The organism is Gottfriedia sp. NPDC058432 (genome assembly GCF_042721555.1).
Classification (GTDB): Bacteria; Bacillota; Bacilli; order Bacillales; family Bacillaceae_G; genus Gottfriedia.
In genome coordinates, this window is the sequence record NZ_JBHXLC010000005.1 from 115,343 (window position 1) to 173,013 (window position 57,671).

General features: G+C 33.5%; 52 protein-coding genes, 1 riboswitch and 2 other annotated features (2 of these 55 running past the window's edge). Of the genes, 9 read left to right on the forward strand and 43 right to left on the reverse strand.

Annotated features, from left to right (window positions below; translation table 11 throughout):
• The 6 genes from ACFWM3_RS07455 to ACFWM3_RS07480 all read right to left on the reverse strand — a co-directional run.
• Positions 1–888, reverse strand: partial view of a glycosyltransferase gene (locus ACFWM3_RS07455; RefSeq protein WP_056468104.1) — the start only. Its footprint begins 1,365 nt before the window's first position; 888 of the gene's 2,253 nt are visible here — the first part of the coding sequence; its start codon is at positions 886–888; its stop codon lies beyond the left edge, outside the window.
• 7 nt (positions 889–895) lie between these two features.
• Positions 896–1,234, reverse strand: coding sequence for a hypothetical protein (locus tag ACFWM3_RS07460; protein WP_056468102.1), 339 nt, complete (start codon positions 1,232–1,234; stop codon positions 896–898).
• Between the two features lie 161 nt (positions 1,235–1,395).
• On the reverse strand, positions 1,396–2,316 hold the full coding sequence (locus tag ACFWM3_RS07465) for a DMT family transporter (RefSeq protein WP_056468099.1): 921 nt from the start codon (positions 2,314–2,316) through the stop codon (positions 1,396–1,398).
• Positions 2,317–2,545: 229 nt separating this feature from the next.
• Positions 2,546–4,024, reverse strand: coding sequence for a protein adenylyltransferase SelO (locus ACFWM3_RS07470; protein WP_390310964.1), 1,479 nt, complete (start codon positions 4,022–4,024; stop codon positions 2,546–2,548).
• Between the two features lie 180 nt (positions 4,025–4,204).
• The gene (locus tag ACFWM3_RS07475) at positions 4,205–5,320 is read right to left on the reverse strand and encodes an RNA-guided endonuclease InsQ/TnpB family protein (RefSeq protein ID WP_390310965.1); all 1,116 of its coding nucleotides are present in this window, start codon (positions 5,318–5,320) and stop codon (positions 4,205–4,207) included.
• A 428-nt stretch (positions 5,321–5,748) separates the two neighbouring features.
• Complete coding sequence (locus tag ACFWM3_RS07480; protein WP_390310909.1) at positions 5,749–8,280, reverse strand: vitamin B12-dependent ribonucleotide reductase; 2,532 nt, start codon at positions 8,278–8,280, stop codon at positions 5,749–5,751.
• 364 nt (positions 8,281–8,644) lie between these two features.
• Here ACFWM3_RS07480 and ACFWM3_RS07485 point away from each other — a divergent pair, with 364 nt between their 5' ends.
• Entirely contained in the window at positions 8,645–9,139 is a 495-nt protein-coding gene (locus ACFWM3_RS07485) for an acyl-CoA thioesterase (RefSeq protein ID WP_390310910.1), read from the forward strand.
• 841 nt (positions 9,140–9,980) lie between these two features.
• Here ACFWM3_RS07485 and ACFWM3_RS07490 read toward each other — a convergent pair.
• Both ACFWM3_RS07490 and ACFWM3_RS07495 read right to left on the reverse strand, forming a co-directional pair.
• Positions 9,981–10,637 (reverse strand): NAD(P)H-binding protein, encoded by a 657-nt coding sequence (locus tag ACFWM3_RS07490; RefSeq protein ID WP_390310911.1) that lies wholly within the window; start codon positions 10,635–10,637, stop codon positions 9,981–9,983.
• 53 nt (positions 10,638–10,690) lie between these two features.
• A complete protein-coding gene (locus ACFWM3_RS07495; protein ID WP_390310912.1) occupies positions 10,691–11,257 on the reverse strand; it encodes a TetR/AcrR family transcriptional regulator in 567 nt (188 codons plus the stop codon).
• A gap of 178 nt (positions 11,258–11,435) precedes the next feature.
• On the opposite strand from ACFWM3_RS07495, the gene ACFWM3_RS07500 reads away from it, so the two are divergent.
• Positions 11,436–12,263: an oxidoreductase gene (locus ACFWM3_RS07500; RefSeq protein WP_390310913.1), complete on the forward strand. Its 828-nt coding sequence runs from the start codon at positions 11,436–11,438 to the stop codon at positions 12,261–12,263.
• A gap of 706 nt (positions 12,264–12,969) precedes the next feature.
• Here ACFWM3_RS07500 and ACFWM3_RS07505 read toward each other — a convergent pair.
• The 8 genes from ACFWM3_RS07505 to ACFWM3_RS07540 all read right to left on the reverse strand — a co-directional run bounded on the left by ACFWM3_RS07505 (position 12,970) and on the right by ACFWM3_RS07540 (position 19,424).
• Entirely contained in the window at positions 12,970–13,113 is a 144-nt protein-coding gene (locus ACFWM3_RS07505; RefSeq protein ID WP_390310914.1) for a hypothetical protein, read from the reverse strand.
• A 291-nt stretch (positions 13,114–13,404) separates the two neighbouring features.
• Entirely contained in the window at positions 13,405–13,929 is a 525-nt protein-coding gene (locus tag ACFWM3_RS07510; protein WP_390310915.1) for an LURP-one-related family protein, read from the reverse strand.
• 309 nt (positions 13,930–14,238) lie between these two features.
• On the reverse strand, positions 14,239–14,613 hold the full coding sequence (locus tag ACFWM3_RS07515; protein WP_390310916.1) for a hypothetical protein: 375 nt from the start codon (positions 14,611–14,613) through the stop codon (positions 14,239–14,241).
• A 139-nt stretch (positions 14,614–14,752) separates the two neighbouring features.
• Entirely contained in the window at positions 14,753–15,460 is a 708-nt protein-coding gene (locus ACFWM3_RS07520; RefSeq protein ID WP_390310917.1) for a M48 family metallopeptidase, read from the reverse strand.
• A gap of 134 nt (positions 15,461–15,594) precedes the next feature.
• Positions 15,595–16,407 (reverse strand): DUF5995 family protein, encoded by an 813-nt coding sequence (locus tag ACFWM3_RS07525; RefSeq protein ID WP_390310918.1) that lies wholly within the window; start codon positions 16,405–16,407, stop codon positions 15,595–15,597.
• 207 nt (positions 16,408–16,614) lie between these two features.
• Entirely contained in the window at positions 16,615–16,944 is a 330-nt protein-coding gene (locus ACFWM3_RS07530; RefSeq protein WP_390310919.1) for a hypothetical protein, read from the reverse strand.
• 243 nt (positions 16,945–17,187) lie between these two features.
• Positions 17,188–18,915: an AAA family ATPase gene (locus ACFWM3_RS07535; protein ID WP_390310920.1), complete on the reverse strand. Its 1,728-nt coding sequence runs from the start codon at positions 18,913–18,915 to the stop codon at positions 17,188–17,190.
• 212 nt (positions 18,916–19,127) lie between these two features.
• Positions 19,128–19,424, reverse strand: coding sequence for a hypothetical protein (locus ACFWM3_RS07540; protein ID WP_056468064.1), 297 nt, complete (start codon positions 19,422–19,424; stop codon positions 19,128–19,130).
• Between the two features lie 368 nt (positions 19,425–19,792).
• Here ACFWM3_RS07540 and ACFWM3_RS07545 point away from each other — a divergent pair, with 368 nt between their 5' ends.
• The gene (locus ACFWM3_RS07545; RefSeq protein ID WP_390310921.1) at positions 19,793–20,524 is read left to right on the forward strand and encodes a hypothetical protein; all 732 of its coding nucleotides are present in this window, start codon (positions 19,793–19,795) and stop codon (positions 20,522–20,524) included.
• Positions 20,525–20,647: 123 nt separating this feature from the next.
• On the opposite strand, the gene ACFWM3_RS07550 is transcribed toward ACFWM3_RS07545, so the two are convergent.
• From ACFWM3_RS07550 to rpiA, 4 genes are all read right to left on the reverse strand, one after another.
• Positions 20,648–21,319: a GNAT family N-acetyltransferase gene (locus ACFWM3_RS07550; protein ID WP_390310922.1), complete on the reverse strand. Its 672-nt coding sequence runs from the start codon at positions 21,317–21,319 to the stop codon at positions 20,648–20,650.
• Positions 21,320–21,334: 15 nt separating this feature from the next.
• Positions 21,335–22,006, reverse strand: a complete 672-nt coding sequence (locus tag ACFWM3_RS07555; RefSeq protein ID WP_056468055.1) for a GNAT family N-acetyltransferase — start codon at positions 22,004–22,006, stop codon at positions 21,335–21,337.
• Between the two features lie 34 nt (positions 22,007–22,040).
• Entirely contained in the window at positions 22,041–22,895 is an 855-nt protein-coding gene (locus ACFWM3_RS07560; RefSeq protein WP_390310923.1) for a carbon-nitrogen hydrolase family protein, read from the reverse strand.
• Positions 22,896–23,007: 112 nt separating this feature from the next.
• Positions 23,008–23,676 (reverse strand): ribose-5-phosphate isomerase RpiA, encoded by a 669-nt coding sequence (gene rpiA, locus ACFWM3_RS07565; RefSeq protein ID WP_390310924.1) that lies wholly within the window; start codon positions 23,674–23,676, stop codon positions 23,008–23,010.
• A gap of 171 nt (positions 23,677–23,847) precedes the next feature.
• Here rpiA and ACFWM3_RS07570 point away from each other — a divergent pair, with 171 nt between their 5' ends.
• The gene (locus ACFWM3_RS07570; RefSeq protein WP_056468048.1) at positions 23,848–24,045 is read left to right on the forward strand and encodes a hypothetical protein; all 198 of its coding nucleotides are present in this window, start codon (positions 23,848–23,850) and stop codon (positions 24,043–24,045) included.
• Positions 24,046–24,143: 98 nt separating this feature from the next.
• Here ACFWM3_RS07570 and ACFWM3_RS07575 read toward each other — a convergent pair whose 3' ends face one another.
• The 16 genes from ACFWM3_RS07575 to ACFWM3_RS07650 all read right to left on the reverse strand — a co-directional run bounded on the left by ACFWM3_RS07575 (position 24,144) and on the right by ACFWM3_RS07650 (position 45,638).
• Positions 24,144–25,493: an FAD-binding oxidoreductase gene (locus tag ACFWM3_RS07575; protein ID WP_390310925.1), complete on the reverse strand. Its 1,350-nt coding sequence runs from the start codon at positions 25,491–25,493 to the stop codon at positions 24,144–24,146.
• Between the two features lie 98 nt (positions 25,494–25,591).
• Positions 25,592–26,923 carry a cytochrome P450 gene (locus tag ACFWM3_RS07580; RefSeq protein ID WP_390310926.1) on the reverse strand — a complete coding sequence of 444 codons (1,332 nt, stop codon included), beginning with the start codon at positions 26,921–26,923 and terminating at the stop codon, positions 25,592–25,594.
• Positions 26,924–27,232: 309 nt separating this feature from the next.
• A complete protein-coding gene (locus tag ACFWM3_RS07585; RefSeq protein WP_390310927.1) occupies positions 27,233–29,020 on the reverse strand; it encodes a response regulator in 1,788 nt (595 codons plus the stop codon).
• Between the two features lie 96 nt (positions 29,021–29,116).
• Entirely contained in the window at positions 29,117–29,695 is a 579-nt protein-coding gene (locus tag ACFWM3_RS07590) for a sensor domain-containing protein (RefSeq protein WP_390310928.1), read from the reverse strand.
• A 197-nt stretch (positions 29,696–29,892) separates the two neighbouring features.
• Positions 29,893–31,239, reverse strand: a complete 1,347-nt coding sequence (locus ACFWM3_RS07595) for an erythromycin esterase family protein (protein ID WP_390310929.1) — start codon at positions 31,237–31,239, stop codon at positions 29,893–29,895.
• Between the two features lie 338 nt (positions 31,240–31,577).
• Positions 31,578–32,561: an aspartate--ammonia ligase gene (gene asnA / locus ACFWM3_RS07600; protein WP_056468033.1), complete on the reverse strand. Its 984-nt coding sequence runs from the start codon at positions 32,559–32,561 to the stop codon at positions 31,578–31,580.
• Between the two features lie 69 nt (positions 32,562–32,630).
• Positions 32,631–32,891: a binding site (T-box leader), on the reverse strand.
• Positions 32,892–33,163: 272 nt separating this feature from the next.
• Positions 33,164–33,424: a hypothetical protein gene (locus ACFWM3_RS07605; RefSeq protein WP_056468030.1), complete on the reverse strand. Its 261-nt coding sequence runs from the start codon at positions 33,422–33,424 to the stop codon at positions 33,164–33,166.
• A gap of 570 nt (positions 33,425–33,994) precedes the next feature.
• The gene (locus ACFWM3_RS07610; RefSeq protein WP_056468026.1) at positions 33,995–35,167 is read right to left on the reverse strand and encodes a sugar ABC transporter permease; all 1,173 of its coding nucleotides are present in this window, start codon (positions 35,165–35,167) and stop codon (positions 33,995–33,997) included.
• A gap of 15 nt (positions 35,168–35,182) precedes the next feature.
• Positions 35,183–36,697: an ATP-binding cassette domain-containing protein gene (locus tag ACFWM3_RS07615; RefSeq protein ID WP_390310930.1), complete on the reverse strand. Its 1,515-nt coding sequence runs from the start codon at positions 36,695–36,697 to the stop codon at positions 35,183–35,185.
• 111 nt (positions 36,698–36,808) lie between these two features.
• Positions 36,809–37,957 (reverse strand): sugar ABC transporter substrate-binding protein, encoded by a 1,149-nt coding sequence (locus ACFWM3_RS07620; protein ID WP_286131601.1) that lies wholly within the window; start codon positions 37,955–37,957, stop codon positions 36,809–36,811.
• Positions 37,958–38,320: 363 nt separating this feature from the next.
• On the reverse strand, positions 38,321–39,862 hold the full coding sequence (locus tag ACFWM3_RS07625) for a response regulator (protein ID WP_390310931.1): 1,542 nt from the start codon (positions 39,860–39,862) through the stop codon (positions 38,321–38,323).
• A gap of 17 nt (positions 39,863–39,879) precedes the next feature.
• Entirely contained in the window at positions 39,880–41,301 is a 1,422-nt protein-coding gene (locus ACFWM3_RS07630; RefSeq protein WP_390310932.1) for a sensor histidine kinase, read from the reverse strand.
• The gene (locus tag ACFWM3_RS07635) at positions 41,291–42,283 is read right to left on the reverse strand and encodes a sugar-binding protein (protein ID WP_056468015.1); all 993 of its coding nucleotides are present in this window, start codon (positions 42,281–42,283) and stop codon (positions 41,291–41,293) included. The genes ACFWM3_RS07630 and ACFWM3_RS07635 overlap by 11 nt, the downstream gene beginning before the upstream one ends.
• 243 nt (positions 42,284–42,526) lie before the next feature.
• A complete protein-coding gene (locus ACFWM3_RS07640) occupies positions 42,527–42,655 on the reverse strand; it encodes a hypothetical protein (RefSeq protein WP_390310933.1) in 129 nt (42 codons plus the stop codon).
• Between the two features lie 878 nt (positions 42,656–43,533).
• A complete protein-coding gene (locus tag ACFWM3_RS07645; RefSeq protein ID WP_390310966.1) occupies positions 43,534–44,028 on the reverse strand; it encodes an ABC transporter permease in 495 nt (164 codons plus the stop codon).
• 257 nt (positions 44,029–44,285) lie between these two features.
• Positions 44,286–45,638: an amino acid permease gene (locus ACFWM3_RS07650; protein ID WP_390310934.1), complete on the reverse strand. Its 1,353-nt coding sequence runs from the start codon at positions 45,636–45,638 to the stop codon at positions 44,286–44,288.
• A gap of 60 nt (positions 45,639–45,698) precedes the next feature.
• Positions 45,699–45,933 (reverse strand) — a binding site (T-box leader).
• A 365-nt stretch (positions 45,934–46,298) separates the two neighbouring features.
• On the opposite strand from ACFWM3_RS07650, the gene ACFWM3_RS07655 reads away from it, so the two are divergent.
• From ACFWM3_RS07655 to ACFWM3_RS07665, 3 genes are all read left to right on the forward strand, one after another.
• Positions 46,299–46,805 (forward strand): hypothetical protein, encoded by a 507-nt coding sequence (locus ACFWM3_RS07655; RefSeq protein WP_390310935.1) that lies wholly within the window; start codon positions 46,299–46,301, stop codon positions 46,803–46,805.
• An 861-nt stretch (positions 46,806–47,666) separates the two neighbouring features.
• Complete coding sequence (locus ACFWM3_RS07660) at positions 47,667–48,179, forward strand: hypothetical protein (protein ID WP_156339627.1); 513 nt, start codon at positions 47,667–47,669, stop codon at positions 48,177–48,179.
• A gap of 54 nt (positions 48,180–48,233) precedes the next feature.
• Positions 48,234–48,524 carry a hypothetical protein gene (locus ACFWM3_RS07665; protein ID WP_390310936.1) on the forward strand — a complete coding sequence of 97 codons (291 nt, stop codon included), beginning with the start codon at positions 48,234–48,236 and terminating at the stop codon, positions 48,522–48,524.
• Positions 48,525–48,959: 435 nt separating this feature from the next.
• Here ACFWM3_RS07665 and ACFWM3_RS07670 read toward each other — a convergent pair whose 3' ends face one another.
• Both ACFWM3_RS07670 and ACFWM3_RS07675 read right to left on the reverse strand, forming a co-directional pair.
• The gene (locus tag ACFWM3_RS07670; RefSeq protein WP_390310937.1) at positions 48,960–50,129 is read right to left on the reverse strand and encodes an MFS transporter; all 1,170 of its coding nucleotides are present in this window, start codon (positions 50,127–50,129) and stop codon (positions 48,960–48,962) included.
• Between the two features lie 91 nt (positions 50,130–50,220).
• A riboswitch (purine riboswitch) is annotated at positions 50,221–50,321 on the reverse strand.
• A gap of 387 nt (positions 50,322–50,708) precedes the next feature.
• Positions 50,709–51,047 (reverse strand): hypothetical protein, encoded by a 339-nt coding sequence (locus ACFWM3_RS07675; RefSeq protein ID WP_390310938.1) that lies wholly within the window; start codon positions 51,045–51,047, stop codon positions 50,709–50,711.
• A 386-nt stretch (positions 51,048–51,433) separates the two neighbouring features.
• Here ACFWM3_RS07675 and ACFWM3_RS07680 point away from each other — a divergent pair, with 386 nt between their 5' ends.
• A complete protein-coding gene (locus tag ACFWM3_RS07680) occupies positions 51,434–51,676 on the forward strand; it encodes a hypothetical protein (RefSeq protein ID WP_056467996.1) in 243 nt (80 codons plus the stop codon).
• A gap of 163 nt (positions 51,677–51,839) precedes the next feature.
• On the opposite strand, the gene pstA is transcribed toward ACFWM3_RS07680, so the two are convergent.
• The 3 genes from pstA to ACFWM3_RS07695 all read right to left on the reverse strand — a co-directional run bounded on the left by pstA (position 51,840) and on the right by ACFWM3_RS07695 (position 54,583).
• On the reverse strand, positions 51,840–52,727 hold the full coding sequence (pstA, locus tag ACFWM3_RS07685; RefSeq protein WP_056467992.1) for a phosphate ABC transporter permease PstA: 888 nt from the start codon (positions 52,725–52,727) through the stop codon (positions 51,840–51,842).
• On the reverse strand, positions 52,724–53,620 hold the full coding sequence (pstC, locus tag ACFWM3_RS07690) for a phosphate ABC transporter permease subunit PstC (RefSeq protein ID WP_056467989.1): 897 nt from the start codon (positions 53,618–53,620) through the stop codon (positions 52,724–52,726). The genes pstA and pstC overlap by 4 nt, the downstream gene beginning before the upstream one ends.
• A 69-nt stretch (positions 53,621–53,689) precedes the next feature.
• On the reverse strand, positions 53,690–54,583 hold the full coding sequence (locus ACFWM3_RS07695; protein WP_390310939.1) for a phosphate ABC transporter substrate-binding protein PstS family protein: 894 nt from the start codon (positions 54,581–54,583) through the stop codon (positions 53,690–53,692).
• Between the two features lie 266 nt (positions 54,584–54,849).
• Between ACFWM3_RS07695 and ACFWM3_RS07700 the strand changes: the two genes are divergently transcribed.
• Entirely contained in the window at positions 54,850–55,002 is a 153-nt protein-coding gene (locus tag ACFWM3_RS07700) for a hypothetical protein (protein ID WP_390310940.1), read from the forward strand.
• Positions 55,003–55,057: 55 nt separating this feature from the next.
• Here ACFWM3_RS07700 and ACFWM3_RS07705 read toward each other — a convergent pair whose 3' ends face one another.
• Both ACFWM3_RS07705 and ACFWM3_RS07710 read right to left on the reverse strand, forming a co-directional pair.
• The gene (locus tag ACFWM3_RS07705; protein WP_390310941.1) at positions 55,058–55,951 is read right to left on the reverse strand and encodes a phosphate ABC transporter substrate-binding protein PstS family protein; all 894 of its coding nucleotides are present in this window, start codon (positions 55,949–55,951) and stop codon (positions 55,058–55,060) included.
• Positions 55,952–56,148: 197 nt separating this feature from the next.
• Positions 56,149–57,671, reverse strand: partial view of a glycosyl hydrolase family 28-related protein gene (locus tag ACFWM3_RS07710; RefSeq protein ID WP_390310942.1) — the 3' portion only. It continues 934 nt past the right edge of the window; 1,523 of the gene's 2,457 nt are visible here — the last part of the coding sequence; the start codon falls outside the window, past its right edge; it ends in the stop codon at positions 56,149–56,151.

The window sequence follows — 57,671 nt, forward strand, 5'->3', positions numbered from 1 at the left end:
TTGTTGGATTGTTGGACTATTCGTTTCTCCTAGTAAAACATCAAGATTTTTCATTACTTCCAAACGTTCTTTTACATTAAACTCAAATGAGTTTTTACGTCTAGAAACTGAGTTATCTCTTAAAACACGATAATAAATTGCCTGATCTTCTAATGGGACAATCTTTAGATGAAAATGATGCAAAGCAAATAATTTAGTAAAAAACACTACATCTTCTCCACTTTTTAAACCGAGTTCGTAGCGTTGCGTTTTTACTTTCTTTGTTGGTATTAATTTACAAGCATTCATTGTTAAAACACTATTTAAATCAGTATAAGTATAAATTTTAGTATCTAACGCTTTTTTTATTTGAGAGTTAACAGGGTTATTAGGATTACTATTACCTTCTAGATCTACGTCCACAACTTGTGAAATGACAACAGATTCTTCATCAGCATGATTGAATAGTTTTTCAAGAAAGTTCGGTGAAATGTAATCATCGTCGTCCAAGAATGTAATGTATTTTTTTGACGCTTGTTGAATTCCCATATTCCTTGCAGATGAAACACTAGCTTCTTCTGAATGAAGAATGTTAAAGTGATTTATATTATGTTCCTTAATGAAATTCATTAATATCTCTTCGGTATGATCTTTTTCTCCATTGATTATAAAGAACACTTCAAAATATTTTGGTGATAAAGTTTGATTTTTTAATGATTCAATACATTTTCTTATCACTTTTTCACCTTTATATGTCGGGACGATTACGCTAATACCGTTTATTAATTTTTTAAAATGATATTTTGAAAATATTAAGTCTTCCGGGATTTCTTTATTCATTCGTTGGTAAATTTCGATCTTAATTTTTTCAATTTCTTCTAACCTTTGCTGAATTTCAAATTTGTTCAAAACTTACTCACCAACCTCTTATCTTTCTAAAAAGCCATCTTTTAGCTTTCCAATAAAACTGAATTAATCTGCCAAGCTTTGAGTGCATTACTTTTCGATAGCGTTCTTCCATTATTTGAATTTCATTCTCTAGCTTTTCAATATACTTTATATTTTTATATTGCAGCTCTAACGCTGTTTCTTCATTAATTAATACGGTTAAGAACTGTTCATAAAACTGAGACTCTATCTCCAAATTATTTAAATTAGATTTAAGCTTGTTTAATTTTGTAAACCAACTAGGTATTTCTAGTTCATTCTCAATTGTTTCTGCATTTAATGATTGAGTTCTTGGATCGATTGGCATCTTGATGAGTCCTTCCTAATAGCTTGAATACTTTATAATATGCCCTAAATTTGTAGTTTTTTTTCATGAAAAAATGAATTAGAAATCATTTCTTAAAATAAAAAAAGACAATCACCTTATCGGTAAATTGTCTTAAGATTCATGGTTATACTATTTTGAATTTAGATTTGGAATTGATTATCCCTTTTAAATTTGCGGGATACATCTTCATATACTCCTGAACCAAACATCACACCTATTAAAATTAAAATAAAACCGACTACTTGAGTTAAAACAATTTTTTCACCTAAAAATAATACCGCACCAATAAGTGAAAAGAATGGATTTAAATTTAAAAATATAGCCGCCTCTGTTGTGCCAACCTTACCAAGAGCAAAATTATATAGCATATGCCCCATAGCTGTTGCAACAACTGCTGATGCAAAAAATACCGCCCAAATTCCTACTGAATGATGCACCATACTAGCCAATCCACCCGGCTCAAGTATTTGGCTAATTCCAAATAATATAATCGAACCCATCACTAGCATATATCCAGTCATTAACCGTGGATCTAAAGTCTTTGAAACTTTTTTAATTAAAACAAAGCTAGATGCTTGAGCTAAGATTGCTAAAAACACATAAAAATCTCCATGCGAAACGCCATGAAAACCTCCTCCGCTCTGGAAGACAATAAAAGCAACACCTGCAAAACCAAATAAAACGCCTAAAATTCTAACAAAGTTCATAGTACTACCTAAAAAGAAAACCGACAATAAGGCTGTTAAAAGCGGCCCCATTCCTAGAATTAGACCTCCGTTTGATGCTGAAGTTTGGGAAAGACCAATTGATAAAAAATAATGATGTGCAACTACATTCAATAGCATCGCAAAAAATACATACCCAAACTCTTTTTTAGTAAGTAAACGAACTTTTTTTATTAAAAATAAAATAATAAAAACACTTACTCCAGCAGTGAAAACACGAATAGCTGTCATCGTAACTGGCATAAAGTTCTCTACGAGAACTTTTGTTGCAATTACATTAAATCCCCATACCACCATAATACAAAATAAAATGATATAAATTTGTTGCTTCTTCAACTTCCCCACTTCTTTCTACTGGCCTAAATATAAAAAGAGGGAAATTTCCCCTCTTATATTATCATTCAGAAAACTTTTAATTTACTTTTTCTAATATAGTAAATTTTCGACTTTTATTCAAAGTGTATGCTCAGATTCACTAAAAATATGTTCCTTGTTTTTACTAAAAAAATAAAATACTACCTATAGATAAAGGTAGTATTTGTACTATAAAAATATATGAATAGAATCAAGTACCACAATAAGTCTGATAAGGACGATCTGGGTCAGGAGGTAGTGTACAATAATTTATCTGTTCCTTCGATTCAATAAAAGGATTAGAAAGTGCTTTAAGCAATTTCTCCATCACGCTATAATCTCCGTTCTCTACCGCTTTTTCTAATGCTTCTTCTACGCGATGATTTCTTGGGATTACGGTCGGATTATTGTCTCGCATCAATTGAAGAGATGCTTCATTTGTTTCTGATTGTCTACTTAATCTCTCCTGCCACTGTTTCTCCCACTGTTTAAATTCAGATGATGTAAACAAAGGCATTTCATCTTGAATACCATATGATAATGCTCTGAACGTATTCGTATAGTCGGCTTTATACTTTTCCATTATTTCAAGTAACTCATCAATTAATGACTTATCCTGCTCTTCTTCATTAAATATTCCTAACTTTTTCCTCATTCCTGCAATCCAATTATCTACATAAAGAATAGGGTATTCTGAAATTGCATTCTGTGCTATTTCTAAAGCTTTTTCCTGATCATCATGCAATAAAGGTAATAATGTTTCAGCAAATCGCGCAAGATTCCATCCAGCCATTTTTGGTTGATTTCCATATGCATAACGACCGCGAAGATCAATTGAGCTAAAAACTGTACCTGGGTCGTATGTATCCATAAATGCACATGGACCATAGTCAATTGTCTCACCACTAATTGTCATATTGTCAGTGTTCATTACACCATGTATAAAACCAACAAGTTGCCATTTGATAATTAAGGAAGCTTGACGTTTAATGACTCCTTGAAGAAGTGAAAGATATCGGTTTGGATCATTTTGATCAATTTCTGGATAATGCCTTTGGATTGTATAGTCAGCAAGTTCTTGAAGTTCATTCACACTACCCCATCTTGAAACATACTGAAACGTACCAACACGAATATGACTAGCAGCAATTCGGGTCATAACTGCCCCAGGTAATCGAGTTTCACGCTGGATTTGTTCACCTGTCGTTACTACGGCTAGACTTCGTGTAGTTGGTATCCTAAGCGCATGCATCGCCTCACTAATAATGTATTCCCGAAGCATCGGGCCAAGTGCTGCACGACCATCTCCACCTCGTGAATAAGGTGTTCTACCTGAACCTTTAAGTTGTACATCAAATCGTTCGTTTTTTGGAGTGATCTGTTCACCGAGTAATAAAGCTCTTCCATCCCCTAGCATATTGAAGTGTGCAAACTGATGCCCTGCATATGCTTGTGCAAGTGGCAATCCACCTTCTGGCACTTGATTTCCGGCAAAAACATTTACACTTTCTTCGCTTTGAAGTGATTGAACATCTAGACCAAGTGATAATGCTACCGGTTTATTTAGAACAACCAATTTCGGTGAACTTACCGGATTTAAATCCTGAGTAGCAAAAAAGAATTCCGGTAATTTTGAATAACTATTATCAAAATTCCATCCTGCATCACTTTTTACATTTCCCTGAGTCATCTTATCCGTTGCCATGAACTTATAAAAACCAATAAAAATCTATTAATTTTATAGATCTTGTTTATTTCCCTATTCTACGTGTCCGATTTTGCCAATTAGGCTACTTTCGTTTGATATAACACTCCAAGGGCGTAAATTCGGATACAACGAATCCTACATATCAGTAGTGACGGATAGGTGTCAGATTACTAATTTATATCGTGACAAGTTGATCGCAGCGTTTAAATCTCGATCTAATTCATGACCGTATTCACATTTAAATAATCGGTCTGCTAGTTTTAAATCAATTTTTTTATGTCCACAACTTGAACACGTTTTAGAAGATGGGAACCATTTATCAGCTTCAACAAATTCAATTCCATATTTTTCACATTTATATCGAATTTGGCGTTTGAATTTAAATAAACACTGCTTTGCAATTGATTTTGAAAGATGCCTATTCTTCATCATCCCTTTAATATTTAGAATTTCCATTACGATGCGATAAGGCTTGGTTTTCACGATCTCGCACGTGGATTGATGAAGATGATTTAGTCTGATATTTGTCAACCTTCTATGGAGGTGTTGTATCTTCTTTTCAATTTTTATAATGTTGCTTGTTATGACGAAACGGTTTCCCTCCTTATTCATTTCATATTTATGAGAAACTTGACGTTGCAACCTACGTAGACGTTTCTCCGTCCTTCTCACAGTGCTTGTTTTGTTAATATTTTTCTTCTTAATGCCATCTGAACAAACGGCTAACTCTTTAATTCCTACATCAATTCCAAGTGAAACATTCGTCAGTTCAACAATTGGTTTTGATTCTTCAATGCCTACAGAAAGATACCAGTATTTTCCGTCATGACTAATTCTAGGATTATAGTATTTTTCAACTGGTATACATTCAGAAACGACAACCCAACCGACTTTCTCAATCAAAACTTTATTCCCATCTACTTTCAACTTCACATTGTCGTTATAAAAAGATGGTTTTGAGTTTTTTCTACTTTTGAATCGTGGTTGATCAGTTAACCCTTTAAAGAATTTTTTATACGCTTCACAAAGATCTTTTATCGCTTGTTTTGTAATATTATTCGATACTTCATACAACCAAGAAAATTCATCAGTTTGTTTTAATACAGTTAATACCTTTCTCAATCGGCCATCAGAAATAAATGCCCCACCTGCTTTATAATTTTCTTCTTGCTTAGACAGCGCCCAATTATATGCCCAGCGTGCTGTACCAACTGATTTCCATAATTGTATTTTTTGTTCTTTAGTTGGCCTTAATCTGATTCTCTTCGCAAGAATCATTGTTTTGTTCCGATTTTTAATAGTTTGTTTAGTTCCACCAATTGAATCAAATTTCAAATTACTCACCTCATGTAAATTTAAACACAATAGGTGAATTTCAATTAGAACGAATTGTGACATTTTTATAGATTTTAACAAATTAAAATTAGCTGTTGAATACCTCCTATTTATCGTTACATTCAGTGGATGATTATCCAATTAAATATCCTAACGATGATTTCTTTAAAAAAGACTCGAATTAGCAATTTCGAGTTACTGCTATTAGATGCCCAATAAACTTTAGGCTCTGTCTTATTTTCTATTATTTCCTCTTATTCTTCAAGAATATGGTCTATTTTGGAATAAGACTTAACTTTTTCAAAATTCTTTAGACATAAAAAATACCTCTTTAGATCATCACATCTAAAGAGGTATTTCTTCACTTTCTTTTAAATTCCACACTTCAACTGAACTTGGCAATTATCACATGTATTACAACCACCATGTTCAACTACAGTACCAGCTAAGCAGATTGGACAAGTGTCGCCGTTTTCTACACCTACGTTACCTGTTTTAACTTGAGCAGTTTCATCAGTATTGTTATTCGTTGCATCTTTTATACTTTCAACTTTTTCTAGTTCTACATTTGTTAAATCATTTTCTTCATTTGTTAGCGATAGTACTTGGGCATCACGTGAACCGTCTACATATACAGTCCCGCCTTTTGCTCCACCTTTGTGTAATCTTTCATACACTTTTGCTACTTGTTCAACAGAATAACCTTTAGGAGCATTAACTGTTTTACTTATTGAAGAATCAATCCATCTTTGGATAATACATTGAACATCAGCATGCGCTTCTGGAGAAAGGTCCATTGTTCCAACAAATTGTTCTGGAAGATGTTCAATCATCTCATAAACGTTTTCTTCATTTACTTCATATCCGTTAGCTTCTAACCATTCTAGTGCGATATCAGCTACAACTGGAATAAATTTACCTAAGCGTCCTGAACGGAAGTATACGAAGTTGAAATAAGGCTCAAGTCCAGTGCTAACATTCATCATCGTTCCAGTACTTCCTGTAGGAGCAATTGTTAGTAAGTGCGAATTACGTATCCCACTTTCTAAAACAGCTTCACGAATTTCTTCAGGCATTTTTTTCATATAGCCTGAGTTAATAAAACGTTCGCGTCCATCTTCAAAAGTCGATAAGAACGGGAATTCTCCCTTTTCTTCCGCTAAATCAATTGAAGTTTTATAAGCAGTAGTTGCAATCACTTCAAAAATTTCATCAACTAATTTGTTGCCGGCTTCTGATCCATAAACTAGACCACAACGGATTAGTAAATCATGTAATCCCATTACACCTAATCCAATACGGCGTTCACCTTTTGCTTGCTTTGTATTCTCTTCTAGGAAATATGGCGTAGCATCGATTACGTTATCTTGCATTCTCGTTCCGATTTGAACAGTTTGCTTTAACTTTTCCCAGTTAACTTTGCCATTTTCCGTCATTTCGGCTAAGTTAACAGCAGCTAAGTTACAAACAGAGAATGGAGCAAGTGGTTGCTCTCCACAAGGGTTTGTTGCAACTACTTTCTGACCATACGATACAGCGTTCGTCATTTTATTTGCATTATCTAAGAAGAAGATGCCTGGCTCAGCAGAATAAGTTGCACACACATTGATTAAATCCCAAAGTTCTTTTGCTTTTATAGTGTGGTACGTTCGTACACCATATCCACGGGCAGCCCATTCACGTACATCTCCACATTCCTGCCATTCTTGATCATAAATTAAACGCATTTCATCATCATAGTTTTCTAAATCTGGGAATTGAAGCTTGTATTCTCCATCATTTTCAACTGCTTCCATAAAATCATCCGTTAAACAAACAGATATATTTGCACCAGTTAAAAACTCAGGGTTGTGAACTGAATACTTACCACCATCATTAAGCAGTTCTTTTGCCTGTTCTATTTCAGGTGTATTTAATTTTCCTTCAATTGTTGCAATATGAATTAATGCTTCATAAGCTGCTTTTTCAGTTGCACTAATTGGCTCGAACTTTAATTTACGCTCTACTTCTTCACGAATTAATTTCGATTTTGTAGTTTGCGCAATATAGCGTAAAACCTTTGGATTTTGGTTCTTTGATACGATAAACTCTACAATATCAGGATGGTTGACGTTCATCATAATCATTTGCGCACCACGTCTTGAACCACCTTGAATAACTAAATTAGTTAATTCAGATAAATCATGTAACCAAGAAACTGATCCACTTGAGCGTCCATTCACACTATATACAATTGCATCGCGAGGACGTAAAGTTGATCCATTTGTTCCAACGCCACCACCACGTGACATAATTTCCATTACCTTCTTACGGTGCTCACCAATCCCATCACGAGAATCGTGAATATGAGGCATTACATAACAGTTAAAGAATGTTGTTGAAGCGCCTGTACCGGCACCAGCCAAAACACGTCCCGCTGGTACAAAAGTTTTGTTAGCTAAAATTTCATAAAACATATCTTTTACTTCGGAGAATTTTTCTGGAGTTTCTGCAGATGCAAGCCCACGTGCCACACGGTCTGCAATTTGTTCGTAGAAGATTTCAAGTGGTTTGTCTACTTTATTAAATGCAACTGTAATGATTGCTCCGTCTTCAAACTGAGAATCTAATTGAACAGTTACTTCTTCCTGACTATTGTCAATAGCAATTACTTCACCATAACCACGACGAGGAAACTTTGGATCATCCTTATATGTTAGTACAACTAGGTCACCTACACCTAATGTAACAAGCTTAATATCTTTAAATGCGTATCGATCTAACATAACCGTTCTAGATACACCTTTAAAAGTTGTTTTATGCATTTTTGGATCAATAGGTGTAATCATTGGAAAATGCATTATGTCTTGATTTAATTTCTGTATATTCGCAGGTAATTCAGCATCAATTATTGTATTTATCATCACCTGTTCCTCCTCGCAAAAGATTATATCGATTTTACCTTATATCGATATATAGGTGTTTTCTTTCTTTTTAACACCCATATGTAGTATTTATCCCGTCTCAACAAGATATAAATATACCGAGTTAAGAAGTAAAAGTCAATGTAAACGACTGAAATAAACTTATTTAAATTTGCTCTATTTCCTACAAATTTCATTGACAAATAAAAATTTTACTACCTGATGTTTAAAAATAACTACAAGAATTGCTTACTCATAAATAACCTTCAATAGAAAGATTGTTCATATATTTTTTTAAATAAGCATGCTAATTTCTCTATTAAATAGTGTACAATTTATAGATATTAAAGAATGGAGAAAACACATGGTAACTTGTAATGAAACGAGAGTCATTAGAACAAATTTAGTTCTTCCCAATGATGTAAATAGTCATAACACTTTGTTTGGTGGAAAATTAATGAATGACTTAGATATAATCGGAAGTATATCAGCAATGAAATTCTGCCGATCTTCAATTGTAACTGCTTCAACTGATTCAGTGGACTTTCTTCACCCGATCACGATGAAAGATTCGGTCGCATTCGAAAGTTATGTAACTTGGACTGGTACCTCATCGTTTGAAGTATTCGTTAAAGTAATTGCAGAAAACTTAAAAACGGGTGAGGAGAAAATCGCAGCAACCGCCTTTTTAACTTTTGTTGCCTTAGATCAAGATGGAAATTTAGTTAAAGTTCCACAAATTGTTCCCGAAACTGAGGAAGAAAAATTCTTATATCAAGGCGGAGAAGAACGCGCAAAAATCCGTAAAAATAGAAGACTTAAAAGTAAGGAATTAGCAGACTTTTTTTATAAAAAATAGAAATAGGCTCTGTTAAAGTAATTGTTGGTTTTTAAACAAAAGAGAATAAGACCACAAAATGTGGTCTTATTGCTGTTGAAAAAAGTATTTGTCCATTAAATTGTTAGATTGATCATTGATTTTTCATAGAAATTCATTTGATGTTTGTATTTCAATATTGACTCAATATATTTCTTTTCCTACTCATTAAAGCAATGTTTTAGTTGAATATAGTTTACAAAGAAATGATAGGTACCAAAATAAAAAATACTCCTAAAAAGACGATCAATCCTTTTGCAATGTACCATGGCAATAATAAAAAGAGTTCGACTGAAAAGTATATACTCCCTCTGATTTTTGCTTTCTCATGACGTTCTTTTGTATGGAAGTATGCAATCACTATTATTCCTATTCCAATTACTTGTACAACCTAAGCACCTGATGAAAAATAACTATCCAATTTGATTCTCCCTTATCAAACCATTTTAACTATCCATTCTTCTATTTTAGTTGTGACTTCATCTTTATCCTTTGAGATAAGTTCTACTAATGGATTTTCCCAGTCCAAATTTTGAATTATGTATAATTCTAAAATCCAGAATATAAATTATGTCCTCCATACTATCCTAAATCCAATATAAGATTCTTACTACTGTTTTCGAGTTGTAATAAATCCTCGTTTAAATCCCACCAGTTTTCATCATTTTCATCCTTCAATTCTTACGGTTTTAATTCCTTAAATGTGTTGTAGCATACTTGTCATCCAGATTGAATTCGAAGGGGTTGTAATTTTTTCATTAAATCCTCCTAAGCACGATCTAGTACAACTAAAGCATTGCGTTAATTGAATATGAAATAATATTTACTCATAAATAGCTTCTGCACATTGCCAGATTTTTTTGCCATTTAGCGTAAAGATGCCATTTTCTTTTGTTTTAGCAGAATTTATCATGGCTTGTGCCAATATATCAGTCGCCAGAGGTTTTAGAGAGCGGAAAATTCCTATTTTATTAAAAAACTGTATGGCTTTGAAACTTACAACTTCCATTGTTCTATCGGTATTTTTTCGTATTAATAAAGGTGGATTAAAAATTGTCAACTTGGGAAATCCTAAAGATTTTATAGCATTTTCTAGCTGCCCCTTCATCTTTGTATAAAAGAAGGGAGAATTTGGAGACGAATAACCGGAAGATACCAATACATAATTATTCACATTGTTTTCTCTAGCAAATTTAGCAAACTGGAATTGATACTCGTAATCAACTTTCCATTGAGCTTCTTTACTTCCCGCCACTTTAAGGGTAGTACCCAAACACGAAAATAAAACATCGCCTTTCACTAAATATTTCCAAAGATCTGGCTTATCAAAGTCAATAACATTAACCTTTAATTTTTTATGTTGGATATTTAGATCACGCCTCACAAAAATATCTACCTGTTGAAAAGTATCGTCTTGTAACAATAAATTCAGTAAGTCCTTACCCGTAGCCCCGGTTGCTCCTAATAATAATGCGTGCATGTTCTTCCCCTCACATATTCTTTATAGTCTCTAAAATTCTTTCCATAAATTAATTAACTCTTTAAATGCGGATTGTTTAATGTAATATCAGAATAAATTTTAGCTAATTGTTCAGGTGTTTCTTTTGTACCACTATCAATCCACTTTTCAAGCATGTGCCAAATTCCAGCTGAATGGAATTCAGTATAATACGTTAAAAAGGTATCGTCGAAATTGTTCATTAAATCAGCTTTGAACTTTACAAAAACGGTAGGTGCATAATCCTGCAATTGGTTCAGCAAAATAATAAAAAGGTCATTTTTATGAATAAGTTTCAGAAAGTGAACGTGTTCATACCAAAATTTAAAATATTGATAGGACATTGAATATGGTGTTAGCGATTCTAAAGCTTCAAATTCTTTATCAGCCTCTTGCATTAGCTCTCCGATGTATTCATATAGTACTTCCTCTTTAGAAAGGAAGTTACGATAAAATGTTTTTCGTACTAAACCTGCTGCATCCGTAATTTCCTTAATTGATATCTTCTGATAAGGCTTTTCTTCCATTATTTTCAACAGTGATTGAATGATCATTTGTCTCGAACGAATCGAAATCGGATTATTACTTTTTTCATTATTCATTGCGGTTAACTCCTTTTTAAACAAATGTCCCTAATTCTCAAATCTGTATCACTTACGCTCAACATATTGACTTCAGTTTCTATTTATCATTATAATTCAGTTGAACAAGTGACACAAGTGTGTATCTAGACACGATTGGTACATTTTATATAGGAATAATTATTGAAGGAGTGAGAAAATGAGTGAGAAAAAAAGAGGCGTTGTTCTGATTACGGGAGCTTCTGCGGGGATGGGTAAAGCCACAGCAGAACTTCTACTAGAAAAGGGATATATAGTTTATGGAGCCGCAAGACGTATAGAGAAGATGAAAGACCTTGAATTAAAAGGTGCTAAGATTTTAGCGATGGATGTAACAGATGAACATTCTATGGTAAATGGTGTGAACAGAATTATTCAAGAACAAGGGAGAATCGATGTATTGTTTAATAATGCAGGATATGGCTCTTATGGTGCGGTAGAAGATGTGCCATTAGAAGAAGCAAGAAGACAATTTGAAGTGAACCTTTTTGGTCTTAGTCGCTTAACTCAATTAGTCTTACCACACATGAGAAATCAAAAATCGGGAAAAATTATCAATAATTCCTCTATGGGTGGAAAAGTGTATACACCATTAGGTGCATGGTATCATGCGACAAAGCATGCACTTGAAGGATATTCTGATTGCCTCCGATTTGAAGTTGCTCAATTTAATATTGATGTAATTGTTATTGAGCCAGGATCAATTGAGAGTGAATGGAACGATATTACATTAAATAACGTTCAAAAAACATCCGGAAATACAGCATACGCGAATATAAGTAAAGCTTTCGTAGATATGTCAAAAACTGCACCTAAATCGACTTCTCCAAAAGTCATCGCAGAAATCGTCTTAAAAGCGATTGAATCTAAGAAACCAAGAACTCGTTATGTAGCTGGTCAGTTTGCAAAACCTTTGATGTTGTTGAGAAAATTAGTATCTGATCGAATGTTCGACCAAATTCTTTATAAAATGTTTAAGATTAAGTAATCTAAAGCAGAGTCTTCTAACAATCCCTATTTTTAGGGATTGTTTTTGTTTATTCTTATGAATGTCTTTTCATTTCATATTCAACTAAACTGCTATTTTGTTGAATATGAAAATCAACAATATACTTTAACAGAGTCAACAAAAAAGAATAAATTTATCAACTTCTGAAATTACAACTCAGGTCTTTGAAGACAAACTCGGTTATATACGAGGTTTTAGACAATTAAAGAGCAAATAAATCTAAAATTTTCACCACTTTGTAACATTTTTCACAAACTATATTTAAAAATAATGATATTATCAAATAGAAAAGAATTTGATTTCTTTTCCCCTTTTTTAACTTTTAAAAATTTTTAAGCCCTTTAAAAAATCTTTAAAATCTATCATATTCCTTTCCTTTAGCCCTATTGACTTGACACTCTCAAATAGGGCTCTTTTTTATTAGTTTTATTAATAAAAATTTACTGATATTTGGACTAGAAAAAGACTGTCTAAATTCAATCTTTAAGAAACTCTTATTCAACTAGAGCATGCGTAAGTTGAATAAGGATTACGAAAAGTTGACACTAAGTTGTCTTAGACTCTTTTTTAGAATCTAATATTTTGATAACAATATAGCTAATTATGACTGAGGATAGGATGAAATATAAATGGATTACATATCTAAGTGCATAAGCAGATAATAAAACTGTAACAATTGGAGATATTAAAATACCTCCCCATTTATTTTTAGTAAAAAATAAATAGCAATTACGAAAAAAACTGCGGCTATTACTGGGATTAAAACAATCCATTCCTGACCTTCACCAATAATCATGTATCTATCCTTTAAGTAAGCGAATTTTTCCATTTTCAACCCCCTACTTAAAGTACTTAATTGAAACTCCCTAATATATAAAATGGGATTAAATACCAATAAATTCGATTTTTATATTAAATTACCTCCATTTTTTCTTTAAAATAATTGAACAATTTATTTCTCTCTAATCCAACTAAACTGCCATTTACTTAAATAAAAAAAGCCACATATTAGCAGCTCTTGATCTTCAACTATTGCAATGCGTTAGTTGAATAAGAAGTAACACTAATATAGTGATATTGCAAACTCGTTTAGAAAATAGTCTTTTGTATCTGAATATTATTAGTCTCCAATATAAAAAATACATTGAAACAGACAAATGAAAAATTCTGGGTCTTGGATAGGGCAGTCTTCTTCAATTTCTAAATATGTCTTGAACCATTCAGTAGTTTTCATTTTCCATCTTGCCACTTCTTTACCTTGATAATAGAACCTTACCCAATCCATTACTTCTTTTTTCATAGTAAACTCATTTGCTTGACTTGTAATAAGGAATTCAGGTGCTATTTTTAGCCAAGTTTTATATGTTATTTGGAATATCTCGTTAGTTTTAAAGTTGAAAACTTGATAATATGGATGTCCACTCCACTTAGTTGTCTTTTTGCACTGATAAACAAGTTCTCCATCATTTGAGTAAACGTCAACTTGAGTGAACCAATCAATACTCCACCAATAATTTATTATTCTTACTAAGAGATTTTTATAAGTTCTTTTGAATTTAAATCTCACATTCCCCTGTTCATCAATCACATTAATTAATTTACCTGAATCCTTAATTTTCGGGGGAGAGTAGGTATATTTCTGCATATTAACTCCTATCGATTATTCATAATCAAAATTATCATTTCATAATACAGTTATACAAAAAATAGGATTCAAGAAAGTTTGTTTATTTTCTCAAATTCATGAAAAAATTAAGATTAATAAACCCATAGAAATCCCTAAAATTTGATTTAATTATCCACCCTTAAATTTTTCCATATTTAACCATTTTTAGGTTTAGTATTTTAAAGTCCTATAGTACTAATCTGCCATTTTGTTGAATAAAAAAAATCGACTAAACAGCCGATCTTGTTGTTCAACTAATGCATGCTTTAGTTCAATAAGACTAAAAGTTTACAAAGTAAAATGCTCTTTAAATATCAATTTAAATCTTGGCTTAAAATCAATTTCTATTGTTTGCTGAGAATCTTCATTAATAACTGTTAAAAGTACACTTGAAAAATCTCTTTTATCTGCTGTAATCTCAAATTTCTCAACTCGCTTTAATTCCAAAAGCGATAACAATCTATCGGAATTTGGCTGAGTTACTTGTATTTTCACATCACCATATGATGGAGAAACTGTAACAACAAAGTTTTCTTCCTCATTCGAAAATTGATATGTTGCTTGATTATAATAAAATGGCAAATCTTTTGTATTGGAATCGAATAGTTTAGGTTCACACTCAAACAGCGAAAGAAAATCGTTTTCTTCAGGGAAATCTCTCACTAATAATCATCACCTTTCAATATTCTATTTTAACATTTCTTATGCAACTAAACTGCCATATAGTTGAACAAGAATCATTATTTTTAACAGAGCAAAAAAATAAAAATGGGACGACAAATTTCGTTCCCATTTTAGTTTGTTAAACAGTCATTTTCCAACTAGATAACGCTAACCAATTTTCTCTTTCCTTATATTCTGGAATTATTTTACCTACAAGTCGCCAAAAGGACCTGTCGTGATTCATATGAACCATATGGCACATTTCATGAACAACTACATAGTCAATCACCTTTTGAGGTGCCATTGCTAATTTCCAATTAAATGTTAGTTGCCTTTTTGAATCACAAGTTCCCCAGTTTGTTTTACTATCAGTAATACGAATAGACGACGGCTTTACTTTAAAATTGCTTTGATACTTCTGAATACTTTTTTCAACTATTGCTTTAATTTGTTGATAATAAAATCTTTTAAGTGCCTGTTTTATTCGTTCATCCTCTAGTTGTTTTACAATAATATTTAGCCTATTTCCTTCAAAAACTACCTGATCTTGTTGAATACTTTCATCGTGTGAAATTTGGATAGGATATGAATTCCCTAAATAAAGAAATGTCTCACCAAATTCATAAGTCCGTTCTTTTGGACCACGAAGTCGTTCCTTCATTTCATTTGATTTTTGAAGAATCAACTCCCAGTTAGCCTCTAAAACTTCAATGACACTTTTATCAGATGCATCTTTAGGAGCCTGAACCTCAACATTTCCATAAGCATCTATATAAATACCGATCGATTTTCGCTTTTTATACTTTATATTAAAATTGATTGTTTCGTTTAAATATGTATGTATCATTTTTTATCACCTATATTATAATTAACCTTTTGATTACTTTTCTTAATTTCTAATCCTGAAACTTAGTTACATTATATAATATACTATAAAAGAAGCTTAATTTTTTCAAAGTAAGCTTCTTACTCAAGTTCACCCTACATTTGAATACCACCAATTTCCGATTCAAACCGATTATGATTTAAAAGATCTAAGTTTCGATCAATATTTTTGGATTCACGAAAACGAATTACCCATAAACCAGCCTTCAGCATCCAACTACTTGGGCGTGCAACCATGTTTCCAATCGATGCAACCTCATTATCATGCACTTTAATTAGCCCTTCCCACTCAGCTTCATTAGCTGCAGCAAGCTTTTTCGCAAAATCCCAGGCATAATTTCGTGACTTTTCTAGGCTAAAGTTTATTATTGCCTTTGAAGCTTTTGGGTCAACATGATCTAAAAATCCAATCCACGGCGAAATTCGATCCATGTCATCCCTTACCTCGTCCACTAGTGACGCCAAAATACTATTTATTATCATAAAGTCATTGTAAAGAGATAAAATATCAGAGCCTTGACATACCTTTGCAGCAGCTACTCCTAGATCCAAATTAATATGAGCATTAATGCCAAGCAATAAATGCTGTAACAAAATAGATTGACGTTTTTCAGCGTGACGAAACGCAAATTGCCAACTGAGACTTAAAGGTTCCCCATTTAAATAATTTTTAAGTGCTTTTAAATAGAAGTTTGCAAAATTCACATCCAGACTTTCCATTCTTGCTCCGTCTTCGAACTGATTAGTTAAAATTCCATCTTTCACTTTAATCGTTACCAATCGATATAAAGAAGCAAAATAACCTAGTTTATTTTTTGTTTTATTACTCATTGAAATAATCTCATCTAATTGTTCAATTACATCATCGATTGTACTTGCGTTTCCTATTTTCTTTGAAAGACTATTCATTACTCACTCTCCTAAATTGTGTGACAAGTATGTCGTATTAGATTTGTTAATCAATATGCTATTAGTGTTGAAAAGATACTTTTAATAGTAGGGCTATCTTTTGATATTCAGTGTGTCTTTTGAGAATTCCTTCGTTATTGCGAACAGTTCATGAACTTCGCTTAAATAACAAAAAAAGAGCGACTCATTATGAGTTGCTCTTTTTATTTATTTTTGACCAATATTTTGTAACCAAATATCGATTGCTTTTATAGAGTAATATGTTTTCCCCTCAATTTTAATAATAGGCATTGGATTTTTGCTATTTTTATATTGATTTAGTAATGATGTTAGTTCACTTTCCGTGAGACCTAAATACATTTGTAAATCTAATTCATTTATTAATTGCGTATTACGCGTTAAATCTTGATTATTCATTTCAATTTGTTGATTTCTTGTAATACTATCCAATGAATTAGAGATTAATCTTGTACTTATTAAAAAACAAATACTAAAAAAAATAATAGAAATAACTAATAAATTGTTCTTGTATTTCAAAAACATTCTCCTTAATTAAGAATTCACCTTTCTTCATTTAAATTCACTCCTTGCTATGTATTTGACTTTTATTATATTTCAGTTTCTCTATTAATTGGTTTCAATAAAGTGAAGGAAAGATGAAATTAAATCATTATTCTAAATTTGTTCACAATTTCTGATGACTACAATTGAAAAAAATCCACAAGGCAATTACCTTGTGGATTCTCTTTATATTTAATCAATGAAGTACTAATGTTTCGGCTAATTCTGATCGCTGTCAGGTAATTTATCAAAATCCTTAAGCAATCCTTGAATATTTTTCTCATAAACAGAACCAATTTTAACAATAGGTGGTTCAGGACGCGTACGTGCATAAATGCTTTCGTAAAGATCTTCTATTTCTTCGCCTGTTAAGTCGCCTCTTTTTAGTAGCTCTTGTGCGATTGAGTGTACGAAATCGGCGTGTTCAGTAACAAGTTTTTTTACTTGGTTCATTTGGTCTTTTAGAAGAAGGTTAATTTTTGGTCGTAGTGCTCTAAGGCCTTCTGCTTGAGAGCCTAATGCATTCCAGCTGAATAGCTCGTCGCCCATTCCAACTAAACCTAAATATGCACCACCAAGTAGGGTCGCTTGTTGTAAATCAGATGTGACACCGTTTAATTTCTTGTGGAGAAACTCTTCTTCTACTGCTCTTGCTGCCAAACAAACTTGGATTGCTGCAAGTATTTCGCTATCGCTTCGATTATATCTTTCTGTTGTTGGCTTAGTCGCAGCCAGACCAAGTGCGTCACCTCTACGAATAATCGTTACCTTCCATACTCGATCATGTGGCTTTAACAAATATTGAGCTACGGCGTGACCTGCTTCATGATACGCTACATTTCTCTTCTCATCTTCACTCATCGATCTAAGTGGCTGCTTAAGTCCCCACTCATACGTTTCCATTGCATCTCGGAAGTCAGTGTAATTTGCAAGCTCAGCACCTCGTTGATGAGCAATTACGACAGATTCATTCACTATATGTTTAATTTGTGCAGGACTATATCCAATCGTATCAAGAGCAGCTCGCTCTGGTGTTAAAGTTGAATCGATTTTCACCTTTTTTAGATAATATTGGAAAACGTCAATACGTCCATCATAATCAGGAGAATCTACCCAAAGTTTTCGGTCAAAACGCCCTGGTCGTAGTAATGCTTGATCAAGTACATCAGGTAAATTTGTAGCTGCAATCGTTAGAACTGGGGGACGCTCTGCTTTCTTTTTACGTAAGCCGAGTGATCGAAGAAATTTTGCTATTTTAGAACTATCAATGTTTGGAGGATCCATTTGTAGTAATAGCTCATTCAATAATCCAGAACCCATTCCCATACCGAACAATCCACCACCACCGGCTCCCCCCCCTTGACGAGACATACCAATTGCGTCGACTTCATCGATAAAAATGATACACGCTCCGTAAATATTAGCTAACTTTCTAGCCTTTTTGTAAATTCCCATTACTTTCAAATTCCCTACACCAAAGAACATGTTTTGAAAACTTGGAGCCGAGGCATAAGCAAATGGTACTTGGGCTTCATTCGCAATAACTTGTGCAAGATAAGACTTCCCTGTACCTGGAGGACCGCAAAGCAGCAATCCACGAATTGCCTCTCCTCCCATCTCTTTAAACGTTTTAACACCTTTTAATAGTGTTACGATTCGTTTTGCATTTTCAACAATCTCAGGGTTCCCACGATAATCATCCCACGTCGACCCTGTCTCACCTGGTAAGATCCAATAGGTACGACCTCTGGCTAGAAACCAGAAAATTGCTACAAACTGGATGATCGCCATGAAAATCATAACAGCGAACTGAAATAAAAGACTAACAATCGATATTGCTACACTCCAGTATGTTGGCCCTCCTTTAACAAGCACAACACCAATAAAAACAATTACAGCTAACCAAATTAATACTCTTCGCCATTTAACCCATTGATATTTTGTCATAAACATTCTTCCTTCTAGGGAATTTTTTGAATATTCTATGAAAAAATCAGCCCATTGGTGCCTAGAAATATATGTATGCAAAAACTAAATAAATTTGTTCATATAAATAAAATAAAAACGCCTCTTTGACATTAGCTTTTTAGTGCGTATACAAAGTACTTCAAACTTGATTTCAAACTAAAAAGCCCTCCTTGTAAGAGAGCTTTCAATAATTATTGAAATTTACTAAAAATGTCTTTCAAATACTTAATAACGATTGCGATTCCAGCAATGAAATAAAATGTTATTAAAATCCATCCAGTAGGATCGAGTCCAAACATTGTTATTAAAAACTTCAGTGGAAAAATGAAGTATAGAATATCCTTTAAATATCCTAGTATAAAAGATGTATCGAATGAACCTTTCCAGAATGAACGTATAAATGCTATTACAAAATCAAGAAGCATTAATCCAGTAACTGCCCAAATAGTATATAGCATCCAATCCGCAAGTCCGAAGCCTAAATCCATAGTTATCACCACCTTACATCATACTATTCAAAGTAAATAGGCTGGTGATATTAATTCACTTAATTTTCAGATAATATTTTTTATAGCTTTTAAAGACCATTGTTCTGTTCTTTATCCTTGTGTTTATCATATTAATTTAATAAGAGATTAATTGCTAAAATGAGTCTTTAGTTCCCACTTCATATTTACTAAAAATACTCTTTTACTAAAATTTATTATATGGAAAAGACAGACCATTACACTCTTCAAATTTCTTAAGCAATCGTTGTTTTCAGCTACACAATAGCCCAACTAAACATACCCAAGTTCCCCCATCTGTACTTGAACATAAAATATTAGTAAAAAAATATAGAAGGGGAGAAATAGTAGTGGGATTATTTATCAATAAGAATGAACACCCTGATGTCTTTAAAAATAGTGAAACAATACAAACACCGAATCAAGGACTTGTTCGTCATAATTACTTAGCTGAACTAATGGAAGAACAACAAAAAAATAACATGAGCTTAGAAAAATCACTCTCTGAATTAAAGCCACGATATGAGCAATTAGAAGAATTGCAAACAAATCAGTGGAATCATGTTAAAAATCAAATAAGTAGTCTCATAGGGAGTAACCGTGAGCGTGAACAATTTGAAAGAATCATGATTCAGCGGTTAAATACATCAGACGCAAATGAAAGTCTGGAAAAACAAACGTTGATTACTCAAATGATTAGTTTAAATGAAGCTTATACAGAATTAGCAAAGCGATTGGAAAAAAGTGAAACTGATAATCAAGCTCTCTCATTACAACTTGATAAGCTAATTGAAAAACAAAATGAAGTAGCTCATGGATTATTACAGCAAGAGGAATTTCAGCATGGGGTTTTAGATCGCCTTGATACTCAAGAAGCAATGATGGATAGAATCTCTCATCAACTCAACAACTTACGCTCGATTATTTTTGAACGAGCAAGCTATATCACGACAAAACTTGAAGACAGCTATAAACTAACAACTGACTATATTTATAAAATTATAAATGGATCCGATAAGCCAAAATCCTATACTACTTCAGTGAGCAATAAAAAAGAGGAAAAACAAAAACAAGCAGACTAAAAATATGGTAATTCTCAAATAAAGGATTGTTCGAAAACACTTTTAGTTTCATTAGATCGAATTTTAAAAAAGCTTCTCGAAGTCTATAATTAGACTTTATCGAAAAGCTTTTTTTATGTTCACTTAAAAGTAGACTAATGCGACTTTTTCTTTCTCTTCTAAGTTTTCAATCATTGAATACCAAGACTCTGGCTTATTTGGTAATACTGTATAATAACGCTTTAGGAACTTTACGATTAAGTCCGATTGAAGTTCATTAATCTCCCCATCCATAGGAAGGAAACAAAGATCTAGACCTGTTACCGCTTCACCGTCATTGTTCCATGATGGGTGAATATATTCAAAATCTAGACGCTTATAACCAAGGTGAGCTAAAACTTCTCGACGAACATATGGATTCATTGGTTTAACGCCGCCAAACTCATGGTGTTCTACTCGATATGGATCGTAAATTTCAGCAAACATACCTGATAATTTTTTATTATTTTCAGTTGCTAATGTCTGTAAATCTTCTAATCTATTTTGTGCCAAATAAGGACCGATTCCTAAACCAGCTTGGCCTATTATTGTAAAGTCAGTCATAGCAACATTAAAATCATCATAATAGCGATATTCTGTAGCACCTACTACTCTTTCTTCATGGACAGCAACAAAAACACGAATTCCTGGATCCTCCAAAGGCTCTTTCCAAAGATCGAATTCTAATACTTCTTCTGGGGGAAATACATCTTGCATTAATTGATGCATTTGTTTAAATAATGGGTCATTGATATTTGTAATTCTTTTATATTCCATTTTCTTTCTCTCCCTTTAATTAGAATGTTTAAATGGATTTTTCCATTCCATTAGAGTCCCATAATTACATGATTCTTCGTCCTCTAAATAATTAGCTACTACCTTAACCGGGGTACGACCACATCGCAGTAAAAAACTAATAACTGGATCCTTTAGCTCCCCTTTTATTACAGCGTCTAAGTATTGTTCGGGTGACAAGTTATTCGCCTCTTTATGAAATCCTGGCATTCTGCCTCCTCCGAGCAATCTTTCCAAACCAAGATGTACAACAACATCATACATCGAAAACATTAGCCATTTACCTAAACCTAATTTTCGATAGGATGGTCTGACGCCGATATCAACGACATAAAGTGTATTACCGTTTGGGTTGTGGTTACGAATATAACCATGATCAGTAACCTCTTCCCACGAATGGTCAGGATGGCTAGGATCGAAATGAACAAGTAGACCTGTCATCGAACCCGCCATTTGACCATTTACTTCCATACATAAGGCTCCCTCTGGAAAAAGTGTTACATGGTTTTTAAGTTGCTCCTCATTCCACCATAGTTCCGATGGGAATGGTGGAGGAAAGCTTTCTTGTTGAATACGGATTAAATCAGTAAAGTCATTCTCATTATAATGACGGATTACCACTGGGACTGGTTTGTCCTGGTCGAAAACAAAAAATTCCTTTCGATACATGTGCTAAACCTCTCTTTTCTATTAAAGAATAAGTTTACCAATCTGGATAAAGATCTGTACGTCTATCACGCCATGTTGTAACGGATCCTTTTTCCCTAACTTTGTATAATAAATCTAAATTAAGATCGGCTGTAACAATCATATCTTGATTCATTTCACCTTCTACCATAATTCCTTTTGGAGGAAATGGGATGTCGTTTGGAGTGATTACAACTGCTTGACCGAAATTTGCACGCATAAAATCAACAGTTGGAAGTGAACCAATCGTACCTGTATTTACAACATATACTTGATTTTCAATTGCTCTTGCATGACATGTATAACGAACTCGGTGGAACCCATGGCGATCGTCTGTGCATGATGGACAGAAAATGACATCTGCTCCTTTTGCTTTAGCCATTCGAACGATTTCTGGGAATTCAATGTCATAGCAGGTCAACATCGCAATTGTTCCTTTATCGGTCTCAAAAACCTCTAGACCGTCACCTGCACTCATATTCCACTCATTTACCTCTGTTGGTGTAATATGTAGCTTTGCCTGCTCACCAATTCGGCCATCTGGATAGAACAAATGTGCAACATTATATAGTCGATCGCCTTTTTTTATAACATGCGTTCCTCCAATAATGTGCATATTGTATTGTTTTGCCAACTTTAAAAATAAAGAACGATATTGCTCAGTAAAGTTAGGTAAATCTTGAATCGTTAATGCCTCACCTTTTTCATTTCCAATTGACATAAGTTGGGTTGTAAAAAATTCCGGAAAAATGATAAATTCCGCTTCAAATTCCTCTGCTGTCTTAATATAATGCTCGACTTGATTTTCAAACTCTTCAAAGGAGTTTATTGTGTGAAGATGATATTGAACGGCTGAAACTCTTAATTGCATATAATCCCCCTCTTCCCATTAACTCTTTATCTCTTACTATTATTATTGAATAGATAGAAGGAACGGGCAAGTATGTACTCTTCATTACATCTATAAAATAACTTATTTATCACTATTTACTTAATATTTCTACACTTCCATCTTTATGTAAGGTGATAACGAGATCAGTCATTCCAACAAATAATCCGTTTTCTACCACTCCTGGAATTAAATTGAGCTCTCTTTCTACTATTTGAGTTTGAATATGATTAGGTAAGCTGCAGTCAAAAATATAGTTTCCGTTATCAGTAATAAACGGAGTCGCTCCATTTAAACGAAGTTCTGGACTTAAACCGATTGCTTTAATATGTTTCATCGTCATTTCCATGCCAAATGGAATAACTTCTACTGGAAGTCGGAATTTACCTAATCTCTCTACCATCTTAGTTGGATCTGCTACTACTATAAATGTTTTAGCTGCTTTCGCAATGATTTTCTCTCTTAACAGTGCGCCTCCCCCACCTTTAATTAGTTCAAAGTTTGAATTAATTTCATCGGCACCATCAATTGCAAGATCAATCTGGTCAATTTCACTAAAGTTTACTAATTGAATACCAGCCTCTTTAGCAAGCTTTTCAGTTTGAATGGAAGTCGGAATACCCTTTATCTGCAGTCCTTCCTTAACTAATTGCCCAAGCTTTTTTATCGTATAAAAAACTGTAGATCCCGTGCCTAAACCAACGACCATACCATCTTTTACAAATTCTGCTGCCTTTTCTCCTACTATTTGCTTATCATTCATTTTTACACCTTCTATTTTGTTATTCTATTTCTTAATTAGTATAAGTAATAATTCCAAATTTCATTTTTCGATAGGATGTTCAATTTAATAGTACTGTATAAAAATATTTTGAATAAAGAATTTTAATGAAGAAAAACTAAATGAAAAAATACTAGGTAAGGTGAAGACTATATGGATGTCCCTAATTTTATTCTTAAGTTTTGCATCATTTTAATGATTTTACCTGTTACGATCGTGTGTTGTTATTTTGGTTACTTAGATAAAAACTACCAAATTGTTATTTTCGGTTTTGCACTGCTATTATTTTCAATAATTGGTAATTACTTTATCTTTATAAAGGGCACTAAAAATAGTAATTCGGAGCAATAAGGAACCGATTTCTAGTAACTTCTAACTTATGAGAAAAACCGACCTATTTGGAAATTCAATCGATCGGTTTTTCACTAAATTTTTATGAATTTTTCACATTAAAACCAACTAATAAAAGGTGGAATGCTTTGCGGAAATTTAAATAGATTGAATGGATCATATTCTCGTTTCACAATTCTAAGGCGATTTAAATTACCACCATAATATGCTGTTGGCCAATTTCTAATAAACCGATCAGGCCAATTTACGTAATCACCAGTAGTATATCTTGATAAGGCATTCCTTAACTCTTCGACCCATTGATTGTTTTCTCGTTCTTCTTCAGGTGTGCTCCAATTAGCAAGATATTCTTGAGCGATAATGGCATCCCTGTAATAGTAGGCTGTTTCATTTGGCCTAATTCGCTTTACTGCGCCTCCAAGAGATTGGTGCCATATGCTAGAATTTCCATTTGGTGTATTTTCTAAAAAACTTTTCATAATCAAGATTGCTCTCTTTGGAAAAGTTTGATTTAGAAAAGATCCTGACCTCTTTTTATAAGCTGGTACATTACCACTTGGATCATCAAAGAAATGCACAGCTTCTATATAAGGTACTTCCTTTACCATTACGTCTATAGGTGAGCCAGTTTCTGTTAGTGGCCGAAGCAGTTCATTCAATTTTGTTGCCGGGCCTACAAATTCCCCTTGAGCAATAATTTGATTTACTTCCCTAGATTTAAATTCAATTTCTGAAGTTAGCTTGTTATCCGTGTTAATTGCCCAATTTTGCCAGGCATCAAAAGCGGCTTCAAAGTCTTCCCACTCCCATATAATCGAGAAAATTGAAACAGTTGAAATTGGGTGCACTTTAAATTTAAGCGACGTGACAATACCAAAATTCCCGCCTCCCCCTCCACAGCAAGCCCAAAAAAGATCACTATTCTTGTTCTTATTTGCTTTAATGAGTTTAGCTTTCTCATGTCCATTCGATACAACGATTTCTACTTCAAGTAGATTATCACATGTAAGACCATAAAAGCGCGAAAGCATCCCGATACCACCGCCAAGTGTAAGTCCTACAAGACCAACACTACTTTCAGTGCCTGCTGGGATTGTCGTACCATTTTCCCATAGTATATTATATACCTTCCCTAAATCAGCCCCGGATTGTATTTTTGCGGTCATGCTTTTGCAATCTACACTAACCGTATTCATTTCACTAACATCGATCACAAGACCACCATCTACAAGTGAAAAATTTTCATAGTTATGCCTGCCACTTCTTACTCTAAATGGCATATTATTTTCTTTCACCCAGTTCAAAGCATTTAATACATCTCGTTTCTTTTGACAAAATACAATGATTTTAGGGAATTTTGGATTGTTTAAAGTATTGTTTGTTCTAGCCTGTTCATAATCTGGATTATCTGGGGTAACAATCCTTCCAGTAAGTTTTGTCTTTTCCAAAAAATATACCCCCTTTCAACATACTGTAAAGAGAATGCTATATTCTATGAAAAAGCTCCTGGAAAAGACACTTGTCTAAATGTATTCACTATATCCGCTCATTTTCTCTTTTTTACAATCATACGCAATCCATCTTTCGGCCGAAGTGTAATCAGTGGTTCTGTCTCCACTTTATGATGATCATGGGCTAGTTCAATCCTATAATGCTGAACGATTGTTGCTAATACTAAAGTAGCTTCCATAATTGCGAAATGATTTCCAATACAAACACGAGGCCCACCGCCAAAAGGAAAATACGCATATTCAGGTACACCTTCTACCTTTCCATTCTTAAACCGCTCTGGAAGAAACTCTTCTGCATGTGAGAAATACTTTTCAGAATGCTGCATGATATAAGAACTCATCATGACTGTCTCACCTTTTTGAATTCTATAATCTCCAATGCTGACATCTTCTATTGCTTTTCTACTAATAAGCCATGCAGGAGGATATAGCCGGATACTTTCCCAAATGATTTGCTGAGTATAAATTAAATCTTTCATAGAATGATAGTCTGCTCGTCTTTTGCCAAGAACACGATCTACTTCTTCATATAATAATTTAGCTTTGCCAGGATGCTGAGATAAAAGATATAAGCACCATGATAATGCATTTGCTGTCGTTTCATGACCTGCAAGGAAAATCGTCATTGCTTCATCCCTTAATTGTTGATTCGTCATGCCTTCATTAGACTCTTCATCCCTTGCTTGCATTAGTAGTCCTAGTAAATCATCCTTTGTTTCTATGCTATTTCTTTTTTCAATAATTTCATATAACACCTTATCGATTGCCTTAATAGCCTCCGATAAAGATTTATTTTTTGGCGTATTCAGTTTAAGCGGAGCTTTTAAAACTGATCGAATTCTCTTAGTTGCAATATCCATAATAATGTCAAAGTGTTTCCCAACACGATCATGTCCTTGATTCAGATCCATACTAAACATAGTTTTAGCAATAATAGCTAATGTAAGCTCCATCATATCTCTACTAATGAGACGCTCTTCATCATCCTTCCAAGAACTAATAAACTCTTCTGTGAGCAACGTCATATCCCCTGCATAGGATTGTATATGTTGCTTCGTAAACGATGGCTGAATTAAACGCCGCTGCCTCATATGTACTTCATCTTCACTCGTTAATAATCCCTCACCAAGCAAGGTTTTCATCTCTTGAAATGGCTTTGATTTATGGAAAGAATGCTGCTTAGTTACTAATACCTCTTTTATTAAATCGGGCTCTAATAGCAGGTTTATTTTACGATGGGCAAATCGAAATGACACAATTGAATCATGACTTCTATAAAGTTCGGTTAAAAAAAATATTGGATCCTTCCGAAACTCATTCAAATGCCCTAAAGGTGAATACGAAGCCAGTCCTTTTACTTCAAGCATAAAATTCACTCCATTTCAGGAAATTTTAATCATAGGATACTCTTATTATATTAGGATGTGGAGGAAGCTAATGCTTTTTATATTTTGATATACTTGTACTTAAATTTAGCAGACTAGTATTTTAGGATTTTTTTAGAACTAAAAAAAAGACTGCCTAATTTAGACAATCTTTCAGTTATTATACGTTAAGATGAAAAAATTGGTACAAACCTTGAAAGGATTGAATCCTGTATTATCCAGGACTCAATCCTCTTAATTTTGTCTTAAGTCGTCTTCCGCTTAGCTCTAAAGAAACAACAAACATTTTTCTCATTCAATAATTCCGATTTCTTGAGCCATCTGGACAGCTTCTTCCTTGTTACGCACCCCTAACTTTGTATAAGCCGTGGAAGCATAGTTTCTGACCGTTCCATTCGATAAATATAACCTTGATGCGATTGTATTGTATCGTAGTCCCTTTGCTACTAGCTGCAATATTTCTACCTCTCTAGCTGTTAGCTCATAAGCAGTTGCTTTTGATTGTGGTGTCTCATTTTGCGCATCAAACTTCTCAAATATTTTGTGAGACATTCCCTGATCTATCAGGGTCCCACCTCTATGAATAAGTCGGATCGCATTAGCTAGCTCCAACGTTTCCATAGATTTAAGTAAAAAACCATTCGCACCGTTACGAAGGGTGTCCAACGCCTGTTCTGTATCCTGAAACGTTGTAAAAATTAATACGCGGATATGTGGCCATTGTTGCTTAATCTTTTTGGTTGCTTCAACTCCATCCATGTGCTGCATATCTAAATCCATTAGAACAATGTCGGGTTGAAAGCGCCCGCATAAGTTGATGGCTTGCTCGCCATCTTCAGCCAAACCGACTACATTTAAATCTTCATATCTTTCGAGAAGCGTCCTCAAACTTTCCCGAACAAACGGTTGATCGTCGACAATTAACAAACGAATCAATCCATCATTTATTTCAGTTTGTCGCGGTATAGTACATGTAACAAGCATTCCTTCATCTGGCTTTGTATAGACAGACAATTGACCTTGCAAATTCATTGCCCGCTCTTTCATCGCTTTAATACCGAAGCCTTCCTGCCATTCTACATTTCCCTTACCATTATCTTGCACTTCCAACCTAGTAAATTGTTGTTCAAACTGCAATGAAACTATAATTTCATTTCCCTGACCATGACGTACTGCATTTGTAAGCGACTCTTGTAAGCAACGGATAAATGCTATTCTCGCTTGCTGAGACAGTTCGTATTCCTCTCCAAATGCTCGAAAGCTTACATTCACCCGAGCATACTCTTGAAATTCAGCTCCAAGATTTTGTAGAGATTGAATTAAGGAAAGCGATTGACACGGAGAATCCATTTGATGTAGGTAACCTCTCACGTCCCCAATGCTTTTACGTCCCATTTCAAGCAGAGAATCTAGCTTCTCTATACCCTTTTCAGAAACAAGTTCGGTACGCAGCGTTTCCATACCCAAAATAATGGAGGTATAAGCGTGACCAACTGTATCATGAAGCTCACTCGACAGCCTACTTCGTTCCTCTGCAAGTGTAATACGTTCGATCTGAGACATATATTGCTCAAGAACAGCGTTTTGTTTAGAAATCGCTTCATTTTGCTTATGATTGACGATTAATAAATGAAAAGCGAATCCCATTACATAAGCAAATCCGTAGTAGGTGACCATAATCCAATAGCTATTACTTGGTGCAACCGCATAGAAAATTCCAGTTATAATAAAAATTGTTGTCGGAGCTGTCCAATAATAGGACAAATGCCTACTATTTGCTGCGATAAGAAACACCGATATAAGAAATGTGTTGTTAGCTTCTGGAAATAAAGAAGTTAAATAGATACATAGTCCGCCATATAGCAATATTTCTGTGAACAAGTAATATTTGTAATTGAACAGTAAGGCTACCCATGGAATAGAGAAGGCAACAACCTCCCAAGGAATAATAATCCAAAGTGGTAATGTTAAACCATCCTGAAAATTTAATGTAGCTAGGATGATAGACATACTAACAAGTAGACGGATTCCTAACATAATCCAATCATACCAAAACCAATACTTAACCATATTCAACAAGTCATTTACCCCCTAAGTAGCCTTCCTTCTTACTTCCTATATTATAGAATAATCTTCCTCGCATTTTTATAACTTTTAAGTATAGGCCGCAAACTTCTATCGATTTAGCTGTCGAATCATACTGCGTGTATAACCTCCAATTTTTTTTGCCAGAACATCTACTATTTTAATGCTTATGGCGGTAGTCACTATACCAATAGACATTACAAGGAGCGACTTGGCCAAAGTATCGATCTTCATGAAAATAATATTCATGTCGATGTATTGATACAGTAGTGGTGCCAATAGAAACATAAGTGGCATTACATATAAAATGACTGCACTAATGAGACTGAAAATTCCAATCACAAATTTCCGCATTAACCAAAATACAGCAGACCAGCTGCGACGATTCGTAAGCCCTAATTTTACTTGAGCCCAGTCCGATGTATCTATTGTTACACTTCTATTGTAAGAGTCTGTCGAAATATCAGTGTAAATTTTCGTTTGTATGCGCTCGAATTGGATAAAAGATGTGGTAGTCTGAAGTACGCGTATAATTAGTGGAATCCCGACTACGGTAAATGAAAGGGTCAAACTCAATAGTAAAGCTACGAGATAAAAACAAAAATAAAACAGTCCTGTAACAAAAGTTAGCAATAAAAAGTAACCATTCTGGATGAATCTTAATTTCATAAGGTTCATCACTCCTCTCCGTTTGATAACAGCATCATACTGCTGACTTTGTCAAACTCACTAGTGTAAAAATGTCATATGACATTTTTATATAATGCTAAAAAAGTAGAAGCAGCCTACTCCTTTTTAAAACAAGATGATTTCCTCTACAAAACAATCCCGTTCTTGACTCTGCAAGAAGGGATTGTTTTGAACTCTTATTTAATATGCGATGGACTTGTTTTTCGGATATGAAAAATTATATCGAATTGCTCAAGTAATGAAGTATCATTATATAACGAACTATTCGGGATGAGCTGTCCCCCTATACTCAGTAATGGCCTCTTTTCTCTAACCCATTTCTTTGCTTGACCATTAAGGTGACGATTATCTAACAAAAACATATTATACGGGACTTTTCCAAGGATAAAATTGAAACTATTCACATCTTGTGGAATAGTATCCGTTGCAATCTTACCGCCAGTGGAAGGACTATATTCGCTGTATAAGGTGAATTTCCCCTCCGTAGTTGTACTACCAATTGAGACATAATTATTGTCTAAACGTTCTTTCAAAAACTGTCCAGCAACATTAGGGTATAATTTCTCATCGATAATACCTTTGGCTATGTGAATATTGTGTGCCCAAACCATAGTTTTACCGCCAAATGTCTCTTGTGCCCACATTGCATGATCGGCTAAATATTGATCGTGTAGTTTCACCATACTTGAATAATCATTAGGAAGTAGCATTGTGGTAAATTCCTCTATTACATTCGCCGTCTCTTTCACCCAGATCAACTCGGATGAAACTGTCTCTGTGTTTGCATGTTCATTTTCATCATTTAACAATTGGACTACTTTCTCAGCATTTGCCTTGAATTTATCTTTTGTTTTAGTATCAAGCTGCATATATTCCTGTATACTTCCAGTGTAAGAAGAAAGCTCTTTATAGTTTTCTTCTACTTCTGCAAGCAAATCTGGTCGATGTAATTTTACATAATCAATTACTTTATTAAAGACACTTTGGTCCATTGTTTTTAAGTCAAGTCCGATAAATTGGATTTTCTTTTTATTGGATGGATCAGCATTATAATCTTTCATCCACTCAATCATGGCTATAATTTCATCAGTAGGATATAACAATTTTAAAAATTCCCTAGGGTTTCCTTTTCCTGTTTGGATATATTCATTTAGCTTTAAGCCGTTTCCCCAATCTTCTTCCATTCCGAAATTCGTAAAACCCATCTCGGTAACCAAATATTTCACAAGGCGAAACTTCATGGTGAAAATTTCAGAGCTTCCATGAGTATTCTCTCCTAATCCTACATATTGTGCGCTCCCAATCATGGTCTTAAGTGGTTTTAAATCGTCAAATGGTTTAGACGGTTCTATCGTGTTTAATGGCTTTGCCTGTGATTGTATTGATTTAACGATATTATTTTGGAATGGTTGAGCTGAATCTTTTACTGTTACCGTTTGAGCTTTTACTTCTCCAACACATCCAGCGACTAATATAGCTGTACTAACCATTGCACAATACATCTTTTTCTTTTTCTTATTCATTTTCCTCACCTCAATTGAATTTTTTCAAAAGCAAGATTGATTCATGTACTTACACGGACTCAATCAATTGCTTTTATTCAATTGTTAGTGCTTCAATATCACATTTACTAGTTACATATTGTCATAAGATTAACATTACACTTCGTAATATCGGTTTTATCAGTATTTTTTTGAATATTAAACTCTATTTTTACTTCCTATTAATCCTTTCAATATTCGGCTAAACTGCCACTGTCTTTCAGTGCAATAAAAAAAAATCGAATTACATTCGATTTTTTTTGTACAACTAAATTCTTCTTGATATAGACTCATGCTTTCATTTACAGGTCTTATTTTTCTTAAAACAAATGAATGTTTTCCTTCTTACATGCTTCTCGTATTTCATCAGGCCATACAGAAGATTGAACTTCACCAATATGCGCTTTACGTAAGAAAAACATGCACATTCTTGATTGCCCAATACCGCCACCAAGTGTTAGTGGAAGCACTTCTTCTAAAATACCTTTATGAAAATCATACTCGCGTTTGAAATCTTCACCTGTCTTCGTTAACTGCTCATCAAGTGATTTACGATCAACACGGATACCCATTGATGATAATTCAAATGAAGATTGCAATACTGGATGCCAGAATAAGATGTCTCCGTTTAATTTCCAATCGTCATAGTCAGCTGCACGTCCATCATGTTTTTCACCAGAACGAAGTACATCGCCAATTCCAATAATAAAAACTGCACCGTGCTCTTTTGCAATCGCATGCTCACGATCTTTCGGTGTTAATTCTGGGTATTTATCTTCTAATTCTTGGGCTGTGATAAATACGATATCTTCTGGTAAATACTTCCCAAGATACGGATATTTTTCAAATAAATGATTTTCCAAATCTTTGAAGATTCCATAAATTGTTTTTACGGTTTCTTGTAAATAATCTACTGTGCGCCATTCTTTTTGTATAATTTTTTCCCAATCCCATTGGTCAACGTAAATTGAATGAGTTGCATCAAGTTCCTCATCACGGCGAATCGCGTTCATATTTGTATATAAACCTTCACCAGCTTCATAACCATATTCATGCAGTGCAAATCTTTTCCATTTCGCTAGTGAGTGAACAATTTCTAACTCTTCTCCTGAATGAAGCATATCAAATTCAATTGGGCGTTCTACACCGTTTAAGTGATCGTTTAAACCTGATTTTTTTGTTACGAATAATGGTGCAGATACGCGGAACATTCCAAGACGTTTTGATAATTGGTCCTCAAAAAATGTTTTAACTTCCTTAATTGCGATTTGTGTCTCTCTTACTGTCATTAATGATTGATACATGCCTATTTCCCCCTAAAATGTTTGGATGTAGTAGAAAAAAGCAACAAAAAAAGCCCTTCTTTCCCAAAAAACTGGGACGAAAGGCTTTAGTTCCGCGGTACCACCCAAATTAGCAACAGAGGTTGCTCACTTATTTTAGTACGGAGATTAGAGAGATCTCGATACTGTTCTTCTTTAACGGCGAAGTTCACGGCTAAGTCTACTTTCCTCTAAAGGATTTCGGTTAGCGACTCCAGGAGGTTCTTCATAATAGGCTTCGTATCAGGCTCACACCACCCCTGACTCGCTTTGTCTACGTCCTACTACTACTCGTCCTTTCACAGTCGTTATGTTGTCACATCTCTGAAACATTTTATTAATGATTATTTTATAGATAAAAATGAGAAAGTCAACATTTTTTTCACTTTTTATTTTATTCTAACAAATAACTAAGATCATGATTTGGGCTTAAATTGTTCTCTTTTACGTTTTTTGCCGCCAGTAATAAACCGATGAACTTGTAGTTTTAAACATTGTAATGAACCCTTGTTTCATGGATGGCTAACGCACTCCGTTTGTATATAAGGTCACTGGTTTAGTTACATAATGTTATTAAGTATTTATTACTTATTAATTGGTGATTTTTCTTTTTCCCAATTTGAAGGACCCTCATTTTCGGGTAAAAATTTTCTCCAATATTCACCAGTTTCTTTATTAAAAATAATGACATTATTAGCGTTTACTGGAATCATTTCGTATTTATAATCATTTGAAAATTTGGATGTACTATTTTTATTATTTGAAAAAGTTAACATTATAAATAACCCTAAAATAGCACAACCAATTATAATTGAAACACCCATAAAAGCTGAATTACTTTTCATTTTCCACATCTCCATTTTACAAAATTTAACAAATTCTATTGCTTACACATTCTATAAAACAGTTGTTTTATCCTCTTTCCTTATTGAACTAACTGCCATTTACTTGAATAAAAAAAAATGGGTAAAATACAAAAGATTTATCAGACAAATGAAAAGAAAGGATGATGAAGATGGAGAATTCAAAGAACAAATCCACCAAAACGAGCATTAATTGTCCAAACTGTAATTCAAACATTTCCATTAATGACGAGTATTCAAATAGTAGTAACGTAATTCAAGAACATTATGAATATGAGTGTCCAAATTGTGGAAAGCCGGACCTTTTTTATAATAAAAAATAAATTTTAAAAACGACTCTTAGAGTCGTTTTTTTAAATTAAACATAAAAAGTAATTGCAATTGCACCCCTTTTCCCGATTCTTTAATTTGTTCTGTTTCACTAATATTTCTTTATCTTTCAATTGAATACTAAAAGGCTAAATTGCATTTTTTGGCACTATCAAATTTATTTCATAAATAATAAAAAAACAGAAACCAGCCACTTCAATCGACTGTTTCTGTTTTTAAATATTATTTCCCTTTATTACGTGTCATTACGTCAAATACAACTGCAAGAACAAGAACTGCTCCTCGGATGATGTATTGGTATGAAATATCAATACCCATTAAGTTCATCCCACTTGTTAATGAAGCCATTACGAATGCACCGATAATAGTACCTGTTACTTTACCAACACCACCAGCAGCAGAAACACCACCTACATAAGCTGCAGCAATTGCATCTAACTCAAACATTGTACCTGCTTGGGGAGAAGCAGATGCAAGTCGAGCTGTAAACAATACGCCTGAAAGGGCTGCAAGCATACTCATTGAACCGAATACAATGTAAGTGATTTTCTTTACGCTAATTCCACTTAACTGTGCTGCTTCAGGGTTTCCACCAACTGCATAAATGTGACGCCCTAAAGGAGTTCTTGTTGTAATGAAATGGTAGACTACTACAACAATAAACATGATCACAGCAGTCCAAGAAATTCCTTGATAGCCGGCAAGAATATAGCAAATGTAACCAATGATACCAGAAATAAACAATAATTTAATAATTTGCATCGGCATTGAAAGTACTTCAAAACCGTACTTTATGTTTACGTTTCTCTTTTTAAAATCACTCCAGATAAAAAGAATGATAGAGATCGCACCAATTAATAGTGTTGATATGTGTAAACCATTCAAATTTCCTAAACTAGGAATATAGCCATTTCCAATCGCCTTAAAGCTTTCGTTAGCAACGATGATCGTACCAGTTTTAACAAGAGACATTAGTAGTAATCCCTTGAATATTAACATGCCTGCTAATGAAACTACGAATGAAGGAATTCCTAAATTAGCAACAAAGAATCCATTAATTAGACCAATAATAGCGCCAAATACTAGAACTGCAATGATTGAAATCCAGACTGGCAAACCATGTGTTAGAAATAGAGCAACTACTGCTCCTAGAAAACCAGCAACGAAACCAACTGAAAGATCAATATGTCGAATGACGATTACTAATGTCATACCAACTGCAAGGACTGCAACATAACCTGTCATATTGATTAAATCACTTAAGTTACGAGATGACATAAATAATCCATCTGTATTTAACGTAAAAACTAACATTATTACTGCAAGAGCTATATACATTCCATATTCACGGATGTTTTTTCTTAATAACATGCCTGCTTCTTGAAAAAAGTTCATTTTATTCAACCTCTCTTAAACGGTAGCTAGAGCCATAACGCTCTCTTGAGTTGCTTCTTCTCTTGATAATTCCCCGGTTATTTTACCTTCTGCCATAACATAAATTCGATCACTCATACCAAGGACTTCTGGAAGTTCAGAGGAAATCATGATAATGCTCATGCCTTGTTCAACCAGTAGATTCATAAAACTATAGATTTCAAATTTTGCACCTACGTCTATTCCACGAGTAGGTTCATCGAGAATTAGTACATTCGGATTTGTAAATAACCATTTACTCAACGATACTTTTTGCTGATTACCACCACTCAACTTCCCTACAATTGAAGTAATTGATGGAGCTTTTATGTTTAACTTGTTTAAGTAATCATTTGCAACGACAATTTCTTCATGTTGATTAATTACGCTTGACTTGGAAATTTCAAATAAGTTCGTAATCGAAATATTATTTTTAATATCTTGTTCAAGGATCAATCCGTCGCCTTTACGATCCTCTGTTACATAAGCTATTCCAGCTTTTATTGCATCTTTTGGATGTTTAAAACGCTTTTGCTCCCCTTGCACTAAAACGGAACCATCAAGTTTGAAATTTGTCGGATTTCCAAAAATACTTTTTGCTAGTTCTGTTCGACCTGATCCCATCAATCCAGCAATACCGATAATTTCGCCTTTTCGAACATTTAGATCAATATGATGAAGAATCTTACGACCTAATTTTGGATCGTACACATTCCAGTCTTTTAATTCTAATGAAACTTCACCAAACTTTTGATTTGGACGCTTCGGATAAATATCATCAATTTCACGACCAACCATATGTTTGATTATTGTGTTTTCGGTGATTTCTTCTTTATTTAAAGAGCAAATTGTTTTTCCGTCGCGAAGTACAGTAACCGTATCTGCAACAGCAATTACTTCTTTAAGTTTGTGCGAAATCATAATACAAGAAATTCCTTGATTCTTTAGCTCTCCCATCAAGAAAAGTAGGTTTTCACTATCATCTTCATTTAAAGCAGCCGTAGGCTCATCGAGAATAAGCAATTTAACATCTTTACTAAGTGCTTTTGCTATTTCAACCAGTTGCTGTTTCCCTACGCCTAACTCTTTAATTTGCACTTCCGGATTTACATCTAGCTTTACTTTTTTTAGCATTTCGATTGCTTTAACAATCGTTTCATTGAAATCAACAGTTATTCCCTTTTTAATTTCATGTCCGATAAAAATATTTTCGTAAACGGACAGCTCAGGAAAAAGAGATAATTCCTGATAAATGATTCCGATACCCTTTTTTTCACTATCACTTATTTTTGAAAACTTTTGAACTTCGTCTCCAAAAACAATATCACCTGTATAGGTTCCAAATGGATAAATACCACTTAATACTTTCATTAAAGTCGATTTTCCAGCACCGTTTTCACCGACTAAACAATGTATTTCCCCTTTTCTAACCTTGAAGTTAACATCGCTTAATGCCTTCACACCTGGAAACTCTTTTGAGATATTTCTCATCTCTAAAATAAATTCACTCATATGATCCGTCTCCCGAATTTGCCATCTACTTGAGTCATTGATTAAATTGAATAATTAACAAAATAGTGACGGTTAGACCATCACTATTTTGCAAGTTCTTTCTTCTATTAATTACTTCAATCCCGTGAAGTCAGAAGCGCTATAGTATCCAGAATCAACTAAATCCTTCTTCACTGTGCTTTGGTCAACAACAATAATATCTGTTTGTTTTGTTTTGATATCAGCTTTACCGTTGTTTGTAACGCCTGAAGCATCAGGTGTTTCATTTTTTAAGATTGAAGTTGCAGTAGCGATTGCATCTTTAACTAATGTACGAACGTCTTTGAAAACAGTCATAGATTGTTTACCGTCAATAATGTACTGTACAGATGCTTTTTCAGCATCTTGACCAGAAATTATATATGAAGTTACATCTTTATCTGCTTTAAATGTATCTGCGATTGAACGAGCAGTCCCGTCATTTGGAGCAAGAACTAATACATCGCCTTTATCAGCTTTTGTAGCTTTTGTTAAGTTAGATGAAGTTAAGTTTTTAGCTACGTTGAAATCCCAGTTAGTTGTAACTTGACCGATAATTTTTGCTTGCTCATCACGAGTTAAATCAGCCTTAGCTTTTAAGCTATTTGCAGCTGCTGAATTCTCAACTTTGAAAGTTCCATCAGCAATTTTTGGTTGAAGAACTTTCCAAGCACCTTGGAAGAATAAGAATGCATTGTTATCAGATGCAGCACCAGCGTATAGGTATAAAGGTTGACCTGATTTCCCTGAAGCATGATCTACAAGATATTGTGCTTGTGCAGCACCTACAGCAACGCTATCAAATGATACATAGTAATCAACTGCGTCAGTACCTGTAATTAAACGATCATAAGAAATTACTTTAACACCAGCAGCTTTTGCAGCTTCAGCTGAAGCAGCAGCAGCAGCACCGTCTTGAGGACAAATAATTAAAACTTTGATGCCTTTTGCAATTAAAGAATCAACGTTTGCTTTTTCTTTAGCAGAGTCACCTTGTGAGAATAAAATTTCAACTGAATAATCTGTATCTTTTAAAGCATTTTTAAAGCGAGTTTCATCTTGAGTCCAACGTGGCTCATCTTTCGTAGGTAAAACGATACCAATATCGACCTTACCATTTTTACTTTTCTTACCAGCAGAAGTGCTATCACTTGATGTTGCTGAAGATCCACATCCAGCTGCAACAAGAGTCATTACTAAAAATACTGAAATTATTGCAAAAATCTTTGATAACTTTTTCAAAGTGTTTCCCCCTTTTTTTCTGGTTACGCTTACATAAATAAGGTTATCACGATTTTTATTGGAAACGCTTACCCATTTCCTTCACTCTTTTGTCTATTATCTGCACTAATTTACCTCAACTCAGAAAACGTTTACATTCAGAATATTAAAACTAGCATTATCTTAACTTTGGGACATATTAGTACAGTTAATTTCGATTTAAATCAAAAAAAGAGTCAAACAGAAAACTCAATAAAAGTATTTACAAATTAATAAAGCAATTCGTAAATACAGTCATTAAGTATGTCGTTAGACTCTTTTATTACTAACTATTCAAATAAAATAATTAATCGTTTATCAGTTCACATTCAAGTATTTTTCCCTTTAAATATTCATTAAAACTTTCTTCCTATATTCCTTAGGAGATTCATTCGTACATTTTTTAAATACTCGACTAAAATAATTTGGATCATTATAGCCAACTTGGTAACAAATTTCTTTTAGATTCAATTCTCTTTTTTCCATTAATTGTTTTGCTTTATTGATTCTCAAATTCATTAAATAATCACTGAAAGTCTCACCTGTTTGCTTTTTAAATAGTTTACTAAAGTAAACTGGATTCAATTTTAAATAGTTGGCCACTTGCTCAAGTGAGAGATCCTCTATGAAGTGATGAGCGATAAATTCCCTTGCCAATATCATCAGATGATTCGTCTTAATTTCTTTTTCTCGATCAATCTTTGTAATTAAATTAATGATTTGTTGCTCCACAATCATCTTCAATTGATTGATTTCATTCATGTCTGGAATATGAAATTTCTCAACTTCAATCGATGAATTACGAAGAGATTGGAAAATTTGATTAAATAGTGAATTTAATTCCGTTCTAACTTGCGAAACATCATAATGACTAAATCTTTCATACAAATTATTAAATTGATTCATAACGTCTTCTAGATCCGCTTTTCTAAAAGAATCAATTAAAACTTGTTTTTCCTCGTCTGGTATACTGATAGAATGACTTAATGAATGCTGATTAACACGTGTTAACTCATCACATTCTAAACTTGCATGAAATGCCTCATTATATGATTGTCGTAACCCTTCAATCCCTTGCTTTAAAGACCCAATACCAATCACTGTTTGATAACCAGTTTGATTTTCTATGTATTCAATCGTTTTTAAAGCATCTTGATAGAGTACAAGTGTTTGAAGATCGGCTTCTCGGTTAGGCTGTACTGGAATAAATATGGCTAATTGACCATCTACAACAGGGCTGATTAAACAATTCCTCGAAGATTTCATAAAGTGTCTAACACATTCATAAATTCTCCTTTGTTCTTTGTCATTTTGACTAATTTCTTTAGGCAATTTAATCACACTTGCATAACCTAACTCGATTTCAAATCCGAGAATGCTAGAAAGTTGGGACATATTTAGTTCTTGAACAGTATTAAACATTAACATTAATGTATATTCATTTTCAGTGAGAGGACGTATAATCGATAAATTTTCAATAGCCTCTAATTCTTGTAATCTTTTCTTATGATCATCTTCTATTTCATCGATCATCTTCTGAAGTAAAGAGATGATATGATCTCGTTTAGCAGGCTTTAATATATAATCTTTAACACCTAATGAAATGGCTTCTTGTGCATATGTAAAGTAGTCATATGCAGTGACAATGAATATTTTTGTATCAGGTAGTTTTTGCTTTATAACCGAAACAGCTTCAAGCCCTTGAATACCAGGCATTTTTATATCCATAAAGATAATATGAGGCTGGTATTCTATTGATTTTTCAATCGCAACTCGTCCATTTTCAGCTTGTTCAAATTGAAATTGATTAGGCATTGATCGATTTATCATCAATTCAAGTCCCTCGCGCTCTAATGGTTCATCATCAACAATTAATAAACGATACATAGTTACCTCCTTTAATTTTAAAATTTTGATGAGACAGGAAGCTTTAATATAATGGTTGTCCCTTTATTTATTTCACTTTTGATATCAACAATATCTTCTTCTCCATAAAAGAGGCGCCAGCGTTTAAACACATTTGTTGTACCTAATCCAGTTGAGCTTTTTTGAGAGATGATCGGCATAGACGATGTTAAGAGAGCCTCTCTAGTCTCCTCTTTCATACCAGCACCATTATCATAAATTTCGGTGTAAATATATTTTTCAGAATTCTTAATCGTAATTCCTATTACTGCACCTTGCTCCATCCCTTCGATACCGTGTATAAATGCATTTTCAAGAAGTGGTTGCAATGTTAAACAAGGAACTTTATGTCCTAAACATGATTCTTCTATATTTAATTCGAAGCGTACACGATCTCTAAACCTCGCCTTTTGAATCGAAAAATATTCTTCAGCATTCTTGATTTCTTCCAAAAGAGTGACAGGCTCGTCTAGTTTTCGTAAATTATAACGCAGCAAATTCGAGGTCGATACTGTTAGATCACTCGTTTGCTCAGCCCCTTCTATATAAGCTAACTTAGATATAACGTTTAACGTATTGAACAGGAAATGCGGGTTGATCTGACTTTGTAAGGCTTTTAATTCAAGTTCCTTTACAAGTCGGTCCTTTTCTACAATTTCGATATTTTTAATCATTAAATTACTTAAATTCTTTGACATTTCATTGAGGATTTTCCCAAGAATTCCGATTTCATTGTTTTGATACAATGTGGGAGGAGCAACATTAAAATTACCTTTACCAATTTGTTTAGCCATATAAACTAATCGATTGATTGGAATGACGATACTTCTAGACAACCATATTGCAAAAACAATACTAATGATAGTCGTTATAACGAACAACTGGACACCTAATTGATTCATAGACTGAGTATTTGCAATAATCTTTCGAAAAATAGGCTGATAATTACTAAGCTCTAAATCAACTAAGTTTTGACTATCCTCTCTAATAAACCCTGATATCTTCTCTATATCCCGGTATTGATCTGTATAACTTGAAAAATTTTGAGAGACTAAATTATCTGTAATTGATGATTCTAACTCTAGAAAAGAATCAATCATATGGGTAAAGTTTTCTAACACAAGTTGATTATTTTTAGTAGCATTATGTGTTAATAATTCTTTTTTTAATTTTTGTAAATTACTTTTATGTTGCAAAATCGATCGATAGTTTTTTGGCTGTGGATTAATAATATAACTACTTACCAAACTTAAATTCTCTTGGGTTTCAGAAGAGATTTGTTTATATAAAAATATTTTATTAATCATTAAATTATAACTCTCTTGAACCTTCTTACCATTTTCAAATATAAAAAATGAAACTAGATTTAGTAAAATAACTAAAATAGGAATAAAAATAAATAACTTTGTCCTAATTTTCAACGTTTCTCCTCCTGATCAACGTTTCTTTAGTCACCACCTCGGTTGGTGTAAAATTTTCTTTATTAATAACTTTTCCATGTAACGAATCAATTAATAATCCGACAGATTGAACGCCCATTTCATATGGCTTCTGAATAACAGTTGCTTTAATCGCATCATCTTGAACTGCTTGGAGTGTACCTTCGATATTATCAAATCCAAATATCTCTACTTGATTTAACTTTAAATTTTTTGATGCATTCAAAATGCCAATCGCGTCTAAAGCACTTGTACCAACCATAACTGAAATGTCTTTATTATTACGTAACATACTTTCAGTTTGAAGCTTTGCTTGAATAATCGATATATTAGAGGACTCAATATCCTTTACTACTAATTTAGGATGCTTTTTCACAATACTTAAAAAGCCATTTAATCTCGCCTGCTGACTTTCTGATTTTTCACTCCCTATAATAACGCCAATTTTTCCAACACCATTCGTTTCCTCTACGACAACTTTTCCTAACTGCTCTCCTGCGCTAAAATTATTTGTACCAACATAAGCAATACGCTTACTCTTTGGCGCATCTGTATCAATTGTAATAACAGGAATATGTTGTGAAACCGCTTTATTAATTACGGGCGAAAAAGTATTCTCATCAAGACTTTGTACGATAATACCGTCCACCTGAGAAGCAATTGCCTTTTCTAATAATTTAATTTGTTCTTCCGGACTTGTACGTAAAGGACCGATATATTCAACATTTACTCCAAATTTTTCTGCAGCAACATCTGCCCCTTCTTGTACTTTCCTCCAATAAGGATTATCAAACTCCTGCGAAATAAGGACAAAATGGAGTTTTTTCTTCGGTTCTACTTCTCGATCCTGTAGTTTTTGAACTGAATTTTCAATATTTCTAGCATTTATTTCAAAATGAATAAGTACATAAACAAACAATAAAAAAAGTACGCTTAAAATAATCGACCACTTTTTCTCTTCCATAACGTCCTCCAGTCCTATATTAAAATAGTACATTTTGATTATACAGTTTACAAGACTATTAAACTTTACAATTTTTTCCCTTTTATTTTATTCGAACGAATGAATCGTTTAATAAGGAATTTTGTAACCTCAAACTACCATTACTAAAAAAACGTTATATTGAGATTTTTTCAAAAAAAAAGATCCGATATGAGACAAGATCTGTTTGAAAAAATATCAAAGCTTACCAATCCCTTTTTTTGATCAAAAAACACATGGTGAATTAATTAAATCGCCTACCTGAACTGAATTCAACCTAATCAGATACCCGCCATATAAAAGGATTCCAACAAGGCACAAATTCATAATAAATGTAACAATCGGTGTAATCATGGCAATCACACGCGCTGCTTTTATTGCACTTTGTGAATAATCTTTATTTGCATTTTTTAATTACTTCGTTTCGTAATCAGACCTTACAAAAGCACTAGAAAATACGGTGACGCTGGCTTAGGCTTATCAATTACCCAGTCAATTGCTAATGCTCACGGCGGTAATATAATAGTAGAAAGTAAAGTGTTTCAGGAAAAGGTAGTACTTTTATTGTTCAATTGCCGATTTGAATATGTAATTGATTTTTTGAAAATTGAAATGTACTTCCTCATAACTGCTTCATGAGGAAGTTAAATAGCTAAATGTTGAGATATACATTCTCATGACTGCTTCATGAGGAAGTTAAATAGCTAAATGTTGAGATAAGCTTCCTCATGAATGCTTCATGAGGAAGTTAAATAGCTAAATGTTGAGATATACTTCCTCATGACTGCTTCATGAGGAAGTTAAATAGCTAAATGTTGAGATATGCTTCCTCATAACTGCTTCATGAGGAAGTTAAATAGCTAAATGTTGAGATATGCTTCCTCATAACTGCTTCATGAGGAAGTTAAATAACTAAATGTTGAGATATACTTCCTCATAACTGCTTCATGAGGAAGTTAAATAGCTAAATGTTGAGATATGCTTCCTCATGACTGCTTCATGAGGAAGTTAAATAGCAAAAAATTGAAATGTACTTCCTCATAACTGTCTTTAATAGAAATCAACCTTAACCATGATAATGTTGTTGAACACTAATTGACGAACTCATTTTTCAACAGTTTAAAGCCACCTTATAAGGTGGCTTCTTTATTTTTCAAGCGAAGTACCAGACCTACATAAAAAAGGCTAGCAATAAGCACACCTTCTTAAACACGGATATAAATTTAATCTAATTATGATGGAGACGGAAATCTTGCCGCTTCAAAATGCGTACTAACCTCACCATCAACATTTGTATCAATCGTACCAGCTATGCTACTTTGAGCAAAAACCTCAACCTTATCCATAGCATTAAGTTTCGCGATTGTTGAGACATTTACAGTATTTCCAAAGAGTATTGGACCAAAGAAATCATTATCAATAGCGATTGCAGGTTTTCCATTTACGCGAATTTCGATCCGTACTCTATAATCGACATTGTTGTTAACAGGGAAAAAAGTAATCGTTCCAGAAACTAAATAGACCCCATTATTTCTTGTTCTAAATATTGAAGTAAACGGATTATATTCATTTGCTAAATCAAATTGTTTTTTATTGTAGTTTACTTTTACAAAAGTATTTTCGGGCACGGTTTGAGTTACATTGCTTACAGCTCTAAAAGCCGATGCAATATTAATATTCTCTTTATTCTCATTATTTTCTTCATTTGAATCATTTGGTTTTTTCATTTTTGGAGGCACAATTGTCACTTCACTCTCTAATAAACTCCTATCATTATATTTAGAATAGACTTAAGTGATTGTATGCTTGTCCATGAGCAATAGCTATATTTGATTTACTATTCAGAAAAAAAGGGCTTTACTCATTAAAAGTAAAGCACCAGTTAATTGAAGAACAAGAATAGTATAAGTGTTGTGATTACATTACCTGCCTTAAGTAAGGCTCAATAATCACCATCAATTTCAATTATTGCTAATTATCTCTTCTACAAGTTTTTGTTAAGACGTTTTTTCCATACATACGTTAACGTAATAAAGACGTAGATGCAAAGTGTAATGATCGTTACGATGATCGGTGTCGTGAAAATGATTCCGATTAGAATCATCATTAAAGCGATGATTACAGCCCAAGTCGTATATGGGAACCATTTAACTAAATATTCACTTGTTTTTCCAGATGACTGTTTACGTGATTTCAAATGAGCAAAGGCAATAATCAACCAGATGAATAATACAGTATATCCTAGCGATCCCATCAAGAAATCAAATGTCTTGCTTCCAGCAAATAAGGAAATTAGTACACCGCCAAGTAAAGTGGAAGTACACATTAATATTGCGTATACAGGAACTTTCCTCTTAGATAATTTTGAAAAGATTTTCGGAATGCGACCGTCCGCAGCTTGCGTATACAGAACGCGGGATGAACCATACAATCCAGAGTTCATCGATGAAATAATTGCTATTAGAACAACAGCATTCATAATATGGTCAGCACCAGGAATCCCTATCATTTTAAAGACCATTACAAACGGACTTTCTGGCACCCCGTTTACTTTGTTCCAAGGAATTAAACTAACGATGATGAAAAATGGAATGATATAGAAAGAAATGATTCTAACCAAAGTACTTCGAACGGCTTTTGGAACCACTTTTTCGGGATTTTTCGTTTCTGCCAATGTGACCCCGATAATTTCAGTACCACCATATGAATAAATTACAACCAACATAGCCGAAATTAATCCTTTTGATCCATTTGGGAAGAAACCGCCATGGTCTGTCAAGTTAGAGAAACCGACTGCTTTATGATCACCAAAATTCACAAGTAACAATATTAACCCAGCTAAGATGAACACAATGATGACAGTAATTTTAATTAAAGCAAGCCAGTACTCCGTTTCAGCAAAAACCTTTACCGATAGTAAATTGATTGTTGTAACCAACACCGAAACAACTAATGCAAGCATCCATATTGGATAATCTGGTAACCAATATTGAATGAAAATAGCAGCAACGATTGATTCAGCCGTGATGTTCAATACCCACATTTTCCAATAAATCCAATCAAGGAAATAAGCTGGGTACTTTCCTAATATAGATTGGACAAGATCCCTGAAAGTTCTTGCATCGCTATTGCGAACCGCCATTTCAGCTAAACCTTGTAAAACGAATAATAAAATGATGCCTCCTAGCAAGTAAGCAATTATGATGGATGGGCCTGCCATATCAATTGCTGAACTACTTCCCTTAAATAAACCTGCCCCAATGGCACCTCCTAATGCCATCATCGTAATATGTCTTGACGTCATTGTCCTTTGTAATTTCTGTTTGTCCGTTTTCATATCCTAACCTCCTAAAAAATCAAAAAAGGCACATCATCCCATTCTTCATAATCAAATGAAGAAAGAGACGACATGCCTTAGCTTACCGCGGTACCACTCTTATTGGCTCTTTTCGAACCCTACTTTAAAAACCTTGTAACGTAGGTCAATCGTTAAAACAAGAGAAAAGATTAAATCTAATCTTTCGCTTTACCACTCCCAGGCAAGTTCAAAGTATCATTGGACTGCGTCGCACCACCCCGCAGCTCTCTTTACCTAATAATTAACTTTTACTACTCCTGATCTTTGCGTTTTGATAAATATTTTCTGAATATTTTTTATAATAACTAATACTATACGGACGCAAACCAAACTTGTCAACAGTTTTTTCAGAATAATATTTTTAAAGAATTAATCCTCGGCAGATTGGTTCAAAAGTTAAATGAATCCGTAAAATACTATTTTTTATATTTATTGAAGTATCATCAGTCAATATCGTTACCCCCCCACGTTTGTATAATTATTGGCTCTGTTAAATTAGATTGTTGATTTTCTTATGCAACTGTGGTGCAGCGTGAGCGCTGCATGGGTGACTAAATGGCAGATTAGTACAATAAGAAGTGTTATTATTTAATTAGAAAATAACCCAATTTTATCCTAAGTAAAATTTCGAGGTGAAATATGTTAAGTATCAAAACTTATGTACACAAAAATGGTGAATGGTATGGTGAGTTAGAAAAACCAACAGATTACACTAAGCATTTTATAGAATTTCGAGAATTTAACAAAGAAAAACTTCAATTCCTATCAGGAAGAGAAAGGTTATACGGATTTGTTGATATTCAATTTAATACGACAAGTATTATAGATTCCACCTATTTTGGAACTTTAACAGATATGTGGTTGGTTTATGTACAATTAATTCAGGCCTTTTACCTAACTGGAGAAGGAAACGAATGTTATCCAGATTACGAATGTTACTTATCAATAAAGAAAAATGTAAATAATGGAATAACATTAAAAATTGGCAATCAAATTAATGATTATGACATTGAACCAACGTATTTTTGTAAAGAATTTATTAAAGGTGCTAAGGTATTCTATGAATCATATCCAGTTATTACAAATTTGGATGGATATCAGGAATACATTGAAGAGGTAATTAATCCTTTGTTTAAAAGGATTTAGAGTATAGTTGACAGCCTAGCTAAATAACTGAAATTCTTATTCAACTAATTGATGCGATAGTTGTACAAGGATTTAAAAATAAACTAAAGAATATAATATAAATAAATGATTTTATAAGGGAGAACTGCAATGTCACAAGAAAAAGAAAAAAGCTAGAAGAAAAATACGATGGTGTACACCTATTAGCCTATTTTGCGATTGGTTTATTCTTGAATTTTTTCATCTTTCATTCAATTTCTTTTTTATAGCAACCTCACTTTATTTTATCTTAGCTTAATTATTACTTAGAAAAATGGAAAATGCGTACTATACTAAAGTATATTGGTCTTGCATTAATTGCCTTTTTAATTAACAAGTTTTTCTTTTAATTCTTCATATTCCTTATGTAACTAACGCAGTGCTTTAGTTGAACAACATAATCGGCTCTTTAGCCGATTTTTTTTGTGGAACTAAATGGCAGTTTAGTTTAGTAAGATATTGAATATTTATGATAATTTGAATCCGATTTTATAGAGGGGAGTATGTAAATTAAGGGTTGGTTTTTGTTCTTACTGCACAAGGGAATTTATTTTTTAATTTCCTTTATTTTGGTTCTCACGATCCGCATACCCCTAACGCTACCCCATATTTTGTTCGTGGTAATTTTGCCACAGAAAAAATATCTCAAAAATTCCTGACATACGAAAAATCAAAAAAACCCAGCCAGCTCAACCTAATAGCAAAAAAAATTTAAAATTTTAATTTGGATTGTATCTCTAATAGATTTAAATTTTCCATTTTTGGAATTTTATGGATAAATAAATCATGTATAATAGAATTGTAGAAAACAAAAAAATAATACTAATGGGAAAGGTGTTTAATATGAAAAAAAATTTAAATAAAATTATTATGTTTTTAAGTGCATTTTCTTTGTTTTTATTGCTAGTGCAACCTGGTTCAACCGAAGCGGCATCAAAACCAACGCTTAAATCTTTAGAAAAGAACTATAATAGTGCTGTTCAAAAATTATTTTTTTGGAGTAGCTTAAATGATCAATTTAGTTTGGGATCTCTTATTGTAGATATATCTTCAAAAGCATACGATGAGTATAAATCTTTAACCCTGTCAAGTGAAAGAGAATACTCAAAGACAGATTTTGTAGATAATGTAACTACTATTACAAAAGTTGGTATTCAATCTGGAAGCAAAACCATGAGCAAAACCGTTACAATACCGATGAGAGTCTATGTTTACAAAAAATATTTAAAAGCAAATAGTAATTTAAAAGATGCGGAAAAGAAATTGAGAAAATATTATCCTAATGAAGCAAAATGTATCATAGATAATAAATGTAAACGCGGCAGTGGTGGTGGTGGCGCAGATCGTAAGTGGTAAAATTTATTTCACAAAAAAATTGGATTTCGGAAAAGAATTGCACTAGAACTAAATATGGATAAAGGGAATGCATCAAAAAGTCTAAAAAGATTATGTCAAAAGCAATTTATTGCAAAAATAGAGAATGGATATATGATTAATCCTCACCTATTTTATATTGGTAAAAGTCATTCAAATGATCGATATGAATTACGTGAAGAATTTGACACAGCTTTAACGAGCAATAATATTCAACCTCGTTTTTCAATGAATGAAGATATGTATAAGCTAACAGAATGTCAACCAAATTCGGTTGAAGAGTCTAGTAATACTACCGAATATAATTCATCAAATTTCCCTTTTTAATTAAAGGCTACATGAATCATTCAGGATTTTATACAAAAATAAGAGAATAGGATAGTTACAGATTCCCCTACAAACGTTGAGAAGTCTACGATGTATAAAATGATGCATATGAAGAGAAAAAGGAAAAAGCCAATCCCTTGCCGCAGAAGGGATTGGCTTTTTATTGACTTCCGTTGCAAAGTATGAAGAAAGATGACATTTTCGGCCGTCCGAATCATTATTGTTATAGCATATTTACCTATTCTTTATAAAATCAATAAACGACTTACCTACTTAGAAAATGAGGTCAAAAGATTAAATGGGGAATAAATCTTATTGAACCAAAGCAGTGCGTTAGTTGCATAAGGAAGTATCAAAACTAGTAAATTATTTTGTTTTTAAAGCTAATTTGTCTTCAACATAGACCAGAGTTCCATCTTTAACCCCTTGGGAAGACTAGGCCGAAGCCTTTTGTTCTCTTGATATGTTCGGTCTCGTAAAAGAAAAGACTGCGCATAGTAACGCAATAATGACAATGCCACTCCCAAACCAAGCTGTGTTGGAAACCGAGCCAGTTTGGTTTAGCACAATGCCACCAATTGCTGAACCAAGCGAAATACCAATTTGCAATGCGGAATTATTAAAACTTTGCTGTATATCAGACGTAGCTGGATCGGTTTGAATCAAATAGCTTTGTTGAGGTGGCGCCAAGCTCCAACTCAATGCTGCCCAAACCATCATCGTTGGGATGAATAAGACTAGTGAAGAAGTTGTTAATGGTATTAAACACAATACAATAGCAAATGCACTGATAACGATGATGATACTTTTGCGAGCACCAATCCAATCAGAAAGTGTTCCTCCGAATGCTCCACCACTTACGGCTGCAATACCAAATACAAAATAGCAGATACTAATCCAGTTGGAATTTAGATGAAGATTCGTTTCTAAAAATGGTGTAAAATAGGCATAAATCGTATAGTGTCCTGCTAACATAAACATGGTAGCAAGATGGGCGCTGATTATTTTCCCACTTCCTAAAGCCTTTAATTGTTGTGAAAGCGGAATTGTTTTTTCCCCAGGAATGCGCCCCAAAAATAGTGAAATAAGCGCCATCGATCCGATTGATAATACAGCGATTCCAAGAAATATTACACGCCATCCAAACATATTGGAAATCAGGATTCCCAATGGTACGCCTAACACTAATGACGAACTAATCCCCATATAAATGAGTCCCAAAGCTTTGGCCTGGTGGGCAGGAGCAACAATTTTAACAACAATGGTTAAAGAAAGCACAACGACAAGTGCTGTACTTGTTGCCGTCAACACCCTAGCAATCATCATAAAGGTAAAGTTTGGACTAAAATATGTCATTACATTACCGATGAAAAAGGCAAACAAGGAAGCAAGATACAATTTCTTACGTTCGATTCTGCTGGTTAATACCAGTAAAATCGGACCGGCAATGGCATAGATAAGCGAAAACACTGTTATAAGTTGCCCTGCAGTGCTTAATGAAATGTTGAAATCATCGGCGATTGTTGGCAATATTCCACCAACGATTAATTCAACTAATCCTACCGCAACGGTCGATAACGCTATTATAAAAACTTTCAAATTCATACTATATTTCTATCCTTTCTTAGTTAATATAAAATGAAATGACCCTGAAGGTCCTTTACAGAAAACAATAAAAAAATCCTGATTACAAAAAACGAATAAATTCATTTTCTGTAATCAGGATTTTTAAGGTTCCTGGTAGAGACCTTCTAGCCATATTCTAGAAGTTATACAGTTCATATATATTAAGAGCGATCACTTTGATGATTTTACTATACTTTATCCTATCCCTCAAGTGTAAAATCATTTCCAAAGCTAAAATTCCAATCTAAAAGGGGTACAGCCACATGCCTCTCAAGCTAACAGAACAGATTGTCCCCAAAACGATAAAAATGAACTTCATTGCTATTAAAAACACATAATTTAATATAAAAAACAATAAGAACAGGGTCACACCGATTCTTAATCAACTTATCTGGTCGATACTTCAATAAAAAAAGAGCACCAATTAGACTAATGTGTTCAGTTTTGAGGTACAAAAAATCAAACAGCAACCAAAAAAGCAGACATTTTAGTTATCAAATTAACAGTAAATTTAGCACATAAGACAACAAAAAAGCAGCGAAGTTTGCTCCTTTTTGATTACCATTCTCTCCACTCTTCGGTAATGTCATCATCAGTTTCTAATCCTGCAATACTTACTGCTGTATCAATAAACTCACAAAGGTCTTCTCGCTCCATCGTTTCGATGTAATAATCATGTTGTTCATTTAATTCATTAAATTTAATTACCACATCTTTAACAATCTTCATTATTTCTGCTTCTGGAGGGTTTGCACCCAGTTTTTCTAAGCTATTAATAAAACTGTCAAGAACTTGATTTGTTGCATTAATATTTTCTTCATTAAAAAATTCATTATCCTCATCATTCTCGACCCATTGAATTGTTGGTTTGTTTTTTCTTAATTCTTCAAATGACATAATTTCCTCCACATCAAAAATTGGTCATACATTGTATGCCAAATTAACACTAATTTTAACATAGGTTTTGTAGACTGTCTGCTGGTCATCAGACACTTGCTAATTACTATGTTAAATTAATAGTTAAAATCAAAATAATACCTTTATACTAACAAATAAAAGAAGTCCAATTCATTTGCAAATTGGACTTAAAATTGAACTGTTATTATTATTTTTGTACTCAAAATCTGAACCTGTTCCAATTAGACAACCTCTTTTTTAGTTCAAAAATCAACATTTTTATTTAACTGAGCCTAATTATTAATAATTATCAACTCATTTTTAAAGGTCACATGTAAATACTAATTATGAATTAAACTTATTAAACGAAGTGGAGAGTGCCAAGTATGGATGAAATTATTGAAAGTCTGAAAAGTCTACACAATGAAATAAGTGTTAAGCTTAGCAATGCTTTCAACTTTTCAGAAACTAATGATAAGCATAACCAAAGTTCACATCAAAATTATACTGAATTATCTAAAGTTGCTAAAGAGCACTTAGAACAAAATAAAGAACATCAAATAGCTAAGACAATTTTAAAACATTTAGAATCATTACTTAGTGAGGTTGATGAAATAAAAAACGCTTAACTTTAATTCGTTAATAATATTATCGATAAAAAGGATTTCCCCTCCTGTATCAATAATATTCTTAATCAAAATAGCGCTCCCAACATTTATAAAGGACAGGACCAACTAATACAAAAAATCTCTACGGAATCTTCCATAGAGATTTTTAAAAATACTTATTTTATTATCTTTTTGCCCCTGTAAAACGTCTATTTAAAAACTTAGCAAACAATCTAGCAAATAGATTAAATAAAAGGATCATTACGATTAAGACTGCAGCAGATTTTGTAGCGATGCTTTGTGCATCTGGAACAATACCTTCTGAATTTAATTTCCAGATATGAACTGTTAACGTTTCTGCTGGTCTAAAAATATTAAACGGATTCATCGGTGTATTTAATGGAGCAGCATTATTTAGAATAGGCGTTGTAAGTCCAGCAGTATAGATTAATGCCGCTGCTTCACCAAAAATTCTTCCAGCTGCTAAAATAATCCCCGTAATTAATTGTGGAATTGCTGTTGGGATACTAATTTTAGTAATAGTTTGCCACTTTGTAGCTCCTAATCCAAGACTACCTTCTTTACTAGTTTTAGGAACATTTAATAACGCTGTTTCACTTATCCTTGTTAAACTTGGAAGATTTAAGATTGAAATCGCAAGTGCACCACCAATTAATGTGTAACCCCATCCAGTCATTGTTACAAATACTAATAAACCGAATAAACCTACTACGATTGAAGGCAACGAAGCCAACGTTTCAATACATAGTCTTAAGAAATTTAAAAAACGACCTGGTTTTGCATACTCTGCCATATAAATCCCAGCTCCAACTCCAATCGGAACTGAAATAATTAATGTTAACACTAAGATATAAAATGAATTAAAAAGTTGTGGTCCAATCCCACCACCTGCTTGAATATTACTAGGTTTTCCAAACAAGAAATCAAAGTCCCAGAATCCCCAACCTTTAAAAATAATTTCACTTAATAAAAATAGTAATAATATTACAACTAAGCCAGCTATTAAACAAAGAATTCCCGTCCAAATCTTATCCATTTTTCTTGCAATCATGATTCATATCCTCCTTTTCTCCCAATTAATCGAATGACAAGTATAAAGAGGAAGGATATTAAAAGTAAGATCATTGCTAGAGTCCATAAAGTGTTATTCCAAGCTGTACCGTTTAATGTATTTGCCATATCCATTGTTAAAATTCCTGTTAATGTTGCTGTTGGGTCAAAAATACCATTAGGGAACTTAACTGTATTTCCGATTACCATTTGTACAGCTAATGCTTCACCAAATGCACGAGCCAGACCTAAAACGACTGCTGTTAAAATGTTTGTTTTTGCAGCGGGTACAATTGCCAATTTAATTGCTTGCCATCTAGTAGAGCCTAGTCCATATGATGCTTCTAAATAAGTTCTAGGAACAGCTCGCACAGCATCAGATGCTATACTTGCAATTGTCGGTAAAATCATGATACTAAGCACAATAATCCCTGCAATTAAGCTAAAACCTACTCCACCTACAGTATTTCTAAGAAGTGGAACTAATATTGTTACCCCAAGAAATCCATAAACTACTGAAGGAATACCGACTAGAATTTCTAAAACTGGAATTAATACTTTTTCACCAAACTTAGGTGAAATAAAATTCATGAAAATTGCTAATGCAATCGCAATTGGTGCAGCTATAATTACAGCGCCAACAGATACAAGAATTGATCCAACAATAAAGATTAAAGCACCATATGTTGGGTTTGAAGCATTATTCGGACTCCAATGTTTTGAAAACAAAATTTCACTTAACGATATATCACTTACTGTAAATGATTGAATCCCTTTACTAACAATAAATCCTATTATTGCTATTGTAATACCGATCATTAAGAAACCACATAAAGTTACAAGAGTTCTTCCAAGGTATTCAATTAGAAAAAAGTTTCTTTTTTTGAAATTCATGATAAACCCCTATCATCCATTAATAAATTAGTTTGAGAGTTGGTATAAAACCAACTCTCATTTTTTATATTATTCTAAGCCTGCCATTTTCGAAGCTGGGATATAACCCATCTCAACTAACTTATTAGAAAACTCGTCGCCACTAATAAATTCAATATATTCTTTTACAGGAGATTTCGCATCGCCTTTTGTAATCATGTACTCATAAGAATAGAATGGGTAATCACCTGAAACGATATTGTCTGTAGTAGATTCTTTTCCATCAATTTTCACAGTTTTTAAAGCATCTTTTTTATCGCCGATTAAATATGAGTTAGCAAGGTACGAGATTGCACCTGGAGTAGAGTTTACAGCTTGCTCAACTGCACCGTTTGAGTCTTGTACTGTTCCTACGCCATCATTAATCTTAACGTCTTTCATAATTTTCTTTTCAAATGCTGCACGTGTACCAGATGATGCTGGACGATTAATTACATTAATTTTTTCATCTTTACCGCCAACTTCTTTCCAGTTCGTTACTTTTCCAGCGAAAATATCTTCAATTTGTTGAAGTGTAAGTGAGTCTACACCAACATCTTTATTCGTTACCATTGAGTAACCAACACCAGCAACTTTTGCTTCTACTAATGAACTTGCTAAAGTTTTATCTTCTAATTTATCAGCAGCTGGTACATCTGAGTTACCAATTTGAATTGCTCCAGTAGATACTTGGTTTACACCAGTACCACTACCGCCACCTTGTACTGTAATTGATACTTGTGGGAACTTAGCCATAAATTCAGTTGCCGCTTCGTCAGCTAGTGGTTGTAATGCTGTTGATCCAGCAGCACCAATTGTTCCTGTTAATTCTACTTTTTTATCATCTGAAGTCTTTCCAGTTGTTTTATCATCTTTATTAGAACATCCTGCTAACATACCTGTAATAGCCATTGCTGCAAATGTTAATTTTAATCCACGTTTCATTTTAATCCCCCTAAAATGTTTGTTTTTATTTTTAATTTTGTTTTTTATTTTTGTTTGTTTCTCTCTTACATTCTCTACTTTAAAGTTTTTAGGTTAAGCAAGTTTTAATCAATCGTAAAGAAATTGTAAATCTTTTTAGGAATTGTATATTTAGTCGATATATGGGCACTAAACGTTGCGTTAAACTATCAAGTATTTATTAAAACTTACTAAATATAAAGTAGAAAACTACTTAATACTAACTTTACTTTTTAAGTAGTTTCATCATGTTGATCGTTAACGTAGTCAATATTGAAAAGCCCGAACATATAGTGACTTTTATTGATATAGCTGTGAACTTCGTTGATAAAGTGATGCTTTTTGTTGATATAGCGACGGAATTTGTTGAAAAAAGCTTTTTGTCCATTACAAAGAAATAAAAAAAGCTGACTCAAAAAGTCATAGACCTTTAGAGTCAGCTCAAATTACATTATATTATTGTAAACCTGACATTTCTGAAGCTGGGATATAGCCCATTTCAACTAACTTATTAGCAAATTCATCGCCACTAATGAATTCAATATATTCTTTTACTGGAGATTTCGCATCACCTTTTGTAATCATGTACTCATATGAATAGAATGGGTATGCACCAGAAGTAATGTTATCAGTTGAAGATTCTTTTCCATCAATTTTTACAGTTTTTAAAGCATCTTTTTTATCGCCAATTAAATATGAGTTAGCAAGATAAGAAATTGCACCAGGAGTAGAGTTTACAGCTTGTTCAACTGCACCGTTTGAGTCTTGAACAGTTCCTACACCATCATTAATCTTAACATCTTTCATAATTTTCTTTTCGAACGCTGCACGTGTACCAGATGATGCTGGACGATTAATTACATTAATTTTCTCATCTTTACCGCCAACTTCTTTCCAGTTCGCTACTTTTCCAGCGAAAATATTTTCAATTTGTTGAAGTGTAAGTGAATCTACACCAACATCTTTATTTGTTACCATTGAGTAACCAACACCAGCAACTTTTGCTTCTACTAATGAACTTGCTAAAGTTTTATCTTCTAATTTATCAGCAGCTGGTACATCTGAGTTACCAATTTGAATTGCTCCAGTAGATACTTGGTTTACACCAGTACCACTACCGCCACCTTGAACTGTAATTGATACTTGTGGGAACTTAGCCATAAATTCAGTTGCCGCTTCGTCAGCTAGTGGTTGTAATGCTGTTGATCCAGCAGCACCAATTGTTCCTGTTAATTCTACTTTTTTATCATCTGAAGTCTTTCCAGTTGTTTTATCATCTTTATTAGAACATCCTGCTAACATACCTGTAATAGCCATTGCTGCAAATGTTAATTTTAATCCACGTTTCATTATTGTTTGTCCTCCTAAGGAAAATTATTATTTTCTACATCTCTAACTATAGAAAAGAATAATTAACCTAGTTTTAAACGATTGTAAATAATTCGTAAAGTTGTTTTAGGATTACATAGTATTTCTTTTATTAAATCATAAAAAGAAAACACCCTATCTCCTTTAAGGAATAGGGTGTTTTAAAATAGTTACTTAGATTATTTAGTCCAAACCATTGCTCCGCCTGTAATTACACTAGAAGTATAACCTTGAGCATTTACAGTAACATAGTCTGGTGACTCTGAATAGATTTTCGTATTTTCTCCTATTACACCATTACCTGTTAGATTAAAGCTTGCATTTCCGCTAGCCTTCTTATCAACATTCACACCATACCAGCCGTTTCCACCTGTATTTAAATCGTTTGCTGTAACATTTGAGCTATTTACAATTAAACCTGCTGCTGCATTATTTGTTAAAGTGATGTTATTTAAAGTTACATTTGTTGAGCTTACTACATTTATACCACTACCATAGTCAGTTCCTGAACCAGATCCTGTCATTGTGATATTCGCTGCACCTGTCACTTTTAGATTTTCTAGAGTTACAGCTTTATCTCCGCTATTTACTGTAATTAATGATGCATAGCCTTTTGTTCCAGTTGCGTTTGTCCATGGTGCAGTACCTTTTGTAATAACTGTTGAATCTCCTGCACCAATAATCGTAATTGATTTTTCTATTCTAAGCTGGCTATTTAATTTGTATGTTCCAGCCGGTACTTTGATTGTAGCTCCATCTTGTGCGGCATTTACTGCATTTTCAAGATTTGAATATAGTCTATTCGAATTTGTTATTGAAATGAAATTCTCAGGCACTTTATTATTCCATACTGTTGCTGTTGTTCCTTCAATAGTATAAGCAGTATAACCTTTTGCATCTACTGTTACATTTGTTGTTTTATCTGACATGATTGGAGTAGCTTCACTAATCACACCGTTTCCTGTTAAAGTAAAGCTTGCTTCTCCACTTGCGCTCTTATCCACATTTACACCATACCAACTGTTTCCACTTGTATTAAAATTGTTAGCTGTAACCTTTGAACTGTTTACAATTAAACCAGCTGCTGCGTTGTTTGTTGTAGTGATATTATTTAAAGTTACATCTGAAGAACTAACTACATTTATACCGCTTCCATAATCAGTTCCTGAACCAGATCCTGTCATTGTGATATTCGCTGCACCTATTACTGTAATGTTTTGAAGTTTAACTGCTTTATCTCCACTATTTACTGTAATTAATGAGGCATAACCTTTTGTTCCTGTAGTGTTTGTCCAAGATGTAGAACCTTTTTTAATAACTGTTGAATCTCCTGCTCCAATTAAAGTAAGTGACTTTTCAATTCTAATTTGTTTATTTAATTCGTACGTTCCTTTAGGAATATAAATTGAATCTCCATCTTGAGCGGCATCTACTGCTGATTGGATATCTGCGTAAGAACTAGTACCATTTTGGCTTGCTAGCGTAATACTATTAGGAATTCCACTTGGATTGCTATTTTCTACTTTATAAATATTTTGATATTTATCTGTGATTTGTATCACTGCTTTTGACGGTGTTGTTAAGTCGTAAGCTGAACTTGTCCACCAATCGTCCTTTACCACTTTATCACTTTGGATAAACTCCGTACTAATCATACCACCGTCGACTTTTAATTGGTCGATTTGAGTACCAGAAGCTGTTT

Excerpts from the sequence above, each read along its gene's own strand:
- ACFWM3_RS07460 (WP_056468102.1), bottom strand. The coding sequence starts at position 1,234 with ATGCCAATCGATCCAAGAACTCAATCATTAAATGCAGAAACAATTGAG.
- ACFWM3_RS07470 (WP_390310964.1), bottom strand. The coding sequence starts at position 4,024 with ATGACTCAGGGAAATGTAAAAAGTGATGCAGGATGGAATTTTGATAAT.
- ACFWM3_RS07475 (WP_390310965.1), bottom strand. The coding sequence starts at position 5,320 with ATGATTCTTGCGAAGAGAATCAGATTAAGGCCAACTAAAGAACAAAAA.
- ACFWM3_RS07480 (WP_390310909.1), bottom strand. The coding sequence starts at position 8,280 with ATGATAAATACAATAATTGATGCTGAATTACCTGCGAATATACAGAAA.
- ACFWM3_RS07485 (WP_390310910.1), top strand. The coding sequence starts at position 8,645 with ATGGTAACTTGTAATGAAACGAGAGTCATTAGAACAAATTTAGTTCTT.
- ACFWM3_RS07490 (WP_390310911.1), bottom strand. The coding sequence starts at position 10,637 with ATGCACGCATTATTATTAGGAGCAACCGGGGCTACGGGTAAGGACTTA.
- ACFWM3_RS07495 (WP_390310912.1), bottom strand. The coding sequence starts at position 11,257 with ATGAATAATGAAAAAAGTAATAATCCGATTTCGATTCGTTCGAGACAA.
- ACFWM3_RS07500 (WP_390310913.1), top strand. The coding sequence starts at position 11,436 with ATGAGTGAGAAAAAAAGAGGCGTTGTTCTGATTACGGGAGCTTCTGCG.
- ACFWM3_RS07505 (WP_390310914.1), bottom strand. The coding sequence starts at position 13,113 with ATGGAAAAATTCGCTTACTTAAAGGATAGATACATGATTATTGGTGAA.
- ACFWM3_RS07510 (WP_390310915.1), bottom strand. The coding sequence starts at position 13,929 with ATGCAGAAATATACCTACTCTCCCCCGAAAATTAAGGATTCAGGTAAA.
- ACFWM3_RS07520 (WP_390310917.1), bottom strand. The coding sequence starts at position 15,460 with ATGATACATACATATTTAAACGAAACAATCAATTTTAATATAAAGTAT.
- ACFWM3_RS07525 (WP_390310918.1), bottom strand. The coding sequence starts at position 16,407 with ATGAATAGTCTTTCAAAGAAAATAGGAAACGCAAGTACAATCGATGAT.
- ACFWM3_RS07535 (WP_390310920.1), bottom strand. The coding sequence starts at position 18,915 with ATGACAAAATATCAATGGGTTAAATGGCGAAGAGTATTAATTTGGTTA.
- ACFWM3_RS07540 (WP_056468064.1), bottom strand. The coding sequence starts at position 19,424 with ATGGATTTAGGCTTCGGACTTGCGGATTGGATGCTATATACTATTTGG.
- ACFWM3_RS07550 (WP_390310922.1), bottom strand. The coding sequence starts at position 21,319 with ATGGAATATAAAAGAATTACAAATATCAATGACCCATTATTTAAACAA.
- ACFWM3_RS07555 (WP_056468055.1), bottom strand. The coding sequence starts at position 22,006 with ATGTATCGAAAGGAATTTTTTGTTTTCGACCAGGACAAACCAGTCCCA.
- ACFWM3_RS07560 (WP_390310923.1), bottom strand. The coding sequence starts at position 22,895 with ATGCAATTAAGAGTTTCAGCCGTTCAATATCATCTTCACACAATAAAC.
- rpiA (WP_390310924.1), bottom strand. The coding sequence starts at position 23,676 with ATGAATGATAAGCAAATAGTAGGAGAAAAGGCAGCAGAATTTGTAAAA.
- ACFWM3_RS07570 (WP_056468048.1), top strand. The coding sequence starts at position 23,848 with ATGGATGTCCCTAATTTTATTCTTAAGTTTTGCATCATTTTAATGATT.
- ACFWM3_RS07580 (WP_390310926.1), bottom strand. The coding sequence starts at position 26,923 with ATGCTTGAAGTAAAAGGACTGGCTTCGTATTCACCTTTAGGGCATTTG.
- ACFWM3_RS07590 (WP_390310928.1), bottom strand. The coding sequence starts at position 29,695 with ATGAAATTAAGATTCATCCAGAATGGTTACTTTTTATTGCTAACTTTT.
- ACFWM3_RS07595 (WP_390310929.1), bottom strand. The coding sequence starts at position 31,239 with ATGAATAAGAAAAAGAAAAAGATGTATTGTGCAATGGTTAGTACAGCT.
- asnA (WP_056468033.1), bottom strand. The coding sequence starts at position 32,561 with ATGTATCAATCATTAATGACAGTAAGAGAGACACAAATCGCAATTAAG.
- ACFWM3_RS07605 (WP_056468030.1), bottom strand. The coding sequence starts at position 33,424 with ATGAAAAGTAATTCAGCTTTTATGGGTGTTTCAATTATAATTGGTTGT.
- ACFWM3_RS07610 (WP_056468026.1), bottom strand. The coding sequence starts at position 35,167 with ATGAACTTTTTTCAAGAAGCAGGCATGTTATTAAGAAAAAACATCCGT.
- ACFWM3_RS07615 (WP_390310930.1), bottom strand. The coding sequence starts at position 36,697 with ATGAGTGAATTTATTTTAGAGATGAGAAATATCTCAAAAGAGTTTCCA.
- ACFWM3_RS07625 (WP_390310931.1), bottom strand. The coding sequence starts at position 39,862 with ATGTATCGTTTATTAATTGTTGATGATGAACCATTAGAGCGCGAGGGA.
- ACFWM3_RS07635 (WP_056468015.1), bottom strand. The coding sequence starts at position 42,283 with ATGGAAGAGAAAAAGTGGTCGATTATTTTAAGCGTACTTTTTTTATTG.
- ACFWM3_RS07640 (WP_390310933.1), bottom strand. The coding sequence starts at position 42,655 with ATGATTACACCGATTGTTACATTTATTATGAATTTGTGCCTTGTTGGA.
- ACFWM3_RS07645 (WP_390310966.1), bottom strand. The coding sequence starts at position 44,028 with ATGAAAAAACCAAATGATTCAAATGAAGAAAATAATGAGAATAAAGAG.
- ACFWM3_RS07650 (WP_390310934.1), bottom strand. The coding sequence starts at position 45,638 with ATGAAAACGGACAAACAGAAATTACAAAGGACAATGACGTCAAGACAT.
- ACFWM3_RS07655 (WP_390310935.1), top strand. The coding sequence starts at position 46,299 with ATGTTAAGTATCAAAACTTATGTACACAAAAATGGTGAATGGTATGGT.
- ACFWM3_RS07660 (WP_156339627.1), top strand. The coding sequence starts at position 47,667 with ATGAAAAAAAATTTAAATAAAATTATTATGTTTTTAAGTGCATTTTCT.
- ACFWM3_RS07665 (WP_390310936.1), top strand. The coding sequence starts at position 48,234 with ATGGATAAAGGGAATGCATCAAAAAGTCTAAAAAGATTATGTCAAAAG.
- ACFWM3_RS07670 (WP_390310937.1), bottom strand. The coding sequence starts at position 50,129 with ATGAATTTGAAAGTTTTTATAATAGCGTTATCGACCGTTGCGGTAGGA.
- ACFWM3_RS07675 (WP_390310938.1), bottom strand. The coding sequence starts at position 51,047 with ATGTCATTTGAAGAATTAAGAAAAAACAAACCAACAATTCAATGGGTC.
- ACFWM3_RS07680 (WP_056467996.1), top strand. The coding sequence starts at position 51,434 with ATGGATGAAATTATTGAAAGTCTGAAAAGTCTACACAATGAAATAAGT.
- pstA (WP_056467992.1), bottom strand. The coding sequence starts at position 52,727 with ATGATTGCAAGAAAAATGGATAAGATTTGGACGGGAATTCTTTGTTTA.
- pstC (WP_056467989.1), bottom strand. The coding sequence starts at position 53,620 with ATGAATTTCAAAAAAAGAAACTTTTTTCTAATTGAATACCTTGGAAGA.
- ACFWM3_RS07695 (WP_390310939.1), bottom strand. The coding sequence starts at position 54,583 with ATGAAACGTGGATTAAAATTAACATTTGCAGCAATGGCTATTACAGGT.
- ACFWM3_RS07700 (WP_390310940.1), top strand. The coding sequence starts at position 54,850 with ATGTTGATCGTTAACGTAGTCAATATTGAAAAGCCCGAACATATAGTG.
- ACFWM3_RS07705 (WP_390310941.1), bottom strand. The coding sequence starts at position 55,951 with ATGAAACGTGGATTAAAATTAACATTTGCAGCAATGGCTATTACAGGT.